The sequence below is a fragment of the Exiguobacterium profundum genome (assembly GCF_001909285.1).
GTDB lineage: Bacteria > Bacillota > Bacilli > Exiguobacteriales > Exiguobacteriaceae > Exiguobacterium > Exiguobacterium profundum.
In genome coordinates this window covers 1,263,272-1,320,942 of record NZ_MRSV01000001.1, presented here as the reverse complement: position 1 = coordinate 1,320,942, position 57,671 = coordinate 1,263,272, and the positions used below count along the sequence as shown (strand labels likewise).

52 protein-coding genes, 1 other RNA gene, 1 pseudogene and 1 riboswitch (1 of these 55 cut by a window edge) are annotated in these 57,671 nt (G+C 49.4%); of the genes and pseudogenes, 8 read left to right on the top strand and 46 right to left on the bottom strand.

Translation table 11 applies throughout. The features are described 5' to 3' along the window. Positions 1 to 83 precede the first annotated feature (83 nt). The 7 genes from BBB58_RS06875 to BBB58_RS06845 form a co-directional block, all read right to left on the bottom strand. Positions 84 to 389 (bottom strand): hypothetical protein, encoded by a 306-nt coding sequence (locus BBB58_RS06875; RefSeq protein ID WP_074036374.1) that lies wholly within the window; start codon positions 387 to 389, stop codon positions 84 to 86. Between the two features lie 158 nt (positions 390 to 547). Next, complete coding sequence (locus tag BBB58_RS06870; RefSeq protein WP_047795125.1) at positions 548 to 916, bottom strand: YutD family protein; 369 nt, start codon at positions 914 to 916, stop codon at positions 548 to 550. Positions 917 to 964: 48 nt separating this feature from the next. Beyond that, positions 965 to 2,305: a bifunctional metallophosphatase/5'-nucleotidase gene (locus BBB58_RS06865; RefSeq protein ID WP_244150697.1), complete on the bottom strand. Its 1,341-nt coding sequence runs from the start codon at positions 2,303 to 2,305 to the stop codon at positions 965 to 967. Positions 2,306 to 2,320: 15 nt separating this feature from the next. After that, on the bottom strand, positions 2,321 to 3,166 hold the full coding sequence (locus BBB58_RS06860) for a DUF72 domain-containing protein (RefSeq protein WP_074036370.1): 846 nt from the start codon (positions 3,164 to 3,166) through the stop codon (positions 2,321 to 2,323). Between the two features lie 11 nt (positions 3,167 to 3,177). Continuing rightward, positions 3,178 to 4,359 (bottom strand): MFS transporter, encoded by a 1,182-nt coding sequence (locus BBB58_RS06855; protein ID WP_074036368.1) that lies wholly within the window; start codon positions 4,357 to 4,359, stop codon positions 3,178 to 3,180. Between the two features lie 105 nt (positions 4,360 to 4,464). Continuing rightward, on the bottom strand, positions 4,465 to 5,784 hold the full coding sequence (gene brnQ / locus BBB58_RS06850; RefSeq protein ID WP_074036366.1) for a branched-chain amino acid transport system II carrier protein: 1,320 nt from the start codon (positions 5,782 to 5,784) through the stop codon (positions 4,465 to 4,467). A 204-nt stretch (positions 5,785 to 5,988) separates the two neighbouring features. Then, positions 5,989 to 6,261 carry an acylphosphatase gene (locus BBB58_RS06845; protein WP_047795120.1) on the bottom strand — a complete coding sequence of 91 codons (273 nt, stop codon included), beginning with the start codon at positions 6,259 to 6,261 and terminating at the stop codon, positions 5,989 to 5,991. A gap of 92 nt (positions 6,262 to 6,353) precedes the next feature. Between BBB58_RS06845 and BBB58_RS06840 the strand changes: the two are divergent. Further along, positions 6,354 to 7,736: pseudogene (locus BBB58_RS06840) on the top strand (alanine/glycine:cation symporter family protein). 35 nt (positions 7,737 to 7,771) lie between these two features. Here the strand turns inward: BBB58_RS06840 and BBB58_RS06835 are convergent. The 11 genes from BBB58_RS06835 to BBB58_RS06785 all read right to left on the bottom strand — a co-directional run bounded on the left by BBB58_RS06835 (position 7,772) and on the right by BBB58_RS06785 (position 18,904). Next, a complete protein-coding gene (locus BBB58_RS06835) occupies positions 7,772 to 8,755 on the bottom strand; it encodes an L-lactate dehydrogenase (RefSeq protein ID WP_074036364.1) in 984 nt (327 codons plus the stop codon). Between the two features lie 111 nt (positions 8,756 to 8,866). Next, positions 8,867 to 10,264, bottom strand: a complete 1,398-nt coding sequence (gene sufB, locus BBB58_RS06830) for a Fe-S cluster assembly protein SufB (RefSeq protein ID WP_074036362.1) — start codon at positions 10,262 to 10,264, stop codon at positions 8,867 to 8,869. A 19-nt stretch (positions 10,265 to 10,283) separates the two neighbouring features. Continuing rightward, entirely contained in the window at positions 10,284 to 10,718 is a 435-nt protein-coding gene (sufU, locus tag BBB58_RS06825) for a Fe-S cluster assembly sulfur transfer protein SufU (protein ID WP_026825487.1), read from the bottom strand. Then, positions 10,708 to 11,928 carry a cysteine desulfurase gene (locus tag BBB58_RS06820; RefSeq protein WP_074036360.1) on the bottom strand — a complete coding sequence of 407 codons (1,221 nt, stop codon included), beginning with the start codon at positions 11,926 to 11,928 and terminating at the stop codon, positions 10,708 to 10,710. The genes sufU and BBB58_RS06820 overlap by 11 nt, the downstream gene beginning before the upstream one ends. 1 nt (position 11,929) lies before the next feature. After that, positions 11,930 to 13,198 carry a Fe-S cluster assembly protein SufD gene (sufD, locus tag BBB58_RS06815; protein WP_074036358.1) on the bottom strand — a complete coding sequence of 423 codons (1,269 nt, stop codon included), beginning with the start codon at positions 13,196 to 13,198 and terminating at the stop codon, positions 11,930 to 11,932. A 12-nt stretch (positions 13,199 to 13,210) separates the two neighbouring features. Next, the gene (gene sufC, locus BBB58_RS06810; RefSeq protein WP_143180266.1) at positions 13,211 to 13,972 is read right to left on the bottom strand and encodes a Fe-S cluster assembly ATPase SufC; all 762 of its coding nucleotides are present in this window, start codon (positions 13,970 to 13,972) and stop codon (positions 13,211 to 13,213) included. Between the two features lie 178 nt (positions 13,973 to 14,150). Continuing rightward, a complete protein-coding gene (locus BBB58_RS06805; RefSeq protein WP_074036356.1) occupies positions 14,151 to 15,365 on the bottom strand; it encodes an MDR family MFS transporter in 1,215 nt (404 codons plus the stop codon). Between the two features lie 101 nt (positions 15,366 to 15,466). Then, positions 15,467 to 16,300: a MetQ/NlpA family ABC transporter substrate-binding protein gene (locus BBB58_RS06800; RefSeq protein ID WP_074036354.1), complete on the bottom strand. Its 834-nt coding sequence runs from the start codon at positions 16,298 to 16,300 to the stop codon at positions 15,467 to 15,469. A gap of 30 nt (positions 16,301 to 16,330) precedes the next feature. Further along, entirely contained in the window at positions 16,331 to 16,993 is a 663-nt protein-coding gene (locus tag BBB58_RS06795; RefSeq protein ID WP_012726857.1) for a methionine ABC transporter permease, read from the bottom strand. Further along, positions 16,983 to 18,011 (bottom strand): methionine ABC transporter ATP-binding protein, encoded by a 1,029-nt coding sequence (locus BBB58_RS06790; protein ID WP_074036352.1) that lies wholly within the window; start codon positions 18,009 to 18,011, stop codon positions 16,983 to 16,985. The genes BBB58_RS06795 and BBB58_RS06790 overlap by 11 nt, the downstream gene beginning before the upstream one ends. A 77-nt stretch (positions 18,012 to 18,088) precedes the next feature. Next, positions 18,089 to 18,195: riboswitch (SAM riboswitch) on the bottom strand. Positions 18,196 to 18,646: 451 nt separating this feature from the next. Next, positions 18,647 to 18,904 (bottom strand): thioredoxin family protein, encoded by a 258-nt coding sequence (locus BBB58_RS06785; RefSeq protein WP_084543056.1) that lies wholly within the window; start codon positions 18,902 to 18,904, stop codon positions 18,647 to 18,649. A gap of 180 nt (positions 18,905 to 19,084) precedes the next feature. Here BBB58_RS06785 and BBB58_RS06780 point away from each other — a divergent pair, with 180 nt between their 5' ends. Beyond that, positions 19,085 to 20,140 (top strand): PTS sugar transporter subunit IIC, encoded by a 1,056-nt coding sequence (locus BBB58_RS06780; RefSeq protein ID WP_074036348.1) that lies wholly within the window; start codon positions 19,085 to 19,087, stop codon positions 20,138 to 20,140. 39 nt (positions 20,141 to 20,179) lie between these two features. On the opposite strand, the gene gcvH is transcribed toward BBB58_RS06780, so the two are convergent. From gcvH to BBB58_RS06750, 6 genes are all read right to left on the bottom strand, one after another. Next, positions 20,180 to 20,563: a glycine cleavage system protein GcvH gene (gcvH, locus tag BBB58_RS06775; protein ID WP_074036346.1), complete on the bottom strand. Its 384-nt coding sequence runs from the start codon at positions 20,561 to 20,563 to the stop codon at positions 20,180 to 20,182. A gap of 48 nt (positions 20,564 to 20,611) precedes the next feature. After that, entirely contained in the window at positions 20,612 to 20,965 is a 354-nt protein-coding gene (locus BBB58_RS06770) for an arsenate reductase family protein (RefSeq protein WP_074036344.1), read from the bottom strand. 47 nt (positions 20,966 to 21,012) lie between these two features. Next, positions 21,013 to 21,744, bottom strand: coding sequence for a hypothetical protein (locus BBB58_RS06765; RefSeq protein WP_074036342.1), 732 nt, complete (start codon positions 21,742 to 21,744; stop codon positions 21,013 to 21,015). Between the two features lie 89 nt (positions 21,745 to 21,833). After that, entirely contained in the window at positions 21,834 to 23,618 is a 1,785-nt protein-coding gene (locus BBB58_RS06760) for an acyl-CoA dehydrogenase FadE (RefSeq protein ID WP_074036339.1), read from the bottom strand. Positions 23,619 to 23,631: 13 nt separating this feature from the next. After that, positions 23,632 to 24,804: an acetyl-CoA C-acetyltransferase gene (locus BBB58_RS06755; protein WP_012726865.1), complete on the bottom strand. Its 1,173-nt coding sequence runs from the start codon at positions 24,802 to 24,804 to the stop codon at positions 23,632 to 23,634. Positions 24,805 to 24,822: 18 nt separating this feature from the next. Continuing rightward, positions 24,823 to 27,234, bottom strand: a complete 2,412-nt coding sequence (locus BBB58_RS06750; protein WP_074036337.1) for a 3-hydroxyacyl-CoA dehydrogenase/enoyl-CoA hydratase family protein — start codon at positions 27,232 to 27,234, stop codon at positions 24,823 to 24,825. Positions 27,235 to 27,448: 214 nt separating this feature from the next. Here BBB58_RS06750 and BBB58_RS06745 point away from each other — a divergent pair, with 214 nt between their 5' ends. Next, a complete protein-coding gene (locus tag BBB58_RS06745) occupies positions 27,449 to 28,351 on the top strand; it encodes an SDR family oxidoreductase (protein ID WP_074036335.1) in 903 nt (300 codons plus the stop codon). 226 nt (positions 28,352 to 28,577) lie between these two features. Here the strand turns inward: BBB58_RS06745 and BBB58_RS06740 are convergent, their stop codons facing one another. From BBB58_RS06740 to secA2, 6 genes are all read right to left on the bottom strand, one after another. Continuing rightward, complete coding sequence (locus BBB58_RS06740) at positions 28,578 to 29,495, bottom strand: proline dehydrogenase family protein (protein WP_012726871.1); 918 nt, start codon at positions 29,493 to 29,495, stop codon at positions 28,578 to 28,580. A gap of 157 nt (positions 29,496 to 29,652) precedes the next feature. Then, positions 29,653 to 30,324 (bottom strand): PAQR family membrane homeostasis protein TrhA, encoded by a 672-nt coding sequence (gene trhA / locus BBB58_RS06735; RefSeq protein WP_051829405.1) that lies wholly within the window; start codon positions 30,322 to 30,324, stop codon positions 29,653 to 29,655. A gap of 95 nt (positions 30,325 to 30,419) precedes the next feature. Next, a complete protein-coding gene (locus tag BBB58_RS06730) occupies positions 30,420 to 31,862 on the bottom strand; it encodes a carbon starvation CstA family protein (protein WP_031422912.1) in 1,443 nt (480 codons plus the stop codon). A 186-nt stretch (positions 31,863 to 32,048) separates the two neighbouring features. Continuing rightward, positions 32,049 to 34,802, bottom strand: a complete 2,754-nt coding sequence (locus BBB58_RS06725) for a bifunctional 2',3'-cyclic-nucleotide 2'-phosphodiesterase/3'-nucleotidase (RefSeq protein WP_074036333.1) — start codon at positions 34,800 to 34,802, stop codon at positions 32,049 to 32,051. Positions 34,803 to 34,935: 133 nt separating this feature from the next. Then, positions 34,936 to 35,739, bottom strand: coding sequence for an SLAP domain-containing protein (locus BBB58_RS06720; protein ID WP_074036331.1), 804 nt, complete (start codon positions 35,737 to 35,739; stop codon positions 34,936 to 34,938). Next, on the bottom strand, positions 35,739 to 38,105 hold the full coding sequence (secA2, locus tag BBB58_RS06715; RefSeq protein ID WP_074036329.1) for an accessory Sec system translocase SecA2: 2,367 nt from the start codon (positions 38,103 to 38,105) through the stop codon (positions 35,739 to 35,741). The genes BBB58_RS06720 and secA2 overlap by 1 nt, the downstream gene beginning before the upstream one ends. A 253-nt stretch (positions 38,106 to 38,358) precedes the next feature. Between secA2 and BBB58_RS06710 the strand changes: the two genes are divergently transcribed. Together BBB58_RS06710 and BBB58_RS06705 are read left to right on the top strand one after the other, a co-directional pair. Continuing rightward, a complete protein-coding gene (locus BBB58_RS06710; RefSeq protein WP_074036327.1) occupies positions 38,359 to 39,654 on the top strand; it encodes a Y-family DNA polymerase in 1,296 nt (431 codons plus the stop codon). Then, the gene (locus BBB58_RS06705; protein WP_074036325.1) at positions 39,651 to 39,980 is read left to right on the top strand and encodes a YolD-like family protein; all 330 of its coding nucleotides are present in this window, start codon (positions 39,651 to 39,653) and stop codon (positions 39,978 to 39,980) included. The genes BBB58_RS06710 and BBB58_RS06705 overlap by 4 nt, the downstream gene beginning before the upstream one ends. Here the strand turns inward: BBB58_RS06705 and BBB58_RS06700 are convergent. Continuing rightward, complete coding sequence (locus BBB58_RS06700) at positions 39,977 to 41,533, bottom strand: SulP family inorganic anion transporter (RefSeq protein WP_244150696.1); 1,557 nt, start codon at positions 41,531 to 41,533, stop codon at positions 39,977 to 39,979. The genes BBB58_RS06705 and BBB58_RS06700 overlap by 4 nt on opposite strands. 194 nt (positions 41,534 to 41,727) lie before the next feature. Between BBB58_RS06700 and BBB58_RS06695 the strand changes: the two genes are divergently transcribed. Further along, positions 41,728 to 42,381 (top strand): hypothetical protein, encoded by a 654-nt coding sequence (locus BBB58_RS06695; RefSeq protein ID WP_074036321.1) that lies wholly within the window; start codon positions 41,728 to 41,730, stop codon positions 42,379 to 42,381. 28 nt (positions 42,382 to 42,409) lie between these two features. Here the strand turns inward: BBB58_RS06695 and BBB58_RS06690 are convergent, their stop codons facing one another. Next, positions 42,410 to 43,822, bottom strand: a complete 1,413-nt coding sequence (locus BBB58_RS06690) for an NAD-dependent epimerase/dehydratase family protein (RefSeq protein WP_074036319.1) — start codon at positions 43,820 to 43,822, stop codon at positions 42,410 to 42,412. A gap of 135 nt (positions 43,823 to 43,957) precedes the next feature. Here BBB58_RS06690 and BBB58_RS06685 point away from each other — a divergent pair, with 135 nt between their 5' ends. Together BBB58_RS06685 and BBB58_RS06680 are read left to right on the top strand one after the other, a co-directional pair. Continuing rightward, complete coding sequence (locus BBB58_RS06685; protein ID WP_047795099.1) at positions 43,958 to 44,146, top strand: hypothetical protein; 189 nt, start codon at positions 43,958 to 43,960, stop codon at positions 44,144 to 44,146. A gap of 82 nt (positions 44,147 to 44,228) precedes the next feature. Next, entirely contained in the window at positions 44,229 to 44,729 is a 501-nt protein-coding gene (locus tag BBB58_RS06680) for a hypothetical protein (protein WP_074036317.1), read from the top strand. A gap of 39 nt (positions 44,730 to 44,768) precedes the next feature. Here the strand turns inward: BBB58_RS06680 and BBB58_RS06675 are convergent, their stop codons facing one another. The 14 genes from BBB58_RS06675 to galU form a co-directional block, all read right to left on the bottom strand. Continuing rightward, positions 44,769 to 44,954 carry a hypothetical protein gene (locus BBB58_RS06675; RefSeq protein WP_074036315.1) on the bottom strand — a complete coding sequence of 62 codons (186 nt, stop codon included), beginning with the start codon at positions 44,952 to 44,954 and terminating at the stop codon, positions 44,769 to 44,771. Between the two features lie 752 nt (positions 44,955 to 45,706). Next, positions 45,707 to 46,825, bottom strand: a complete 1,119-nt coding sequence (locus BBB58_RS06670; RefSeq protein ID WP_074036314.1) for a hypothetical protein — start codon at positions 46,823 to 46,825, stop codon at positions 45,707 to 45,709. A 2-nt stretch (positions 46,826 to 46,827) separates the two neighbouring features. Beyond that, the gene (locus BBB58_RS06665; protein WP_074036313.1) at positions 46,828 to 47,802 is read right to left on the bottom strand and encodes a PD-(D/E)XK nuclease domain-containing protein; all 975 of its coding nucleotides are present in this window, start codon (positions 47,800 to 47,802) and stop codon (positions 46,828 to 46,830) included. A gap of 5 nt (positions 47,803 to 47,807) precedes the next feature. After that, positions 47,808 to 48,092, bottom strand: a complete 285-nt coding sequence (locus tag BBB58_RS06660) for a hypothetical protein (protein WP_074036312.1) — start codon at positions 48,090 to 48,092, stop codon at positions 47,808 to 47,810. 631 nt (positions 48,093 to 48,723) lie between these two features. Next, complete coding sequence (locus BBB58_RS06655; protein ID WP_074036310.1) at positions 48,724 to 48,867, bottom strand: alcohol dehydrogenase; 144 nt, start codon at positions 48,865 to 48,867, stop codon at positions 48,724 to 48,726. Between the two features lie 114 nt (positions 48,868 to 48,981). Then, positions 48,982 to 49,337: a transfer-messenger RNA gene (gene ssrA, locus BBB58_RS06650) on the bottom strand. A 49-nt stretch (positions 49,338 to 49,386) separates the two neighbouring features. Further along, positions 49,387 to 49,857 carry an SsrA-binding protein SmpB gene (gene smpB, locus BBB58_RS06645; RefSeq protein ID WP_012726899.1) on the bottom strand — a complete coding sequence of 157 codons (471 nt, stop codon included), beginning with the start codon at positions 49,855 to 49,857 and terminating at the stop codon, positions 49,387 to 49,389. Between the two features lie 54 nt (positions 49,858 to 49,911). Further along, positions 49,912 to 52,317: a ribonuclease R gene (rnr, locus tag BBB58_RS06640; RefSeq protein ID WP_012726900.1), complete on the bottom strand. Its 2,406-nt coding sequence runs from the start codon at positions 52,315 to 52,317 to the stop codon at positions 49,912 to 49,914. 15 nt (positions 52,318 to 52,332) lie between these two features. Next, the gene (locus BBB58_RS06635; protein WP_031422876.1) at positions 52,333 to 53,073 is read right to left on the bottom strand and encodes an alpha/beta hydrolase; all 741 of its coding nucleotides are present in this window, start codon (positions 53,071 to 53,073) and stop codon (positions 52,333 to 52,335) included. A gap of 102 nt (positions 53,074 to 53,175) precedes the next feature. Continuing rightward, positions 53,176 to 53,400: a preprotein translocase subunit SecG gene (gene secG, locus BBB58_RS06630; protein WP_012726902.1), complete on the bottom strand. Its 225-nt coding sequence runs from the start codon at positions 53,398 to 53,400 to the stop codon at positions 53,176 to 53,178. A gap of 73 nt (positions 53,401 to 53,473) precedes the next feature. Beyond that, positions 53,474 to 54,361 (bottom strand): YitT family protein, encoded by an 888-nt coding sequence (locus BBB58_RS06625; RefSeq protein WP_012726903.1) that lies wholly within the window; start codon positions 54,359 to 54,361, stop codon positions 53,474 to 53,476. A gap of 47 nt (positions 54,362 to 54,408) precedes the next feature. Then, positions 54,409 to 55,749: a glycosyltransferase gene (locus BBB58_RS06620; protein ID WP_074036308.1), complete on the bottom strand. Its 1,341-nt coding sequence runs from the start codon at positions 55,747 to 55,749 to the stop codon at positions 54,409 to 54,411. Then, complete coding sequence (locus tag BBB58_RS06615) at positions 55,746 to 56,954, bottom strand: glycosyltransferase family 4 protein (protein WP_074037897.1); 1,209 nt, start codon at positions 56,952 to 56,954, stop codon at positions 55,746 to 55,748. The genes BBB58_RS06620 and BBB58_RS06615 overlap by 4 nt, the downstream gene beginning before the upstream one ends. A gap of 21 nt (positions 56,955 to 56,975) precedes the next feature. Continuing rightward, positions 56,976 to 57,671, bottom strand: partial view of a UTP--glucose-1-phosphate uridylyltransferase GalU gene (gene galU, locus BBB58_RS06610; RefSeq protein WP_143180231.1) — the 3' portion only. Its footprint extends 186 nt past the window's final position; 696 of the gene's 882 nt are visible here — the last part of the coding sequence; the start codon falls outside the window, past its right edge; its stop codon occupies positions 56,976 to 56,978.

Sequence of the window (57,671 nt, the reverse complement as noted above, 5' to 3'; positions counted from 1 at the left end):
TGTCTTTCTATCAGTGTACGTGAAAAGGTGACAAAACGTTTCAAAAAAAAATAAAAAAAGGGAAAGGAATTTTTCCTTTCCGCTTAGCGAATCATCACATTGCCTAAAAAGAACTGAGACATGGACAAGATCAACAACAGCACCCCGAGTGATAACACAAGGTGAGATGTGACTTTGAAGACACGGCCTCGCAAGAACGAATGGCCATATTCAAAACGACGGATGATCAACACATGAAAGAGTTCAAATAGAATGACTGCCGCCGTAAAATAAAAGGTCATCATGAAATAAAAAACAAAAAAGAACATGGCCAATATCCCGAGTCCGAAGTTATGAATTCGATTATGGACGTCATCCCGATCCCCGACGGTCGTTTGTACATGTTGCATCCAAATCACCTCACAATCAAAACCAAAAAACGACGAAACTATCCTTAATGACAATTTATCACATTTTTCCAACCTCAAAACCGGAAGTCACGACTTTTTACCTAAACGAAATATTTGGAAATCAAATGTAATAAAAAAAGTGCTGACGGCTCAGCACTTCACACGTTTGATTCATCGGTCTTGTTAAACTTACGCTTCAACTTCAGTTTTTGTTTCGTTCCCCCAAAGACGGGTCCACTCTCTTCTTCGTTGATTTCCGTTTCTTTTTTCAAAACGAAATAAGGACATCCAAAGTTGCAATATTCGTATACGTAGTCCATCACGTGATCAATTCGGTTCTCATAGGTCGCCAATTTAGATTGCGGTTCATAGAATCCCTTCAATCGCAACTGACCATGCCCCCAATCACCGACGATGTAATCGTACTTATCTAGCACGTCACTATACCGTGCGATAAACGCCTCTTCATCGAACCCGTCCCGTTTTTCTTCCAAGACGGTATATCCGTGGCGATTCACTCGAATCATCGCTCCCACCTCCACTCTGTTATCATAGCATGCCCCCGTCGATGTGCTCTATCCTTTTCGAATCACTTCATGACGGGCGACGATTGTTTCTCGTAATACATCCCGCAGAAGTTCGGGCATGAAATATCGCTTTGGTTGGTCTGCCAAATAAGGAAGAAGCGGACCGAATGTCAACATATCGACCGTTGCGACACGATATGTCCGATTTAAATCCAATCGTTCCCCCATCACATAAGTCTGACCGTCACGTTGTTCGATTTGATAGAGACTCGGTTCTCCGAGAACGGTCCCTCTGAACCCGAGACCTCTGACATGCATATTCGTGAACGTTTCTTCATTAGTATCGTGAAGGAAACGCGACAACGTTTCACCGTCCAATGTCAACACACAAGGGTTGATTGGATGCGGACAGATCCGATGCAACATGTTGAGCGTCACCCCACCCGGTGCAAGGCCTTCTAGCACAACCCCAGATGGAATAATCCCAACATCCGCCGCACACCATTCGACCATCCCTTCGACGAGCAGGTCACCAAGTGGAGAAGGTCCGAACCAATCGGAGGCGTATCCATCCGTCTCTGCAATCGTGACATCAAGAAGGCGTTCGGCATCTGCCCCTTCTGTGCGCAACAACGCCAACGTGTCTGGACTATCCGATTGCTGAGACAGTTCGTGAAGGCGCGCTTCTTTCGATACGATTCCTGACTCACCAAGCGTCAGTGTGACTTCACCGACGTACTTCCCATATTTTCCGGCCTGTGCAATCAACACACCGTTCGTCATCACACCTTCATCTAAAACATGATGTGTATGCGCACCGAGAATGACATCGATTTCAGGAAACTTTTCAGCTAATCGCTCATCTCCAAAGAATCCAAGGTGACTGAGCGCGATGATGACATCACAATGCGCCAACTGTTTCAGCGCTCGCTCCGCCGCCTCGTAAGGCGATTCAATCTGCCAGCCGAGCTCTGGGTATAACTCTTCATATGGAGCGGTCACACCAAACAGACCGATCTGGAAGCCATCTTTCTCAAGAACGAGCGTCTCATCGACCCAATTCGGTCGTGACCCGTCTGCTTCATATACATTCCCAAGTAAGATGGGAAATGTTGCTTCGTCATACAGTTCGGCTAGCCAATCATGAGGAAAAGTGATTCCTTCGTTGTTTCCGATGGTGACCGCTGTCGGACGGAGTTGCTCGAGCAAACGAACATTCAACTTTCCACGTGTCACTTCGGTCGCCGGGTGGGTGCGGTCGGCATGATCTCCTAAATCAAAGTACAGCGTGTCGTCAGTCCGATGTTCTTCTAGAAATGAAACAAGTTTCGGCCATTGGTCGAACTTTGAATGAAGATCGTTGTAATGAAAAATAGACAGTGTCGTCATGGCCATCCCTTCCTTCTAAAACAAACTGATTTGTCTCGGCGCGAGTTCATATTCAAGGCCAAGAATCTCAATGAGTCGCTTCGCATTCGGTGCTGCATCCCCAGCCGAGTTGTTGTTAAAGTATACATACACGTCTTTCGCATCACGGTCAATCTCACGAAGTGAGGTCGCCAATTCTTGCAATTCTTCCTCGCTATACCGGTACAGACAGCGAACATGCCGCCATTCTTGACTCGTCATTCCAGGTTTTTTGAGCCATCCTGACGTATTGCGTCCATGCAATCGAACGACCGCAACATCAGGATGCGTCACGACCGGTACGAACGGGATGCTGCTCTCTTTCGTTTGCGGTTCATCGCAAATCGTGTTGATGAACCGCTGCTCCTTCAAAAATTGAAGCGTCCGGTCTCGGAACGCTTCTGAGAACCAGGTCGGATTGCGAAACTCGATGGCAATCTCGTAATCTGACAGCTCGGCACGAAGCGTTCTCAAATAATCCAGGTGTGGCTTTGACACATCGAACCACGGCGGCAATTGAACGAGCACAGCCCGTAATTTCCCCGCTCGTTTTAACGGATCGACCGAGACGCGATAACGCTCAAACAGTTCAATCAAAGGCGTTTTCGGCTCACGATCATGTCCGCTCATTTCCCTGGAAACTTTCACAACGAATTGAAAATGATCCGGTGTTTCCCCATCCCATTTTTTTATATTTTTCACAGGTTGAATCGCATAGAAGGTCGAGTCGACTTCAACAGTCGGAAAATGTCCCGCATATGTCGATAATTTATGTTTTCGTTCTTCTGGGGTCGTATACAGCAAATCGTGGTCACCCCATCCGGTCACACCTACATAGATCATAGCGTCCTCCTTTACGATTCTGAAATGGCGGCCGCTTTCCGTTTCGACCAGTTCCATGTGCCCATGTATGTGACGAGCAATAGGACGAGTCCCATCATGAACGGATAGCGCATATCAATATCAAAGGCGATTCCCGCCAATGTCGGCCCTAAAATATTCCCAATACTCATATAAGCGTTGTTCATCCCCATGGCAAGACCTTGCTCGTTTCCTGCAAGTTTCGACACGAGCGTGTTCAACACCGGTCGTAAAATAGATGTCGATAAGAAAATCACGAGTGTCACTGCGAAGAAGAGCATATACGTACCAGCGAACAAAGATAACAAGAAGCCAAATGAGGCGAGCGCGATGAAAGCAAGTACGACCTTGGTCTCACCCAACCATTCGACGAGACGGTCCACCGCAAACAATTGAACGATGACACTCACAATCCCCGTTCCGGTTACCATGATGGCAATCTCTTGTGGTGTCGCACTGAACATCTCACTGACATAGAGCCCAAGTACCGATTCATACGCCATCAGACCAAACGCCATGACGAGGTTGATGACCAATACGAAGAAGTACGGTTTTCGCGTCGACATGACCAGCTGCGTCGGTAAAGACTCTTTAATTTTAGGCGCCACGTATGGAGTACGGTCAGGCTCCTTAAGAAGAAGCACAGACGAAATGACAGCGATAAACGATACAATCGCTGAAACGAGCAACGGTGTCTTCAAGCCGAATTCAGCGAAAAAGCCACCAATCCCTGGTCCCACTACAATTCCAAGCGACATTGCCGCGGAAATATAACTGTTTCCTCGAGCTCGTTGCTCGAGTGTCGTGATATCTGCCACATAAGCGAAGATGGCAGGAATCAAAAGCGCTGCACCAACACCCCCGATGGCACGAGAGACGAGAAGAATCGTCAAATTATCTGATAGATAGAAGACTCCCATCGAGATGGTGAATCCGATCAGACCGAGGATGATCATGAGTCGGCGGCCGTGGACGTCCGCCCATTTCCCGGCAATCGGTGACATGACGAGCTGGGCACCCGCAAATACGGAAATCATGAGTCCGGCGGCTGTCCCTCCCTCGCCAATCATCTTTAAGTAATCCGGAATAATCGGGATGATGATCCCAAATCCGGCGACGGCGATAAACATGTTCAACATGAGAATCGCCAATTGATTTTTTTTTTTTGTCGTCAACGAATGTCACTCCCTTTTCATCTTTCCATTTTACTGTTTGAGCTCACATCCAGGCAAAAAATAAGACAGAAAAAAGCCCATCCTTGACCAAAGGATGGACGAGACTTATGAGATGCGTGATTGAGCGAGTGATTCTTGTGACGTTCCTTTCGGAAGAAGAAGCGTGATCGCATAGACGATCATCGTCGGAACTGCCCAGGCAAGTCCGATATCCGCCATTGGTAAGTTTCCAATCCAAGAAGTAACCGCAGAAGGCTGGATGCCGTTCCACGTTTCAAAGAATGAGAGAACGAGCGCCGTATAAATCGTCGCTTTCATCGCCACACCAGGGTTTCGTTGAAGACGTTCCGTCACCGATACGAGCACGAGTGCGATCATGACCGGATAGAGGAGCGTGAGAAGCGGCACGGCGATTTGAATCAACGAACTTAAACCGACGAGTGAGATCATGAATCCAAACAACGTTGTCGCGATGACGACATGATGATATTTGAGAGAATCAAACTGATTGCTGATGAAGCGTGAGAACTCTGAGATGAGGCCAACTGCTGTCGTCAAACAAGCGAGGAAGACCGCTAATCCGAGTGCGAGCATTCCGACTTGTCCGTAAGACGTACCTGCGAACGCTTGGAGAAGGCTTGCGCCACTCGTCGTTCCTTCTGCGACTGTCATATTCGCACCGATTGAACCGAGCGAGATATAGACGAGCATCAAACAGGTAACGGCAAGCATGCCCGCAGAGCGAAGAAGCGAAGACGCTTCTTTTTGGTCACTCAATCCATTAGCTTTCAACGTGACGAGGACGATTGCCCCAAAGACGAGGGCCCCGAATACATCCATTGTCAAATAGCCTTGTTGGAAACCTTGGCCGAGTGCACCCACCCATGTCTCAAATCCTTCCGCTGGAGCTCCCGGCTCCCCGAGTGGCGAGATGAGGTTTGTGATTCCAATCGCTGCAAGCAAGAACAAGAGGATTGGTGTAATGATGCGCCCGATGACTTCAATCAACTTTTGAGCACGAAGCGTCAAGAAGAACGTCAACCCGAAAAAGACGGTCGAACTCATCGCGAGTGTCAAAGTAGAAGGAGCATCGAGAAACGGAACGAGTCCCATTTCATACGTGACAGCAGCCGTACGCGGGATTCCGAAGAATGGTCCGATAGCCACATACATCAATCCTGTCAAGATAAGCGCGAGACGCTTTGGAATATAACGAGCAATTTGGTCTGTCCCGCCGCCGACCCGAGCGACTGCGAACAAAGCAAGAAGCGGTAAACCGACACCCGTAATGACGAACCCGATCATCGCCGGTACGAGGTTTTCCCCCGCCAAGGCGCCGAGCTCAGGTGGGAACAGCAAGTTCCCGGCCCCAAAGAATAAAGCAAAAATCGTAAACGCTAACGGGAACAATGTCGATTTTTTCATACAACTACCTCCATACACTTGATATTCCGAAAGACATAACAAAAAAATAATAACTAAATTTTCTGACAATATATCGCTTGGTCTATTTCATTATACACACTTCCTATCGTTTGACCACCCTATCTCCAAAATTCGAGGTTTAATTTTTTGAAATGTAGATTTCACAAAAAAATCTCCCTTTCACATATAGGGAGATGTAAGCGGTTAATAGCGTATGTCGAACGAGCGAAATTCCTGATCGTACGCTTCCGTCTCTTCGATTCGTTCGACACCGACAAAGCGATTGCCATCCTTCAACGTCTGCTCGAAGGCGTCGATTTCTTGCTCGGTTCCTTCTGCATGTAGCTCGACTGTCCCGTCACTTAGATTGCGAACCCATCCTTTGATGCCGAATCGTTGCGCGGTCTCCTGTGAAAAATATCGAAACCCCACGCCTTGGACACGTCCAGATACAATCAAACGTTTAGCAACTCTCATTCTATTTTCCTCCTTTATTTTGTCAAAGATGTTTAGAGGTCCTTACTTTAGGAAACAGTATTTAAGTAAAATAATGGAATTGGAGTGGTTGTATGAATGAATTTATTACTCTTGTCACGAACGTTTCCGACTGGCTTTGGGGCGTACCGATTATCTCGTTACTCGTTTTATCCGGTATCTTCCTCACCATCAAGCTCGGTTTCTTTCAGTTTCGTTACCCCATCTACATATTCAAGCAAACATTCGGCAGCATTTTTAAAAAGCCGAAAGGTGAAGGCGACATCAGTCCGAGACAAGCGTTGACGTCAGCCCTCTCTTCAACAGTCGGGGCCGCGAACATCATCGGTGTACCTGCAGCGATTATGTTCGGGGGACCGGGTGCCATCTTCTGGATGTGGGTCATCGCTATCATCGGCATGGCCATCAAGTTCTCAGAGAGCGTACTGGCCGTGCACTATCGTGAGAAGAATGATGCCGGCGAATTTGTCGGGGGACCGGTCTACTACATATCAAAAGGACTTCGTTGGAAGTGGCTCGCGACGTGGTTCGCCTTCGCTCTCATGATCGAACTCATTCCGAGTATCATGGTACAAGGAAACGCTGTCAGCTCGGCAGTCCGTGAGACGTTCAATGGGAACACGCTCATCACGGGGATTGTCGTCGCTATTCTTGTGGGCATCATCGTCTTTGGCGGACTGAAGCGCATCGCGAAAGTCACCGAGATCGTCGTCCCTGGCATGGCACTCGTCTATGTCGGAGCCGGACTCGTCATCGTCTTGATGAACTTCTCTGAGATTCCAAACGTTCTCAGTCTCATCTTCTCTTATGCATTCGAGCCGATGGCCGCGTTCGGTGGGTTTGCCGGTGCCGCCGTTGCTGAGACGATTCGTTGGGGCTTCGCCCGTGGACTCTATTCAAATGAAGCCGGTCTTGGAACGGCACCTATTGCCCACGCCGCGGCACAGACGGACCATCCGGTGCGCCAAGGGTTCTGGGCCGTCATCGGAATCGTCATCGATACGCTCATCATTTGTAGCACGACCGCATTCGTCGTCTTGTCTTCAGGTGTCTGGACGGCAGACGGAGCGATGGATGACCCAGCAGCGTTGACGACGATTGCTTTCAATGAATACTTCGGTTACACGGGAAGCTTACTCGTCACCATCTCACTCATCTTCTTCGTCCTCTCAACCATTATCGTCATCATCTTTTACGGCTCGCGACAAGCCGAGTACTTATTCGGTTAAACGGCAGGAAAAATCATGAAGGCCGTTTATATCGTCTCGATTGTCATCGGTTCGATTGGAGGCGCTCAGATGATTTGGAACTTCCTAGACTTGATGCTAGCGATGATCCTCATCCCGAATATGATTGCCGTCTTGCTTCTAAGTGGTGAAGTGAAACGATTGACAACCGAGTTCTTCACATCCGAGAAGTATTACAAGAAAGATATCGCCGAAGAAGAGGCGTCTTAACCAACAATCCGACTGCCTAAGCAGTCGGATCTTTTTTAGGATGTGGGCTCGACTTTCTCAATCCCTGCTTTGATAGTTTGTACCGAGGCGTCAAACTTCTGTTGTTCTTCGTTCGTCAATTCAATCTCGATGATCTTACGAATGCCGCTTCGGTCAATCAAGGCCGGTACGCCAATATGCACGTCACTCGCCCCGTACTCGCCGTCTAGGTGAGCGCCAATCGTCACGACGGAGTTTTCATTTCGGACGATGGCCCGGATGATGCGAAGCAAGCCTACCCCAATCGCATAATAGGCGGCGTTCTTATGCTCGATGATCTGGTAAGCAGCGTCGCGTACGTCCGCATAGATCGCTTCTAAGTCTTCGAACTGATATTTCTCGTTCTCCGCTAATAGTTCATCGATACTCTTCCCATAGATGCGTGCGTTGTTCCATGCGACAAAGCCCGTATCCCCATGTTCCCCCATATAGTAGGCGTGGCAGTTTCGTGGCGATAGTTCGAAATAGTCTCCAAGTTTGTAACGGAGTCGTGCTGTATCGAGGACCGTCCCTGAACCGATGACGCGTTCTTTTGGTAAACCCGATGCTTTCCAGGCGACGTGTGCCATCACATCGACCGGGTTCGTCGCGACGACTAAAATGCCGTCGAACCCGCTCTTCATCAAGTCTTCGGTCACGGTGCGGACGACCTTGGCGTTTTGCTCGACGAGGTCCATCCGTGTCTGCCCAAGTTTTTGTGCGGCTCCTGCCGTGATGACGACGATATCTGCGTCTTTACAATCCGAGTAGTCCCCTGCCCAAATCCGGACCGGTGTCGGGGCGAATGAGATCCCATGATTGAGGTCCATCGCCTCTCCTTCTGCCTTGGCATGATTCGAGTCGATTAAGACGAGCTCCTCGCAAAGCGCAGCCGTGGATAATTGATAGGCGAAACTGACGCCGACCCAACCTGCACCGATGACGGCGATGCGAGTGATGTCTTTCGGGTCAATCTCATCTTTATGCGGAATACGTGACATGTGTATCCATCCTTTCTATGATTCTTTCTCTTTTTTAGCATACCCTACATATGGCATAGAAAAAACAAAAAAAACGGACCCCTTTTTACAGGGAATCCGTCATTCAAGCAATTATCCAATCGAACCTTCCATCTCGAACTTGATGAGACGGTTCATTTCGACCGCATATTCCATTGGTAATTCTTTTGTGAATGGCTCGATGAAGCCCATTACGATCATTTCTGTCGCTTCTTCTTCCGAGATTCCACGGCTCATGAGGTAGAAGAGTTGCTCTTCTGACACTTTTGAGACTTTCGCTTCGTGCTCGAGTGACACTTGGTCGTTCAAGATTTCGTTGTACGGGATTGTATCTGACGTCGACTCGTTGTCCATGATGAGCGTGTCACACTCGATGTTCGAGCGCGCGCCCTTCGCCTTACGGCCGAAGTGGACGATTCCACGATACGATACTTTTCCGCCTTGTTTCGAAATCGATTTCGAGACGATAGACGACGACGTGTTCGGTGCGAGGTGAATCATTTTCGCGCCAGCGTCTTGGTGCTGTCCTTTACCAGCGAGGGCGATTGAGAGTGTCATCCCACGTGCGCCTTCCCCTTTCAAGATGACAGCCGGGTATTTCATCGTGAGTTTCGAGCCGATGTTTCCATCGATCCACTCCATTGATCCACCCGCTTCACAGACTGCACGTTTCGTTACCAAGTTGTAGACGTTGTTCGCCCAGTTTTGGATTGTCGTGTAACGGCAGTATGCATCTTTGTTGACGAAGATCTCAACGACCGCTGAGTGAAGCGAGTTCGTTGTGTAAACCGGTGCCGTACATCCTTCGACGTAATGAACCGATGCGCCTTCGTCGACGATGATGAGCGTACGCTCGAACTGACCCATGTTTTCCGAGTTGATGCGGAAATAGGCTTGGAGCGGTTGCTCGAGTTTTACGCCTTTTGGTACATAGATGAACGAGCCACCCGACCAAACTGCTGAGTTGAGGGCCGCAAACTTGTTGTCCGTCGGCGGGATCAACTTCCCGAAGTACTCTTTGAAGATCTCTTCGTCTTCTTTGAGGGCTGTGTCTGTATCTTTGAAGATGACACCTTTTTCTTCGAAGTCTTCTTGCATGCTATGGTAGACAACCTCAGACTCATACTGAGCCGAGACACCTGCCAAGTATTTTTGTTTTGCTTCTGGGATACCGAGCTTGTCAAACGTACGTTTGATTTCTTCTGGTACCTCATCCCATGAGCGTTCTGTCTTTTCAGATGGTTTGACATAGTACGTGATTTCGTCGAAATCAAGTGCCGAGAGGTCTCCGCCCCATGTCGGCATCGCCATCTTGTTGAAGTGATCCAACGACTTCAAACGGAAGTCGAGCATCCATTGTGGCTCTTCTTTCATGCGCGAGATCGTCTCTACGATTTCTGTCGTCAAGCCACGGCCTGAACGGAAAATCGAAACGTCCCGATCATGGAAGCCGTATTTATAATCGCCAATTTCCGGCATGTTCTTTGCCATATCGGTCTCCTCCTTCTCCTTACGCGTCCTCGTCTACTCCTTTTTCAAGCGCCTTCCACGCGAGCGTGGCACACTTGATTCGAGCCGGGAATTTCGATACGCCTGAGAGCGCCTCGATATCACCGAGGTCAAACGTATCCGTGTCGTACTCTTTTCCTTGAACCATTTCAGAGAAGATGTTGGCGAGTTGAAGCGCCTCTTCTACTGTTTTTCCTTTGACGATTTGGGTCATCATCGATGCCGAGGCGAGACTGATTGAGCAGCCTTCCCCTTCAAACTTCGCATCTTTGACGATGTCGTCTTCGACCTGTAGTTGAAGACGAAGCGAATCCCCACACGTCGGGTTGTTCAAGTCCACCGTCACGCCATCTTCGATGACGCCACGGTTTCTTGGGTTTTTATAGTGATCCATGATGACCTGGCGGTACAACATGTCGAGATTATTAAAACTCATAATTGAAATACTCCTTCGTTTGCCGTAATCCCTCGATGAAGCGGTCGACTTCTTCTTTTGTGTTATACAAATAGAAGCTCGCCCGTGCCGTCGATGATTGCTTCAAAAGACGCATGAGTGGTTGTGCACAGTGATGACCGGCACGAACCGCGATACCTTGCATGTCGAGCACAGTCGCGAGGTCGTGCGCATGAACGTCCTTCAAGTTGAACGTGACGAGACCGACGCGATCTTCAGGACCGTAAATCTCGATCCCTTCAATCGTTTTCATCTGCTCGATTGCGTAAGACGCGAGTTCACGTTCGTGTGCTTCGACGTTTTCAAGACCGATTTCTTCTAAGAAATCGATGGCTGTCGCAAGTCCGACCGCTCCGGCGATAATCGGTGTTCCCGCTTCGAAACGGTACGGGATGTCTTTCCACGTCGATTCATATAAATCGACATAGTCAATCATCTCGCCACCGAACTCGACCGGCTCCATGTTTTTGAGGAGTTGCTTCTTCCCATATAAGACACCGATTCCAGTCGGTCCGAGCATCTTATGTCCAGAAAAGGCGAGGAAGTCACAGTCGAGTGCTTGGACGTCAAGTTTTCGGTGCGGTGCACTTTGTGCGGCATCGACGACCATGACTGCACCCAATTCATGCGCGAGTCGAGCGACTTCGGCAATCGGGTTAATCGTCCCGAGTACGTTCGAGACGTGACTCATCGCGACGATTTTCGTCCGGTCTGATAACACCGCTTGAACCGCATCGAGTGTGACACGTCCGTCCGGCGTGAGCTCGACGTATCGAAGTGTCGCGCCTTTTCGCTTGGCGAGTTGTTGCCATGGGATTAAGTTCGCATGATGTTCCATCGGAGTGAGGACGATCTCGTCGCCTTCACCGACATTCGCATCTCCGTAGCTCGATGCGACCAAGTTGATGGCCGTCGTCGTTCCACGAGTGAAAATGATTTCTTCAGGAACCGCCGCATGGATGAATGAGCGGACGCGTTCACGTGCCCCTTCATACGCATCCGTCGCTTGCGTCCCGAGCGTATGGACGCCACGATGCACGTTCGAATGGTTGCGACGATAATAGTCCTCGATCGCCTCGATGACAGCGAGCGGCTTTTGTGAGCTCGCCGCGCTATCAAGATAAACGAGCGGGTGTCCATTGATTTCCTGATCTAAAATCGGAAACTGTTCACGAATCGAGGCGTTCAACATCTTAACGTACTTTCCCTTCGATGACTTCGCGGAGACGGTCTTTGACCGAATCGATTGCGAGTTCTTCGACGACAGGCGTCAAGAATCCGTGGATGATTAAACGCTCTGCCTCTTGGCGAGACAAACCACGGCTCATCAAGTAGTACAATTGAACATCATCGACACGACCGACAGACGCTGCGTGACCTGCCATAACGTCATCTTCATCGATAAGAAGAATCGGGTTGGCATCCCCACGTGCTTTTTCAGAGAGCATCAAGACGCGCTCTGTTTGTACACCGTTCGATTTTGACGCACCGTGGTGAATCATCGATGTCCCGCTGAAGATTGCAGTGGCTGCGTCTTTTTGGACACCGTGAATCAAGATGAACCCTTCAGATGCTTTTCCGAAGTGGTCGGTACGAATGTTGAAGTTTTGTTTCTGTGCACCGCGACCGATTGTCACAGCTTTTGTATCTGAATACGTGTTGTCGCCGACGAGGTGAGTCTTCGTCTCGACGACCGAGTTCCCGTCGTTCATGTGACCGAGCGCCCAATCGAGGCGACCGTTCGCATAGACGACACCGCGACGGTTCATGAACGTAAGTGCTGATTCAGCGAGCTGATCGACACCACCGAAGACGACTTTCGCGTTCTCTCCAGCGAATACTTCCGTCACGACGTTGACCGTATGCGGTTCATTCGTGCCAGAAAGGAAGTTTTCGATGTATGTCACTTCACTACCTTCGTCTGCGACGAGGATCGTGTGGTGATAGAGGGCACCGTTCGCCTGTTCCATCGTGAAGATGGCTTGAAGCGGATCTTTCAATTGCGTGTTTTTCGGTACGTAGATGAATGCACCACCGTTTGTGAGGGCAGCATTCAACGCCGAAAGACGTTCTTCATCGACACGTACGCCTTCAGTCATGAAGTATTTCTCAACGAGCTCAGGATGTTGCTCCATCGCTTCTTTGATTCCCATGAACAAAACGCCTTCAGGCATCGACAATTCGTTATAGACGACATGACCGTTGCGTTCAACGAGCACGTTTGTCCGGTGGTCTCCGAGGAGTGATTCGATGTCCGCTGTCAAGCCGTCTTTTTGTTCGAGCTCGACATCTCCCGCTGTGAAGTCCCACTTATCAATCTTAATTTTTTCAACTTTTGGCAAAGCAAGTGTCGGCGCAAGTTCTGCTGCCTCTTTACGACGGTTGACCATCCATGCTGGTCCGCCGAGCGCTTCTGCACGTGCCGACAACGCTTGTGCATCCAATTCAAATTGTACGGTCATCGTACAGCCTCCTTACGCTTCTGTGTCTACTGTCATTCCGAGTTCTTGCTTCACCCAGTCGTAACCTTCTGCCTCGAGTCGCTGTGCGAGCTCTTTACCACCAGACATGACGATTTTCCCGTCCATCATGATGTGTACGAAGTCTGGCTCGATATAGTTGAGGAGACGTTGATAGTGCGTGATGATCAAGCAGCCGAACTCTTCTGAACGCATTTCGTTTACGCCTTTGGCAACGACTTTAAGGGCATCGATATCAAGACCCGAGTCGATTTCATCCAAGATGGCGATGTTCGGTTGAATCATCATCATTTGAAGAATTTCGTTACGCTTCTTCTCACCGCCTGAGAATCCTTCGTTTAAGTAACGGTGTGCCATTTCTGAAGGGATTTCGAGAAGTTCCATCTTCGCATCGAGTTCACGGATGAACTTCATGAGCGAGATTTCTTGACCTTCTTCACGACGTGAGTTGATTGCTGAACGCAAGAAGTCCGCGTTTGTGACACCACTGATTTCAGCCGGGTACTGCATCGCAAGGAACATCCCTGCTTGTGCGCGCTCGTCGACTTCCATCTCGAGGACATCTTCGCCGTTTAATTCGACGCTTCCCCCAGTGACCTCATAAAGTGGATGACCCATGAGTGCTGATGCGAGTGTTGATTTACCAGTCCCGTTCGGACCCATGATGGCATGAATTTCGCCACCTTTAATTTCTAGGTTAAGACCTTTGACAATCTCTTTTCCTTCGATTGAGACGCGGAGGTCATCAATTTTCATTTGTGGTACGTTAGACATTCGGATACCCCTTCCGTATTTTCTCGCCATAGTGAATGGCGTAGATTAGATATATTCTAATCTTAGACTAGTCATTTTTTTTTTTCAAGCGACTCACCTTAGAATTCATTCTCAATAGAATGATAAAAGTTGAGAATGCTAATAGTAGGAAATCAAGACATTATCCGGCATTTTCTTCGACGAGTGCGAGGACTGCTTTCCGCTCTCGTACGGCAGCCGCGAAGAAGAAGGCACCACACCCCGTCAAGAGTGCCAAACTTCCGAATACAGGAAGCGACGACTGACCGAATGTATCCAGTAACACGCCACCGATAATCGGTCCGATTGTCTGACCGAGTGATGTCAATCCCATTGCCCCGAAATACGTCCCTCTTAAATGTTCCGGCGCGAGTTCATCCGTCAAGACGTCCGTCATGGTAAACATCAACACCTCTCCGACGGTAAAGATGGCCATCGCGACAAATAGTACCCACTCTACCGTCGCAAATCCAATAAGCAAAAGTCCGAATGACAAGGACGAAATCCCGAAAAAGAGTGACTTGATCGGAGAGACACGAATCCCGAAACGCATAATCGGATATTGGACGATGAGAACCGTGATGGCGTTCGTCGTTAATAAGTAGGCGAATAATCTCGAGCCTTCTTCTAATCCATCGCGTAGCGCGATGAATTGCGGGAGCGTCGAATTGAACTGGCTATAACCGATAATCGCGAAGATCATCCCGATGATGACCGCCCGAAACGTTCGGTCATCTCTCAGGACACGAAACGTCTCCGTCAAGCGCGGGCGTGCTTTGATTCCGTCCCCTTCTTCAAACGGATATTTGTAAAACAAGATAGATATAATGATCCCGTATAATATGTAGACAGCCGTCACGACGAAGAATGCAGTCTTCACACCAGTGAGTGACAAGACGACCGCCAAGAGTGGTCCGATGGCCGCGGCGATATTGATCATGAAGTAACGGACATTATAGACGATGACCCGCTGATCTGCCTGCGTCGTATCACTGATGAGTGCACGCGAAGCCGGTTCTAGGAATGATCGCGACATCCCCATCAACATCGATAGCATGTAAAACCAAAACAGTTCCGTCGCAAGTGCGAGACCAGCGAACGTGACGGCATTCAGCACGATCCCAATCAACATGAGCTGTTTTCGTCCATACCGATCAGAGAGTGTCCCCCCAAAGAAGCTCATGAACAGACCTGAAAGTGCCGTCACGGCAAAGATCGTTCCGATCACACTCGCTGAAAAGCCGAGCGTAGCTAGATAGATCGCAAAAAATGGCATGACAAAAAACGTCGACAGTCGTGCAAAAAACGTCCCGAACAGGACGCCCCACGTCAGTGGATGAATCTGTCTGAGCTTCATCCAAATCCCCCCTTTTCTTTCATATATGTAGTGTACTTCTCTTTATGAAAGAAAAATAAACAAAAAAAGACCCAGGAGGAAGTCTCCTGAGTCGAAATGACTTATTGTTTGACCGGTACGACCGCACCTTTGTATTCGTCCAAGATCCACTGTTGTGTCTCTTCAGACGTCAATACTTCGAGGAGTGCCTTGACGCGCTCGTCTTCTTCGTCCCCTTCACGCGTGACGATCAAGTTGACGTATGGTGAATCTTCCCCTTCGAGTGCAATCGCATCTTCGAGTGGGTTGAGACCTGCATCGATCGCATAGTTCGTGTTGATGAGGACCGCATCACCTTCTCCATTGTTGTAAGCCGTTGGAAGAAGTGCTGCTTCCACGTCCGTCTTGAATTTCAAGTCTTTCGGGTTGTCGACGATGTCAGCGACTGTCGCATCGACCGTTTTGCCTTCCGCAAGTGTGATGAGACCTTCTGACTGGAGCATCGTAAGGATTCGTCCGTGGTCAGCGACCGATGAGCTCATGATGATTTCCGCTCCTTCAGGAAGCTCGTCAAGCGATTTGTATTTTTGTGAGTAGACACCGATCGGCTCGATGTGCACGCCACCTGCTGATGCGAATTTGTAGTCTTTGTTCTCAGCCATTTGTGACTCGAGGTATGGCTCGTGTTGGAAGTAGTTCGCATCGAGCTCCCCGCTCGCGAGCGTCTTGTTCGGAAGCACGTAGTCTTGGAACTTCTTGATTTCGAGTTTGTAACCTTTTGCTTCATATTCTTCTTGTACGTGCTCTAAAATCTCAGCGTGCGGTACGTTTGACGCACCAACGATCAATGTTTTTTTATCGCCAGAACCTGTTTCTGCCTCTTCCCCGCCGCAAGCCGCGAGAACCGTGAATGCTGATAATGCTGTCAATCCGAGTACTGTTTTCCAAGTTTTCATAATGAATCCCTCCAAATGGTATATGTGTGATTATGCTGAACGTTTATCTATCTTTGTGACGAGTCGGTCACCGATGAATTGGATGACGAACACGATGATCAAGATGAGCACCGTCGCCACGAACGTGACGTCGTTTTGTGAGCGTTGGAATCCTTCCAAGAAGGCTAAGTTCCCGAGTCCGCCACCCCCGACGACCCCCGCCATCGCCGTGTAACCGACGATTGCTACGATGGTCACCGTGAGTCCCGATACGATTGCCGGAAGCGCTTCTGGAATCAAGACTTTGTAGATGATTTGCCATTTTGTCGCTCCCATCGATTCGGCCGCTTCAATGACCCCACGGTCGACTTCACGAAGCGCAAGTTCGACCATCCGAGCATAGAACGGTGCCGCTCCGATGATGAGTGCCGGAAGCGCCGCCGTCGAACCGAGCATCGTACCGAGTAGGAACAACGTGAACGGGATGAGTAAGATAATTAAGATGATGAACGGGATCGAACGAAACACGTTGACGATCGCGCTGACGAAGACGTAAATCGGACGATTCTTCAATAAAAGCGATTCGTTTGTAATATAGAGAATCAAACCTAAAGCCAGTCCGATCACAAACGTCGCCACACCTGCGACGAGCGTCATGTATAACGTCTCCCAAGTCTGCTCCATCATAATTTGCCAATCTACGTTAGGAAACATCGCTTTCCACCTCCACTTCTACGGATTGCGAACGAATCGACGCGATGGCACGATCGATTTCACTTGCTTCCCCAATCAGTTGGATGAATAGCGTACCGAGCGCACCGACTTGTGACTGGGTCACGTTCCCGCCGATGATGTTGAATCCGATGTCATGCGTCTTGAGGACGTCAGACAAAATCGGTTGTTCTGCCGTCTCGTTCAAGAATTTCAATTTGACGATTTGACCGCTCGGATACCGTTCTTTAAGGTGTTCGAACGTGAGCGATAGATCGTCGACCGCCCCGATTTGCTTGACGAATTCTTTCGTGATCGGTTGCTTCGGATGTTGGAACACGTCCGAGACTTGACCGGTCTCAACGACTTTTCCGGCCTCCATCACGGCGACACGGTGACAAATCTTTTGGATGACATGCATCTCATGCGTGATGAGGACGATCGTCAATCCGAGCTTCTTATTGATGCTGACGAGCAGTTCGAGAATCGAATCCGTCGTCTTCGGGTCGAGCGCGCTTGTCGCTTCGTCACAGAGGAGAACCTCAGGATTTGTAGCGAGCGCGCGGGCGATCCCGACTCGCTGTTTTTGACCGCCCGACAGTTGTGATGGATAGCTGTCCTCACGACCAGCCAAACCTACGAGCTCGACGAGTTCTTGGACGCGTCGTTTCCGCTCACTTGCCGGTACCCCGATCAGTTCGAGTGGGAAGCTGATGTTTTCTGCGACCGTGCGCGACCACAAAAGATTAAAGTGCTGGAAGACCATCGAGACGTTCTTGCGAACCCCTCGTAGTTCTTTCGGGCTGAGCTTCGTGAGCTCACTCCCGGCGACCTCGATTTCACCGCTTGACGGTGACTCGAGACGGTTGAGTAATCGAATGAGCGTCGATTTCCCCGCTCCCGAATATCCGATTATTCCAAAAATTTCACCGCGATCAATTGTTAATGACACATCATCGACCGCCTGGACACGACCATTCTTCGTATCGAACCATTTGGCGACGTTTCGTAATTGAATCAATACCTTTCCCTCCTGACAACAAAAAAAGCGCGCACGTTTGAGCAAACGTGCGCACTTTATCGTACGGACAACGATTGCTCTCATCTGTCAAGGTTTCTCACCTTGCTGGAATTAGCACCATTTCGGATTGCTCCGCGGTTGCTGGGCGTCATAGGGCCAGTCCCTCAGCCTCTCTTGATAAGAGTGTTGTGTATTCGATTAGCTTTATCATAGCGACAGCTTTTTCTGCTGTCAAATCCTTTTTTCAAAAAAATTAAAAAAAAGGTGCCGTCCGAGGACGACACAGAACGTAGCACCTTGAGTCACGGAAGGACAGCCCATAGATGAAAATCTTTTGCCCGTTCAAGATTTACATCCTTACATGGGGGAGATTCACCAATCATCACTCGATCTTGGCTTGGACCGTGCAATTATACGGAACGTCTTTCTTCGCTTGATTTTTTTGGGGGACAATCGAAGGGAAGACTGACGTGTATTCGTATAAAGGTAGCAGCGGCTTCGCCAAAACGTCTTGATATCGGGAATATCGCGTCCTATTTTGTGTTCAAGTAAGATGTTGTAATGAATATACCATTCGTGAACTTTCTGTGTCAACTGATTATTTAAAATTTTCAGATTATTCTAATGTTCCTCTCTCATTTCATGAAAGAGAGGACATGTTGCACATTCTGAAACGCGTACAATCGATCTTGAACCTCGCCATTTTCAAGCTTCAACAAGGCGGGTACGCTCATCACTTGGTAGGCTTCTAGCTCTTTTGGGATATAGTTCGCATCTCGCTTTTCGATTTTAATTTCAGGGTCGACCGCTTCGACGACCGTCAACATTTTTTCCGCCACAGCGCATGTACCACACATCGGGGCGTATATATATAAGAATCCGTCTGTAATCATTCTCCTCACCTCTCTTGTCATTATAAGGGGCGATGGATTCTCATTCAAAAATCGTGCTTTGATGAAATTTCAGAATTTTTCAATGATTATCTTGACTCTTTCTGTAGAGAGGAATAATATGGGTTCTAACTTTATCGCTTTTGTACATAACAGCAAAGAAGAAGGACAGGTGAATGAATGATGACGGAACAAGCAACAGGTACGATGAAACAGTTCACGATGAACGTCTTAAACGGTCTCAGCATGGCGATTCTGATCGCCCTCATCCCGAGCGCTTTGCTCGGTGAATTAACGAAAGCCATACTTCCGTATTTTCCGTCTCTTCAATTCATATTGGATGCGACGACAATTGCGATGCGGCTTCTGCCAGCCATTATCGGGCTAGCGGTCGCCATGCAGTTCGGACGATCGATTCTCGAAACCGGGACCATCGCGATTGCGACGTATGTCGGTAGCGGTGCCGTCCGAATCGACGAAGGGGCGTTTGTGATGGCCGGCATCGGGGACGTGATCACAGCTGGTGTTACCGCTGCAATCGCTACACTTCTTGTCATGAAACTCGCTCCCCACTTGAAAACGTATACGGTCATTGTTATGCCGATGACCATCATTGTCGTCGCAGGAGGCATCGGTACTTTCCTACTGACGTACATCTCCCAGATCACGACGTATATCGGTCTACTCATCATGACAATGACTGACCTGCAACCGGTCCTCATGGGAATTCTGATCGCCATGGCGTTCTCACTCATTATCGTCTCGCCGATCTCGACTGTCGGGATTGCGACAGCCATCAGCTTGTCCGGTGTCGCGGCTGGTGCGGCGAACCTCGGTGTCGTCGCTGCCGGATTCGGTCTCGCGATCGCCGGATGGCAGGCAAACGCGACCGGCACATCGATTGCCCATTTCCTCGGCTCTCCGAAGATTCAGATGGCGAACTTTGTCCGACGCCCCATCATGATGCTTCCCATTTTGGCAAATGCGGCGATTCTTGGTGCGCTCGCAGGGATTCTAAAAATTGAAGGAACACCAATCAGTGCCGGGTTCGGTGTGTCAGGTCTCATCGGTCCGGTGAACGCCCTTCACCTCATGCCGGGTGGATTCGCTCTCTTCAACGTCCTGCTCGTCATCGTCTTGTTCGGACTGATTCCGGTCGCACTCGGAATCTTCTTCTACCGTGTGTTTGAACGGACGACTCTCGTCGAATCCGATCATTACCGACTCGATTTCGAGTAAACAAAAAGCCGGCTTCTCCAATGGAGAGGCCGGCTTTGATTATCCTTGAATCATCGCTTCGTATTCTTCTGCAGACATGAGTTTGTCGAGGTCTGACTCTTCCGTCAACTCGACTTCGATCATCCATGCGTTTTCAAACGGTGACTCGTTGACGAGTTCTGGAGAATCCGCGAGGTCCTCGTTCACTGCCGTGATGCGACCAGATATCGGTGCATACAACTCAGAGACCGTCTTCACTGATTCGACTGAGCCGAATGGCTCGTCGAGCAAAATCGTACCATCGACTTCTGGGAGTTCGACAAACACGATGTCCCCTAGTTCGCTTTGTGCGAAATCCGTAATGCCGATGCGGGCTTTCGTTCCATTTACTTCTACCCACTCATGTTCTTTTGAATAACGTAAATTTGCTGGTACTTTGCTCATCCTAACTTCCCCCTCAAATAAATTAGACTCACATCTGTATTATAGCACTTAGCCCCAAACGTCCGTAAAGGACTTTTCTGAAAATCCGACGGTCGTTTTTTCACCATTTGTGACGATTGGTCGCTTCAAAAGCATACCATTGCTCGATAATAGCTCAAGTTGTTCGTCTTCTGATAGATTTGGCAGCTTGTCCTTGATGCCTTCGTTCCGATAGACTTGCCCGCTCGTATTGAAGAACTTCTTGAGTGGTAGACCTGATTGTTTCCACAGTTCAGCGAGTTCCTCTTTCGTCGGCGTCGATTCGACGATATGGACATATGTATACGCGATGCCTTGTTCCTTCAACCATTTTTCTGCTTTTTTACATGTACTGCATGGTGGATAGCCGTATAGTGTCACCATCTGTTCATCACCTCTATTCTCAATGTAGCATATTCCGAGAATTCAATTCACGTCTCAAGCAACCGTTCAATCTCTCGCTTCATCGTCAGGTTCACTTCGTGCCTCGCTTCGATCAACCGTAAGATCGCCGCTGCCGCCTCGATTGACCTGCCGTATCCTTTTACCCCATCTGACAGGAAGGGAATCATCTCCGGCTGTCTCGACTCGACCCGGCGTGTCGGATTGAACGGATCTCCTTGTCCGCCGAGCGCCTTCAAGACGTTTTGAACGGCCGCGACTTGGACGAGTTCGAATCCGGCGAGCATCTCGCCCCGACGTTCCCGAAGTAAGCCGACATATAGGTTCGTCAACGCCTCTTCATAATAATAATCCGCTGATTCACGTGTGATTTCGAGGCGTGGTGTCGCAAATACTTCGAGCGCCTCGTCCCGTCGCCAGACGACACGTCCTGGCGTATAGGCGATGGTCGCCAGTTCATGCAGTTCGAAGACGGCGAACTCACCATAAATGCCATCCTGATACATGATTTTATGCCCGTCCTTCGTGTTTTGGAACTGATAGTGAAGCGGTTCGACCTCGAGCCAGTCGAGTCGGTCGATAAAGCGCGCCTTCTGCCCATCCTCGACAATCAAAAAGAAATCGAGGTCCGAATACTCATCTAACCGCTCCGTCTCTTGTCCAATCGAACCCAATGCGAGCAGCATGAGCGTCCCGTCCTTTTCGGCAACGGACCGTCCAATGCGTTCCATCCGGTCGAGTAATACATCTCGTTTTGTCATCTTCTCTCCCCCTCGTCTCTATTGTACGTGAAAGAGCTCAAAAAAAGAAAGGGTCGACCGCGTCCGGTCCACCCTTTCTGTCCATTTGATTAGACGATAAACTTGTTCGCTTTGATGAGGCTCGCTGCGACTTCGCGCTTCGTCCCGATCACGTTGATTGGCTGATAGCGGCTGAACTTCTTCATTGCCGAGAGAAGCATACGTTGCTCGTCACCAGACGCCGCTGCGTACAATACTTCTTTCGCCATGAGTTCGACTTGCTTGAACACTTGCTCCGCAAAGATTTCTGTGTAGCGGACTTTGAGCGTGTTCTTCTCTTCGCCTGAACGGGTAATCGCTTTGTCTGTACGAGCGATGGCTGCTTCAAGCGCATAGATGGCACTGATCATGTCTGCAATCTTCGCCAAGATTTCTTGTTCGTTTTGAAGGTCTTGTTGATACTTCTGAACAGCTGTACCTGCGACCATCAAATTGATTTTCTTCATGTTCGAAAGGAGCATCTTCTCGCGAGCGAGTGGTGAGCCGTCCAATTCTTGTGGCATGTAGCTCATGAGCTCTTTTTGTTTTTTTTGCGCTTCTGCGAGGAGCGGCAATTCACCTTTCATCGCTTTCTTGAGGAGCGTACCTGGGACGATCAAACGGTTGATCTCGTTCGTTCCTTCGAAGATACGGTTGATGCGCGAGTCACGGTAGAGGTTCTCAACTTCATATTCTGCCATGAATCCGTATCCACCATGAATTTGAACGGCTTCATCGACGACATAGTCGAACGTCTCAGAAGCGAAGACTTTGTTGAGTGAGCATTCGATCGCGTATTCTGCGATCGCTTGTGCGACTTTCGATCCGTCGCGCATGTTCTCATCACCGAGTGCGTCCAAGCTATCCTGGAACAAACCACCTGTACGATAGACTGAACTTTCCATCGCATAGATGTTCGCTGCCATCGTCGCCAATTTCTCTTGGATGAGTGGGAATTGGCTGATTGGTGTCTTGAACTGTTTACGCTCGTTCGCGTATTGAACCGAGAGGTCGAATGCACGTTTTGAAGAACCGACTGCTCCGACTGCGAGTTTGTAACGACCGACGTTCAAGATGTTGAAGGCGATGACGTGACCTTTTCCAACTTCACCGAGAAGGTTGTCGACTGGTACTTCGACATCTTCAAGGATGAGCGTACGTGTCGACGATCCCTTGATTCCCATCTTCTGCTCTTCTGCTCCCGTTGAGACTCCTTTGAAGTCACGCTCGACGATGAAGGCACTGAACTTGTCGCCATCGATTTTCGCATAGACGACGAACACGTTCGCGAAGCCGGCGTTTGTGATCCATTGTTTCTCACCGTTCAAGACGTAGTGCGTGCCCGCCTCATTCAAGACAGCTGTCGTTTTCGCACCGAGGGCGTCAGACCCTGAGCCTGGCTCAGTGAGCGCGTAAGCCGCGATCCATTCGCCTGTCGCGAGTTTTGGCAAGTACTTGTGCTTTTGCTCTTCTGATCCGAAGAAAACGATCGGGAGCGTCCCGATCCCAACGTGTGCGCCGTAGCTGAGTGCGAACGAACGTGCTTTCGCGAAGCGCTCCGTGATGATTGAAGATGAGATTTTATCGAGTTGGTAACCGCCGTACTCTTCAGGAACGTCTGCTCCGAGAAGACCGAGCTCGCCCGCTTCTTTCAACAATTCGACAGAGAGGTCGAACTCGTGTTTCTCGATGCGCTCGAGGACTGGCATGACGCGGTCATCGACAAATCCAGCCGTCGTGTCACCAATCATCTTATGCTCATCTGAGAAATCCTCTGGTGTGAAGAGACGCTCCGCGTCGAGTGCGTCAATGACAAAGCTACCGCCTTTAATCAATTCATGTTCTGTACGTTCCATATCCGATTCCCCCTTAAAGTAATTCGAAGACACCAGCCGCGCCCATTCCGCCGCCGATACACATCGTGACAACCCCATACTTCTCATTGCGTCGTTTCATCTCATGCAAGATCGAGACTGAAAGTTTTGCTCCCGTACAGCCAAGTGGGTGACCGAGGGCGATAGCGCCGCCGTTCACGTTCACTTTCGATGGATCAATTCCGAGTTCACGGATGACACCGAGTGACTGGCTCGCGAACGCTTCGTTCAACTCGAACAATCCGACTTCTTCTAATTTCACGCCAGCCATCTCGAGTGCTTTCGGAATGGCGACGACTGGACCGATTCCCATCACTTCCGGACGGACACCGCCGACGGCGAACGAGAGGAACTTGGCCATCGGTTGCAATCCTTGGCGTTCTGCTTCTTCACGATCCATGACGAGGACAGCTGCTGCTCCGTCTGATACTTGTGAAGCGTTACCCGCAGTGACTGACCCTTTGATTTTGAAGGCCGGGCGGAGTTTCCCGAGTGCTTCGATCGTCGAATCGGCACGGACACCTTCGTCATGCTTCACGACTTTCTCCACTTCCGCGACTTTACCGTCTTCACCGAGTACGTGCTCGATGACCGTCACAGGAACGATTTCTTCCTGGAACTTGCCACCTGCGATGGCTGCCGCCGCCTTTTGGTGACTGTTGATGGCGAACGCATCTTGGTCTTCACGCGAGATGTTGTATTCAGCTGCGACACGTTCTGCCGTATGTCCCATGCTCATGTAGTACTCTGGTGCCGTCTCCATGATGTGTGGGTTTGGACGGATGACGTGACCACCCATCGGGACTTGGCTCATCGACTCCATACCACCGGCGATGATTGCCGTCGCTTGACCGATCATGATTTTCGCCGCCGCGTCCGCGATGGCTTGAAGACCTGACGAGCAGTATCGGTTGATGGTGATCGCTGGAACTTCGTGCGACAGTCCCCCCCGGACCGCCGCATAGCGAGCGATGTTCATCCCTTGCTCCGCTTCTGGCATCGCACAACCCATGATGACGTCATCAATCGGGCCTTTATATCCTGAACGCTCAAGCGTTGCCTTGATGGCATATCCCGCGAGCTCGTCCGAACGAACGTTACGGAACGATCCGCGTTTTGCTTTTCCGACCGGCGTCCGTGCGCCGGCTACGATGACTGCTTCCCTCATCTGTATTGTCCCCCTTTATCAGTTCCGTAGTGGTTTGCCTTTCACGAGCATGTGTTGCATCCGTTGTTGTGACTTCGGCTCCCCGATGAGGCTTAAGAAAGCTTCGCGCTCGATGTCAAGGAAGTACTGCTCATCGACGAGCGTACCGTATGCCAAGTCGCCACCACTGATGACGTGTGCGAGTTTCTTCGCAATTTTCAAATCGTGCTCTGAAATATAACCACCGTAGAACATTTCGTACGCCGCGAGTTCGAGCGTCGCTTTCCCTGTTTGACCGACGACCGGTAACTTCTCACGAACCGGTGCCGTGTACCCGTCAGCCAGTTCAAGGACCGTTTGTTTCGCATCGAACGTCAAGTGGTCGCGGTTCATCGAGATGCCGTCGACCGCACGATGGTAACCGAGTGTTTTCGCATCAAATGCCGACTTCGATACTTTCGCCATCGCGATGTTCTCGAACGTCTGTTGCGCAGCCTTCTCGATGTTTTGCATCGATTTTGGTGTCTGCTCAAGGAGTCGACGGTACGTGTTGACGTTTCCACCCCCACCAGGGATGAGGCCGACACCGACTTCGACAAGACCCATGTATGTCTCAAGTGCGGCTTGCATACGGGCTGCCGGTAAGCTGATTTCCGTTCCACCACCGAGCGTCATACCGTACGGTGCAGCAACGACTGGACGACTTGAATAACGAATCTTTTGAACGACTTGTTGGAACTTGTTGATGATCCAATCGAGTTCGAACCAGTTCTCGTCTTCGGCTTCCATGAGCATCATCGCAAGGTTCGCACCGACACAGAAGTTCTTGCCGTCGTTGGCAAGGACCATTCCTTTGAAGTCTTGCTCGACACGATCGATCGACTGTTCGATCATCTGCATGATGTCGACACCGATCGCGTTGTTTGGTGATGTGAATTCGAGTGCGACCACGTCATCACCGATATCGACGAGGCGTGCGCCACCATTTTCTAAAATGATGCCGTTTGATTTTGCGAGCGGCTTGAGTTTCAATTCTTTCGGGTTGACGGTCTTCTCGACATACGTCTTCGACGCTTTATCGTAATACTGGTCTCCCTTGTAGAATGACGTATTGCCTGCAGCAAGCATCTCATCGATCCATGCCGGGACGTCATAGCCTTCCGCTTTCATACGCTCGACTGATTTCTCAACACCGAGGGCATCCCACATCTCGAACGGTCCAAACTTCCAACCGAAGCCCCACTTCATCGCATCGTCAATCGCAACGATCGTATCGGCGATTTCACCAGTGAGACGTGCCGAGTAAGCGAGCGTCTTCGCCGTGATTGGCCAGAGCAATTGGCCGACGCGACTTTTGTTCAAGATGGCACCTTTCAATTTTGCTTTCGAGCCAGGAAGTGACTTAATTTGATCGAGCTCAGGACCTGTAATCGCTTTCAATTGTTCGTATTCGAACGTCTGAAGATTCAACTCCTGGATGACCTTGCCTTCTTTCTTATAGAAGCCTTGACCAGCCTTTTGTCCGATCCAACCTTTTTCAACGAGTTGCTTCATTTCTGTCGGAACGTCGAACGTGTCCTTCTCTTCCCCTGATTCGAGTGTCTCGTAGACGTTCCCCGCCACGTGGACGAATGTGTCGATTCCGACGACGTCGAGTGTGCGGAAGGTCGCTGATTTTGGACGACCGATGAGTGGACCTGTGATCGAGTCCATCTCTCCGATTGAAGCGTTTTGCTTGAGCATCTCTTCAAACGTGACGAGAAGACCATACGTCCCAATCCGGTTCCCGATGAAGTTCGGTGTGTCTTTTGCTTCGACGACACCTTTGCCGAGACGATCTTCAGCGAAACGTGACATGAAGTCGATGACCGGACGGGCTGTCTTCTCCGTTGGAATGAGTTCGAGCAACTTCAAATAACGCGGTGGGTTGAAGAAGTGCGTGCCGAGGAAGCGTGATTTCAATCCTTCCGGAAGGGCACTTGCCATCGCTTCGATGGAGATCCCTGACGTGTTCGAGCTGAGAATCGCATCTTCACGGATGTAAGGTGCAATCTTCTCGAAGAGTTGTTGCTTCACATCGAGACGTTCGACGACGACTTCGATGACCCAATCTGCTTCTTTCAAACGCTCTAAGTCATCTTCTAAGTTCCCGACTTCGATGAAGTTGAGATGATCGGCTGTCGCGAGTGGTGCTGGATTTTGTTTCAATAGTTTTTGACGGTTTTCTGAGGCGATACGATTGCGTACTTCTGGTGACTCGAGCGTCAACCCTTTCGCTTCCTCTTTGGCTGTCAATTCACGTGGTACGATGTCGAGCATGAGCGAACGAATCCCCGCGTTCGCCAAGTGAGCTGCAATCCCCGCCCCCATTACTCCTGAACCGATGACGACCGCAAAACGAATTGAGTTCGTCAAACGGAGGTCGGTTGATTGTTCGATGTGACTCGTCATAGTGTTCCCCCCTAAAATGAGAATGAATAGTGATTCATTTAACGCGTAAAAAAAATCGCAATCACCATCGTGTTTACTCTTCTATCATAAATGAATGAACATTCATTCGCAAGCGTTCATTTTTCAATTTCATTCCATTTTTTGAATGAACGATTAGTTTTTAATGTGTGTGGTATAGACAACAAGAGTCAAATTTAGAAAGGGGAATGTACACATGCATGATAATCGTTTAAACACTGTCGGTAGCCGAAAGGACTTTGAGTCGTTTAAGAAGAAAGCCCAAGAACAGTCGCACCAACCGGGAATCGATTCGAAGATGGAACCTTTCCCGATCTATGAACGGGAAGACTATAAAGGAAGTGACAAGTTAAAAGACAAGGTCGCGGTCATCACCGGTGGGGATTCCGGGATCGGAAAGTCGGTCGCCATCTTCTTCGCCCATGAAGGTGCGAACTCCGTCATCGTCTATAAAGACCAAAACGAGCTCGAGGATGCGGAAGCGACAAAAGAACGGATTGAAGATTTAGGGCAAGCCTGCCTCTTGCTTCAAGGAGACATCGGGGAATCTTCGTTCTGTCAACAAGTCGTCGAGGAGACGCTTGAAACATTCGGTCATATCGACATCCTCGTCAACAACGCCGCTGAGCAGCATCCGCAAGAATCGCTTCTTGACATTTCGGATGAACAACTCGAGAAGACGTTCCGTACGAACATCTTCAGCATGTTCTACTTAACGAAAGCAGCGCTCCCCTACTTAAAAGAAGGAGCGAGCATCATCAATACGACCTCGATCACAGCCTATGAAGGAAACGACCAATTGATTGACTATTCGTCGACGAAAGGTGCCATCACGGCATTTACCCGCTCCCTCGCCAAAAACTTGGCGGACAAGAAGATTCGCGTCAACGGGGTCGCCCCGGGACCGATTTGGACACCGCTCATCCCTTCAACGTTTGACGCGGAGAAGGTGAAATCGTTCGGCGATTCAGCAGAGATGAAACGACCGGGGCAACCGGCCGAACTCGCACCGGCGTATGTCTATCTCGCAAGCGATGATTCAACATACGTCAGTGGTCAAGTCATCCACGTAAATGGTGGAACCGTGATTAATGGATAATTGCTCGAAGACTCAGTTCGTAGCTGAGTCTTCTTTTTGTGCAGTGCATCCAGAAGAACATCAAGAACTTTTCTTTTGGCTGTCCGATCAAATCGGTCCAGATTTTTGGGTAAGTGAGGACGAGAACAACAAATCGTAGCACCTCCTCAATTTAGAAGATCGAACGCATCGACGTTATCCATACATCAAAAAGCACGAACATCCTCGACGGATGTTCGTGCTCATTTTATTTCTTCACCATTCCTTTTAACACGAACGCCACGTTCGCCGGGCGCTCTGCGAGACGGCGCATGAAGTAGCCGTACCAGTCACGTCCGTATGGCACGTAGACACGGACTTTGTATCCTTGGCGCACGAGCTCGAGTTGACGCTCGACGCGGATGCCGTATAACATCTGGAACTCGAACTGGTCGAGTGGAATGTTGTTCTCTTTGACGTGCTCGATAATAGCGTCAATCATATGGTCATCGTGTGTCGCGATGGATGCGTAGTTCCCGTTCGCAAGATGGAGTTTGACGAGCTTCACGTAGTTATGGTCCACGTCCTCTTTTTCAGGGAACGCGACCGTCGCCGGCTCTTTATATGCCCCTTTGACGATGCGGAGGTTCGGCTTGAGCGGCGCAAGATGATTGATGTCATCTTCCGAGCGGTACAAGTACGACTGGATGACCGTTCCAAGACCGTCAAATTCAGACTTCAGCTTTTTAAACAATTCGAGCGTCTTTTCACAACGCTGCTCATCTTCCATATCGATGGCCACAAAGACTCCGACTCGTTGTGCGACCGTCAAAATTTGACGCATGTTGTCTTCAATCAACTCGTCCGAGATATCGAATCCGAGTGATGTCAGCTTGAGTGACATATAGGCGTCTAATTGCTCTTCTGCCATAATTTCAATCGCACGCATGATCTCGTCGCGATTCGTATTCGCCTCTTCGACCGTCTTAATAAATTCCCCGAGATGATCGACCGTGACCGACAACCCTTTCGCATTCAATTCGCGAATCGTCGGGACAGAAGCCTTAAAGTCTTCCCCTGCTACAAAGCGTGATGCACCAAATCGTAGGCCATATTTCTTTGCCAAACTGTTGAGTGTTTTGTTTTGTGACATGTAGATAAATCCATCGCGCAACACTTTTTCCATCTGATTTTCCCCCTTACTTTTACACCCATCTATCTCTATGATGATGTCTGCAATTATTATGACACACAAACGTCATTTCGTCTGTATTTTTGTAACCGTTTGCAGCACTTTCTTAACAACTTTTCAAAAAAGACAGGCGCCCCGTAGGACGGCTGTCTTATAGGCTTGTCGAAGGTGCGACATAGAGTAAAATACTGAGGAAGATGAACACGCTTCCCGCTAGGACGAACAGATGCCAAATGGCATGGTTGAACGGCAGTTTTTGCCACACGTAAAACACGATGCCGACCGAATAGGCGATCCCTCCTGCGAGGAGAAGCATGAACCCTTGATGACCGAGTGATTCATACAACGGACGGATGGCGATGATGCAGATCCAACCGAGTGCGAGGTATGTCACATTGGACACCCACATGTACTTTCCGGTCGAAAACAGTTTCCACACGATCCCGAGAATCGCAACACCCCACACGATCCCGAATAGCGTCCAGCCGAGCGTCCCGTGAAGGGTCACGAGTGCGAACGGCGTATAACTTCCGGCGATGAGTAAGTAAATCCCCGCATGATCGAACACTTGCAGCACCCGTTTCGCCCGTGGATGCGGGATGGCGTGCATGAGTGTCGAGAAGAGATAAAGTAAAATCATCGATGCCCCGAATACACTGACCGCGGTGACGTTCCACGTGCTCCCACTCTCTGTGGCGCTCATGACGAGCAGGACGAGGGCGACGATGCTGAAGATGACTCCTAAGCCGTGCGTGATCGCGCTCGCAATTTCTTCCCCGAGCGTGTCGGCATGGAGCATCTCTTTGAGTTGTTCTTGTTTCATGTGCTCCCACCTTCCGTAACTGTTCCTTCTAGTATGGACATTTCCCGATTATAACGCAATCAAAAACACGGGCTACCGATTAGCCCGTGTCGAGATTATGCGACTTCTTTCACCGGAACGTCACATTCCATTTGTGCTGCCCGCATCGCGCGTGCCCGTTTGTGGAACAAGACGAGAAGCGTCAACGTTCCGAGCGTCGAGATGACGTACGGAAGGACTCCCTCCAGCTTGAAGCCGATCGGCGCCGTCAAGATGTAGAACCAGACTGCATACAACATGAACGTCCCCGGAAGGAGCGCGATGTAGTGGTTTTTCCCTTTAATGTAAAGGTACATCGCCCCGACGAACAGTGCGATGACCGCCGTCGTCTGGTTCGCCCAGTTGAAGTATTGCCAAAGCATTTGGAAGTCCATGTTCGTGAGCACGTATGAGATCGCGAAGAGTGGAAGCGCGATCCAAAGACGCGATGTGAACTTCTTCTGTGCGATTGACATGTAGTCCGCGATAATCATCCGTGCGCTACGGAATGCCGTGTCGCCTGACGTGATCGGTAAGACGATGACTCCGAGAATCGCGAGTGTCCCGCCGATGCTGCCGAGCATGAGTGTCGCCACTTCTTGCACGACGAGTGCCGGAGTGCCCGCACTGATGAGTCCAAGCAATTCACCCGGCTCAAAGATGGCCATCGCCGCTCCAGCCCAAATCATCGCGATGACCGCTTCGGCGATCATCATGCCGTAGAAGATTTCACGGCCGTTGCTTTCTTTCATCGTCGTCCGCGAGATGATCGGCGACTGTGTCGCATGGAAACCAGAGAGCGCCCCACATGAGATGGTAAAGAAGAGGAGCGGCCAGATCGGCAAGCCGTCCGGATGCATGTTCGTCAATGTCATCTCTGGAATCTTGTATCCTTGAGCGAATAAACTGACCGCGATCCCGATGGCACTGATGACGAGTAGTGCCCCGAAGAACGGGTAGATGCGTCCGATGATCTTATCGACCGGGAGAAGCGTCGCCAAGATGTAGTAAGCGAACACAGCGAAGATGACGATGGTGAGCGTCGTTGCATTCCCATCGAACAAGTTGTTGATCATGTTACTCGGAGACGTGACGAACACCGTCCCGACAAGAAGTAAAAGTAAAAGTGCAAATCCATTGACGATATGGCGAAGTGAACGTCCGAGAAACTTCTCCGCTAGTTGCGGCAAGTGTGCCCCGTTATTTCGAAGGGAAATCATTCCTGTCAAATAGTCATGAACCGCACCGGCAAAGATCGATCCGAACACGATCCAAAGGAAGGCGACCGGTCCGTAGAGCGCCCCCATGATCGGTCCAAAGATTGGTCCGACACCGGCGATGTTGAGCAATTGAATCATCGAGTTCCGTTTTTTGCCCATCGGCACGTAGTCGATGCCGTCCTGAGACGCATAGGCGGGCGTCGTCCGCTCTTCCTTGATGCCGAACGTCTTCTCAACGTAACGACCGTATACCAAATACCCGACCAAAAGTAGTGCGAGTGCGACGAAGAATGTAATCATCTGTCAGTCCCCTTTTCCGTACATATGTAGCCGAAACCCCATCAGCTCTTCGGTTTACACGTGTCATGTAACCGATTACATGTTTGATTATACATAAGAGTTAATGATAATGTAAGGGCTTTCATTCACATTTTAGACACTATTATTCGACAAAAAACGACGCCCGAATTGGACGCCGTTCCGTACTTATTTCAAGTTGAGAGTCGATTGTTTTGCACCAGAACCGTTCGATCCGCTTGCGATGACTTTGTAAGTCCCTTTCGTAAGGCCTTTTTTGAACGTGAACGTGTACGTTCCTGTCCAGCTCGCCTGTACTTTGGCGACTTGCTTGCCTTTCGCGTCTTTCAAGACGACCGTCGCACCCGGTGTTGTTTTCCCGATCAAGGCGCGTGTGCCGGCCTTCACACCTTTCGTCGTCTTCGGTGTCACGATTGATTCATTTTTTAACTCGAACGATGTTGTCTTGACTACTTTTCCTGATACATCTTTCGCTTCGATTTCATATTTTGCTGCAAAGAATCCTGTACTTCTCTTGAATGTGAAGTTCCCATTCTCGTCAGCTTTCGCATAGTCTACTTTTTTCCCGTCTCGCTTAAGGACGAGCGTAGCCCCTTCCGTCGTTTTTCCAGTCAACACGGTTGTATTCGTGTACGTCAAACGTTTCGAGATAGCTGGCGTTCCGACAAAACCTGCACCGACGACTTTCGTTTCCGTCATCGTCTTCCCATTCAATTCGCTTTCAATCGTCAATGACTGACGGAGTTTGAGCGGTTTGACCGTCAAACGGTACATGCCTTCTGCATCGGCTGTCGTTTTCGCGAGAACCGTTTTGCCATCTTTTAATGTCACGTTTGCAGATGGAGCCGTCTTCCCAGTCACGATTTTTGCACCCGGTTTGATGACATCGACCGCGAGCGTCAAGTCAGTTGGCGCCACTTCGAGCTCTGCCGTATAGGTCCGGAAGAGGCGACCTGCCGCATCTTCACGCGTCGCGTCCGTCGCTTCGATACCTTCGTAAAGGTTCAAGTACTGCTTACCCGCATCCGCTGTTTCAAATGTCACCGAACGTTTCGCATCCGCGACAATCTTCCAGTTGTTGTCGGCTTTGTAGTCTAAGTTACTGCCACTCGACACAATATAGTCCGAGATGACGTTACGTGTCTCATACGCTGAGCGATAGACGATGTTCTTCCCGCCACCGAGACCTGGGAACGATGAAGAACCCGCGCGATAGTTATTCGTCGCGACCAAGAATTCTTGGTCCATTTTGATCGGTTGTCCGTTGTACTCGACGTTCTTCACGCGGTTCGCGTTCGCATTGACGAGCTTCCCGCCGACATCGAACATCGCAGGACCCGTGACATCGATCTCATACGTCAAACCGTCGAGAATATCGAAGTTGTAGCTACGGAATTGAAGGTTGAGTAAGTTTTCGCCATCTTCTTCGATTTGGTCAAACGCACCCGCTGACATCTCGAGCCAATCCATGACATCTTTTCCTGTCACTTTGACGACTTCGAGCGTGTTCGGATACACGTAAAGGTCCGCGACGTTTTTCAAAGCAATTTGCCCTTTCGGGATATTCGTATAGTAGCTCGCATCTGTCAATTCACGACCACCCGCTTTGAACGGTGCTCCTGCTGACAAGAGTGGTAACTCTTTATAAGCAGAAAGTTCTGGGTTCGTCTCGAGTTCTTTCTCGACATACCACTTCTGTGCGTTCGTCACGAACTGAACCGATGCGTCGTCACGGACCAGTGCGAAGTAGCTTTGGATGTCATCTTGAATCTCACCGACCGGTTGGTTGATATAGTCGATTGTCGCCAAGTGGTCGTCTTCGATCAACGCTTGAATCGTCGGGTCGACCGCCGTATCAGCCGTCACCGTATCGAGTGCTGCTGACGCATCAACGATTTGCCATTTCCCATCCACGAGTTCAAGTTCAAAGTCGATGACGCCGAGGTCCTTCCCTTGGTTGTTCGCCATGACGACCGGTTTGCCATTGATTGTCCCCTTCGTCATATCGACGTTCGGGAACGAAGCGAACATGCCTTTCGCATCCGGGAAGCGACCGTGTTGGTGTCCCGTCATGACCATGTCGAGCCCGTCAATCTTCGTGAGTGCGTAACCGACGTTCTCTTCGCTGTCGAGTTGCTCATCCGCGAGCGCTGCACTGTCACCAATCCCTGAGTGCGCGAGGGCGACGACGACGTCCGCTCCCTGGCCTTTTAATTTTTGTACTGCTTCACGTGCGGACGGGATGATATCCTCTGCCGTCACACGACCTTGAAGGTTCCCCGAATCCCATGACATGATTTTCGGAGGGACGACTCCGAATACGCCGACTTTGATCGTATGTGTTTCCCCATCCAGGTCTGTGACCGTTCGTTCGATGATTTGGACCTCTTGTCCATCCACGTTGAACTTCGAGACGATCGGGTTGCCTTCTAAATCTTTGACGTTCGAGTTGACGAAACGCAGTTTCCCTTTCGACCCCTCCATCGCATTGTATAAGAATTCGAGACCAAAGTTGAATTCATGGTTCCCGAGTGTGACGGCATCGTAGTTCAATGCCGCCATCGCCTTGTACATCGGATGTTCGAACGCTTCATTTTTTCCAGCTTGGCTCTCACGGACGTAATCGCCAAACGGTGTCCCCTGAATCGTATCCCCGTTATCGAACAAGAATGTGTTCGTTTCCCCAGCGGCTGTACGATGTTCATTGATGAGTGTCGCGACTTTCGTCAATCCGATCGTGTTATCGACCTTGTCTTGGAAGTAGTCGTAGTTCGTGATGTTCGTATGTAAGTCTGTCGTCTCTAAGAAACGGAGCTTGACGATATCCTCGTCCACTTCTGCCAAGACGTTCGGTGCCTGTAGCGGCAAAACGGTTGGTAACACGAGCGCAGTCGCGATCGACCATTTCAATGCGGTTTTCATGTGATTGTCCCCTTTTTCTGGTTGATAATTGTCTAACCATATTCAATATAACACCAGCTGTCTTTCCCTCCTATTAAATTTTTGTATAAAAATAGACCTAATTTCCTTTACAAAAATTAGGTCTATCATCCTATTATTGTTTGATACGAACAGTAAACGGTCCATCTCCGTCAATTTCTTCAAATGTGACTGATACCGGGTACGCATGTTTACCGTAGACCGACTCTTCGAGACGAATCATCGTGAAGCCGACCACGTCCTCCCCACTCACGAGTTCAAGCGGGAGTTTCTCAACGTTCAAGTGGCGGTCGTAGCCGTTGCGAAGGAGAATCGTCGCCGTGACGTCCGTCTCTTCCTTCTCCACCGACACGAGCATCAAGTTGAACTCGTTCTCTCCGACTGGCGGTGTCGAGATGTTCGTCCGCATGAGCTGTTGCCATGCAACCTTCGAGAACTTCGCTTCTTCTTCCGATGACACGGGCTGAAGCGGGTCAATCGGGTTCATTTGGAAGACGAGTCGGAGCGAGTCGTAGGATTCTATTTCTCCGAACATCTCATCCAAGAAGAAGTCCAAATAAACCGGCTTGCTCGTCCACGCCTCAAAGCTCGGCAGTTCAGAACGTCCGAGGACTTTCCGTCCGATCGGGACGTTATTCGCGTCCAACAAGAGGACTGGCAATTCGTTGATCTCGAACGAGCTCGGAAGCGTGTTTCGGAACAACGCCACGATCGACAAATCATGCCCGAGCGATTCGGCATTCAACAACTCAATCGAGAGTTGATTGTCGAGAAGTGGCGGGAGTCGCTTCGCATGATAACGGAAGACGTACTCGTCCTCTTTCGGGATCCCCATCGCATCGTCGATGACGAGCGTCAATTGGCGCCCTTCCTCTTTATTTCCTGTCTCAATCTGTTTACGTTTACGAAATCCTAGCATTATACTTCCTCCTCTGCCATCTCGGCGAAGTAACGGTCGAGTTGGCATAGTTCCGTCGTGACATCCCGTGCGATATTGATATATGTCTGTTCGAAGATTTCGAGTCCTTCTTTTCCGAACTGACGGCTCGGGTCTTCCTGACCGTAGCTGCGAAGACCGATCCCTTCTTTCAATCCGCTCATCGTCGTCAAATGGTCCGTCCATTTCATGTCGACGGCACGGAGAAGCGATTCTTTCGCGAAGAGGACGATGTCATCCTGTTCGAGGCGTGACGCCGTCGTAGCGATGATCGTCTCCATCCAGTCGTTTAAAGCATCCTTCAGTTCACGTGTATCGGCGATGTCATTCGCCCATGTCGGCTCCTGCATCGTCAAGTAGCGCAAGTCTTCTTTCAACTCATCGATTGGCCATTCCTCAGGTACGAGTTCATCCGATACATGCATGTCGATGCTATTCTCGAGGGCGAGGCGCATCATGCCGAGGACGTTTTTCGTGATGGCATCCGCATCGGCGTTGACGGCCTGGTTACGAATCGTATAGATGATATTCCGTTGCTCGTTCAAGACGTCATCGAGTTTGAACAAGTAGTCCCGAATCGAGACGCCGAGTCCTTCGATCGTCGTCTGCGCATATTCGATGATCTCGATCGCATCTTTCGTTGAGACCTCACCTGTCGCACTCGGCTTCAACTTCTTCTCCACGCGTTCTAGTTTCTGCGCCGCATAACGTTTCACGATCTCATCTTCGAGCGAGACGAAGAACTCGGTCGCACCCGGGTCGCCTTGACGTCCCGAACGACCGCGGAGCTGGTTGTCGACACGTTTTGACTCATGCCGCTCCGTTCCGAGGACGAAGAGACCGCCCGCTTCCTTCGCTTTTGCGTCGAGCGTGATGTCCGTTCCACGTCCGGCCATGTTCGTCGCAATCGTCACTTTGCCGAATTGACCGGCGTCCGCGATGATATCCGCTTCCTGAGCGACCGTCTTCGCGTTCAACACGTCATGCTCGATCCGCTTCTTCTTCAAATGCTTGCTGATGGCTTCCGATTGTGCGATCGAGGTCGTCCCGATCAAGATCGGTCGTCCCGTCGTATGCAGTTCCGCTACTTTCTCAGTGACCGCCGCATACTTTTGCTCGGTCGTCATGAAGATGCGGTCCGGATGGTCGACACGTTGACGTTCGCGGTTCGTCGGCACTTGGACGACGTCCATGTTGTACGTCTTCAAGAACTCTTGGCGCGACGTCTGGGCCGTCCCCGTCATCCCCCCAACGAGCGGATACATGCGGAAATAGTGCTGAATCGTAATCTCCGCCGTCGTCTTGTTCTCTTCGGTGATGGTGACGCCTTCTTTCGCCTCGAGCGCCTGATGCAACCCTTCCGACAGGCTTCGTCCTTCCATGATGCGTCCTGTGAACAAGTCGATGAGTTCAATCTTGTCTTCTCGGACGATATAGTCGACGTCAAGCTCAAACAAGACGTTCGCACGGAGCGCCTGGACGAGATAGTGATAGAGCACCTGGTGTGAGGCGCTGAACAGGTTATCGATGGCGAACAGCTCTTCAATCTTGACGATCCCTGCTTCCGTGAACGTCGCAGATTTCGACTCGAGGTCGACCTCGTAGTCGGTCTCCTCGAACTCAGAAATGATCTGTTGTGCCAACTGTTTCAACCGGATATGTGACCGGTCCTTCTGCGCGATGATGAGCGGCGTCTTCGCCTCATCTATCAAGATGCTGTCGACTTCATCGACGATGGCGAAATGGAACAGACGTTGGACCCGTTCTTCCGGCTTATGGACAAGGTTGTCACGCAAGTAGTCAAACCCGAACTCTGTCCCGACCCCATACGTGATATCTGCCTGATATGCGGAACGCTTCTCGTCCGCTTCGATGTCTGGTACGTTCAAACCGACCGTCAACCCGAGGAAGTCATGGATCTTCCCGATCTGTTCCGCGTCACGTCTCGCCAAATAATCGTTGACCGTGATGACGTGGACGCCTTTTCCTTCGAGCGCCTTGACGTAACTCGGCAAAGCGGCGACGAGCGTCTTCCCTTCCCCCGTCGGCATCTCCGAGATGTTCCCTTCGAGGAGGGCGAACCCACCGATGAGCTGGACGTCATAGTGACGCATTCCGAGCACACGGACTGACGCTTCGCGGACGAGAGCGAACCCCTCTTCCGCGATGTCGTCCACTTTCTTTCCATCCAAGAGACGTGCTTTGAGCGTCTCCGTATATGTACGCATCTCGTCATCCGAGAGGGCTTTCATCGTTGTCTCTAATTCATTAATACGCGCGACCCGTCGTTCGTACGCTTTCAAACGCCGGCTTTGATCATTCGTTAACTGTTTTACAAATTGGATCACACTAATAGCCTCCATCTTTCTATCAATTCATCACTTACATACCCGTCTATTATAACGAAAATCGAACCAATTCGGAGACTTTTTTACGAAAACTTCCTAAAAGTTGGTTTTTCGACACGTGAAAACCTATAAATTTTGGTTAATTTTCAAAAAGTATTTGTAAAAATATTTTCAATTCACTATTTGAGATGACGTGAGACCGTGTTACGATGAAAAAAACAGAACGTTTGTTCGCAAAAAAGGAGTGGTGACGATGCGCAGACGAATCTTTTGTATCGACAGCGTCTCGTTCTATGCCAGTTGCGAGTGTGCCGCGCGCAACAAAAATCCTTACAAGACAAAGCTCGTCGTCCTCTCGAACCTCCAGGACAGCGGGGCACTCGTCCTCGCGGCGACCCCGAAGATGAAGCAGCTCGGAATCAAGACCGGGTCACGCCGCTTCCACATCGACCGCCTCCCGTGGCACGAACGACGGGACGTTTTGTATGCCGAGGCGCGGATGAGTCATTATTTGAACGTTTCCATTCAAATCATCCACATCCTGCATCAGTTCGCCCCACCCGAGGCGATTCGCGTCTATTCGATTGATGAGACGCTCGTCGACATGAGCGGGACAGAGCGGCTGTTCGGAAATGACGAGCACGTCGCCCACCTCATGCGTGCGACGATCTTTCGCTATACAGGCATTCCCGTCACCATCGGCATCGGACCGAACAACGTCCTCGCCAAGCTCGTCCTCGATTTGCATGCGAAAAAGAAGGGGGTCGCCACGTGCCTTCTCCAAGACGTCGAACGGCTTATCCATCCGGCGCCGATCGAGAAGATGTGGGGCGTCGGGACGAAGATGGCGGTCCACCTGCAGCGGCTCGGCATCTGGACGATCGGGGATTTGGCCCATTATCCGCTCGAATCCCTTCATGAAAAGTTCGGTGTCATCGGTGCAGAACTTTGGCACCACGCCTGGGGCATCGACGAGTCGCCGACCATCCTGCCGGCGAGCTCTTTGTTCGGTGCGAAACGGACGCGACCGAAGTCGATCGGACACGGTATCACTCTCATGAAAGATTACACGACGTATTCCGCAATCCGGCTCGTCTTACAAGCGATCGCGGTCGAAGTCGGCATGCGAACCAGGCAAGCGGGACTCGTCGGAGGGACGATCCATCTCGGGGTGCGCTATACACGGACGAGCGACCGGGGTGGCTTCAGTAAACAAAAGAAGCTCCCCCGCTTCACAGCGGATGAGCAAGAGTTTCTCCCGATCTTATTGCAACTATTTTTAGACGGCTGGGAAGAGACGGAGGCCATCCGTTACGTCTCGGTCGCTCTCGGCAAGCTCGAGCCACGGAGCGACCACGTCCAGTTATCGTTCTTCGAAGACGAATGGGCGAAAGCGAAACGGCTCGACTTCCTCGATTTGATCGACGGCCTGAACGTCCGGTTCGGTCGTGGCACGATCCGACCGGCGTCGAGCCTACTAAAAGACAGTCCGCTCCGGACGCGCCAACGTCTAATCGGCGGACATAAACAAGGAGGCGATTCCTCATGAGCAAGACCCGCTATCGTGACCGGGGTGAGTTGAAATGGATCCCATTTCTCATGCCCGAGCACGTCGCCCTACTGAAACGTTATTATGCCCAAATCCAAAAGATCGAGCTGCCCGACTTGGACGAACAGCTCCTCTATCTTTGGCAAACCGAGCTCGAACGGGCCATCCGTGAAGGCGACCAAGTCGAGGTGACCTTGTTCGTAGACGGCTTGACGAAAAACATGCGCGGTTATGTCCATGCCATCTATTATGCCGAGCGCGAGGTCGAGCTGTTCGACGGCGAGGTACGCCGCGTCCCGTTCGGAGATATCTTGTCCGTTCGTTAAGACGCCTCGATTGCCTCTTGTGTTGTCTCGAACGTCTCAATCCGGTCGAGTAGTCCATAGTGAGCAAGCGTCGCGCGGACCGAGGGCGACAGATGCGCAAAGATGACATGCCGGTCGGCTGCTTTCAGCTCGGTGACGACACGCCGCAACTCTTCGACCGCGGTCACGTCGATGACCGGGCAGCGATGAAAGTTGAAGATGAACACGTTCGGTTCCCGATGGATGTGATGGAGGACGTGCTCGAACAGCTCGACCGCACCGAAGAAGAGCGGACCTTCGACACTGAAGACGATTTGACCGTCTCGCGTGACGTACCGTTCTGTCCGTTCACGCACATCGATCGTATCCGCCATCCGTTTCGCAAAGAGCGCGAGCGCACAGATGACGCCGACCTCGACGGCGACGACCAAGTCGACGAATACCGTCAACAGTAGCGTGACGAGAAGGACGAGCGACTCGGATGAACGATGACGTAACATCGCCATCACGTGATGGCGTTCGGACATGTTCCAGGCGACCCGCATCAAAATCGGAGCGAGTGCAGCGAGTGGTACGTAACTCGCGAACGGCGCGAGGACGAGGACCGCCACAAGCACCGTAATCCCGTGGATGACACCAGCGCGTCGACTGACCGCTCCCGCCTGAATGTTCGTCGCCGTCCGAGCGATGGCACCTGTCGATGGGATCCCACCGAAGAACGGCGTGATCACGTTCGCAAGCCCTTGTCCGAACAGTTCCTTGTCCGGCTTCATCTTCGTCCCCGCCATCCCGTCGGCGACCGTTCCCGAAAGAAGTGACTCGAGTGCACCGAGGAAGGCAATCGCGAATGCGGACGGGAGGAGTGTTGTGATCAGGTTGATGTCGATTGCGAGCCAGTTGAATGTTGGCAGTCCGCTCGGGATGCCACCGTAGGCACTTCCGATGGTCGCGACCTCACCCGGGATGAGGAGACTGACAAACGTCGGGACGAGCATCGCCATGAGTAAGAGCGGTAAACGGAACGGCAGCTTTGGGATGAGCCAAATCGTCAAAAAGCCAATCCCAGCAATGACAATCGGCCAAGGGCTCGCTTCGGGCAACGCCTGACCGAGGCGAAGCAAGTTCTCATGAAAGTGCGGTGCCTTCTCAAACGTGACCCCGAACAACTCATCGAGCTGGTCGACGAAGATGACGACGGCAATACCGGCCGTGAACCCGATGGTCACGGCCCGGGGCATGAAGCGGATGAGCCGTCCGACCCGAAGCACGCTCATGAGGAGCAGCAAAATTCCGGCGAGAACGGTCGTGACGAGTAACCCTTCATATCCATATGCGAGGACGACACCCGAGACGATTGGGATGAACGCTCCCGTCGGTCCGGCAATCTGGAACGTCGAACCCCCGAACAGGCTGACGAGGATTCCGGCAAAAATGGACGTGTAGAGCCCGTACACCGGCGGGACTCCCGAGGCGATGGCAAATGCCATGGCGAGCGGGATGGCGACGACACCGACCGTGATTCCGGCCGAGATATCCTTTTGCCACATCTCACGTGTGGAGAGTGAGTCTTGCATCATACATTCCTTCTTTCCAATCAGTTCAAAAACGAGTTCAGTGTACGCCTGGAAAGAGGGCTTGTAAACGGGTTGAGAAAAACGTTAACAGAATGTACAAAGAACGAGATGGTACAATAGGCGTTAGACACACACTAATAAAAGTTAGAATCGTTGAACTGATATTACCTGCTACAACAAAGGAGATATGATTCATGGAAGAACAGTTTTCCATATTAAAAAATTTATCTAAATATCGTACACCGACCGAGATGAAAAGTTACTTTGAAGAAGTGATTCAAGCACTGAAGGACGATCGAATGGCTTTAAAGATTTCGAGGTTACGCAAAGGAGAATTCAAAGAGTTTCAAGAGGAGTTTGTACCAGCTTATGTATTTTCTCTCTCGCCTTATTTCCCAAAAGACGCTAAAGCGAAAGTCATCATCGGGAATCAAAATTATGACTTTGTCATACTGCATCCAAACGGGACTGAAGAAAAGTTCGAAGTGAGTTCTTACATAAACGGACCACAAGAAGTGGAAATTGCTGAAGCATTAAATGAACACGGGATGTGGGGCCCAAGATTAAAAAGTTATGAACAGCTAAAAGAACAAGCTGCAACGTACAAAGAAAAAACAAAAAAGAACATGCTGAAAAAAAACAAAAAAGATTATACCCATGCATCTTTATTATTTGAAGTTTCTACGTTTGAGTTTTCCGTCATCTTTCACAATGAGTTCGATACCTCTCTCTTGGACTTAGCAAAGTTCATGTACGACACTCCATTCAAAGCAAAGCACGTATATCTCATCGTTCAAAATGGAGACGACATTCCGACGGTAGCGTCTAACATCATCAAAGTAAAATAAAAAGACGCACCTTTCAATGCGTCTCCCTTCAATTCGTCGGAGCCTCTACGACTTGATCGCCGTCTTCCGCGTCTTTTGCCAGCAACTTCACATGACGACCGAACAACCACATGACGACGAGATGGGCTTTCGCCTGTGTCTTCGTATAGAACCACCACGGGAGGGCCGGTACGAACTCATGGATGGCGACGAGTCCTTCATCCGACTCCGGTAAGCGTCTAAACTCGAGACGCCCTGTCTTATCCTCTTCACTTAACTTGACGAACTTGCCCCCGTCAATCGCAAAGGATGCCATATCGTCCGTCGCTTCCTGTTCAAGCGATAGATGAAGCGCGACGAACGACGGATCGAACAGCGCAATCTCCCAATTATCGTCTTCTTTCGTCGTCTGAATGAGCGGATACATAAAACGACCGAGCCACTCAAAGTACGTGTCCGCCATCCAAAGTGCCGACTTCTCTTGCGGCAGACCGAACCGCTGAATCGAGCGGACGGTGTATGACTTCGGCTGCTTTTTCTTCTTGCCGCCCGAGGACTGCTTCTCTTCTTCCTCAAGCGCATGTTCGACCGCCTGTTTGAACGGAATCTCTCCCTGGCCGATACCTTCGACCGTGTCTTCCGCGACCATCGCGTGCCCCATGCTCTCGACGAGCGGATAGACGGTCGCCTTCGGTTCACCCGTGACCGCCATGACCCACAGGCGCGACAGTTTGATTGTCGGGAACGGGAAGTCAATCAAGACGCGACGCTTATCCATGACTTCGGCCGTCTGCTCGATCATCTTCCGATACGTCATCACCTCGGGACCCCCGATGTCGATATGACGGTCGTAAAGCGACTCAGCACCGACGACCGAGATGAGCGCCTGAACGGCTTCACGGATGTCGATTGGGTGTGTTTCCGTCTTCGTCCAGCGTGGCAAAATCATCGTCGGCAATCGTTTGACGAGCTTCGCTAAAATCGGGAACGACGAACCTTCCGGACCAATAATCAGTCCAGCCCGAATCGTTGTCACCGGCACGCCCTGACCGCCGAGAATGCGTTCGACTTCGAGTCGACTCTTCAAATGACGCGATAACGTCTTCTCTTGTTTCGGGATGATTCCGCTCAAATAGACAATCTGTTCGATGTCGTTCGCCTTCGTCGCCCGGGCGAAGTTGTCCGCAATGAGCGCGTCCATGTCCTCGAACGTCGCTTGCGTCAAGCCGCCGTCCGGAATCATGGAGTGCACGAGGAACATCGCGTAATCCGCGCCCTCGCATGCTTCTTTCGTTGCTTCGTATGAGAACAAATCACAGGCACGCCACGTGATATGGGCCTCATCTTCTTTATTTTTCGTCGATCGCGATAACGCGATGATGTCATACTCTTCCTTCAGCTGCTCCATCACGTTCGAGCCGATATAGCCGCTCGCCCCCGCAATGACAATCGTTTTCCGCATAATGGTCACTCCCCTAATTATTCGCATAGAGGTAATGTACCCTTCTTTTTTAAAAGATAAATCAGTCTAAGTATGTAGAGCCTGCTCGACCGATTCATACTAAAATGAGAAAAATTAGAAAAAGGAGGGATATTCATGGGATTTTGGTACTTTCTTTTGCTTGGATTGGGAGTAATCCTCATCGTGCGAGGGATTGCAAGTAGCGCGAAACAAGGTGGACTGATTTTAGTCGGACTTGTGATGGTCGGGGTATCCATATTTATGTTCCAAGATGGCAGTGCGGACTTGGTCGCGAATTGGTTGGATCAAATTACCGGTCGATAAGTCACATTCTCGAGTAATCGTGTGGTCCATTGACAACCTTTTAACGTCTTCAATCTTGAATTGATATGGAAGGAGCTCGACAATGAAACAGTTCAAACGAGTAGGTGTTGTGGCGTTATTCGCCTTGATTGGATTTGCTCTTTTCCATTATGCGACCGAGTCGAAGACAGGTTCCGCTGCATGGACGACCGAAGTTGCGACACATCACTTCAAAGATATATTAGAAGCGCAGCGAGAAGCGATTGAAGCGCATACTCCTCTTGAAAATATCGAGCGAACGAAACTGTCACACGAAGATGACGTCGTCCGGCTCCTCCTCGGTCAGCGGGATTGGGTCGAGCAATTCCACTATACGATTCAGGAGGTACAAGTGGACGAAAAAGGTGGACTTCTATACGCAAATGCTTATGTGACAAGAAATCTTCAATTTGAGAGTGGTGTCACGACCGGGCTTGGTGACGAGATGACGATTCAATTGAGGTCTCCGAATGAGACGATTGAAGAGGTGGAGCTCGACAATCATAGCGTGACACAATCAAGCCAACCCTTTTTCAAACGCTGGATTAGTCGAGTGTTTAACTGAACAAATCCCACTTTCCGATTGGAGAGTGGGATTTGTTTTTTAAAACGATAAATCTAAACCAGTACCATCATCAAGAAGTTCTCCGTTTTTAGCGGTATAGTCAACACGAATCTCGGCTCGCTTCAGGATGCCGTTATATTGTAACGCAAACATCCATGTCCGAACGCGTTCTTCGTCATCAGCTTTCATCTCTCGATGAAGCGTTAATAAGATTGTCGGCGACACGTCGGCTGTCTGATAGGCGTTCAGATGGTTTCCGCACAGTGATCACTGTCCCTTAAACTTTTACAAAAAAGTGCTGTACCAATCTTATAACTAATATAAATCGGTCTAAAACCTTAGTCTAAATTTTGTAAATAATATTCAGTCCACGACAACTTGGCCAATATTATAGAATAAAGCAAAAAATAATTCATTTGTATCACCAACAGACGACAGAAAACGGACCAAACCATAAATTCCCATAAAATCGATTGGATAAAAAGTCACTGATTGACATAACCAATTTAAAGTTCAGTGTATTTAGAAAAACTGAATCAGTACTATCCTACAATCTTTATGTCGTATTCATTCTTGCGTCAGCATCAACTCTAAATAATAACCGTCTTGTCTTCATGACACTGAATTTTTCTCCTCGGTCGAATGAACTAGGTTACTGACATCAGCTAAAATCTCATCATCGTGGAAATCGTTTCTGCAATAGCCCAATAGCGCATCCAAACAAAGAAGTTTCCATCTTAAATAATGAACTAAGATAATCTCAGAAGATTTTAGTAGAATACGTCTGATTTTACATTTACAAAAACTATCTAAAAAAACTATAGTGCCTTAATATCTTAGAGTTAGTTTTTGAGGTTGCTTCAATACTTTTTCTTTTTTTATTTCTAATATCTACATGACCGGAGATAGCTTATTATCAAGTGATGCTTTATCAATACTAATGATCAGCTCATCTAAACTGAAAATTCTAAAAATATTTATTGTGTACTTACTTCTATACTTTGTGGTTGACTAAACCCCATAAATATTTCGCCTAATATATCATTGAATTCATATATAATTTGATTTTGTTTTTCCTCACTAAAAATCCTTTTAATCTCTACTATGTCTTGATTTTCATCAGTAACAAATTCACCAGATTCAATAATCTTAGTTTCTAATCTCTCAGGTCGAGTTTTAAATTCAATAACAAAATCTAGAAAATCACTATTATTTTTGTTCTCAAATCTAATAAACGACATGGAAAAATAGAAACCTTGTGTTAAAACTTTATTAATAAAACTATTTTCAATCAGGTTTTCACCTGAAAGTAATGCAGAATTTATTCCGTCCAATATAACTTCCTGCATAAGTTGGTTTTCAGTTTGCATAGCTAAATCTTCCGATTCGGATACTGATACAGAGAGTTCTTCAGATGTATAGCTCGTGTCTTTTTTTTTTTTTATTTGAGTAATTTTAGTTATTTTCCATTCATCAAAAAAAAAAACGAAAAAATTGGTAAATAATTCTGTCCTATTTTCCGTCTTTAAATCTGACAACAACAATTCTTTAAAAGTAAAAGAACTATCTTGTTGAATATAATTCAATAGTTCTTTTACTTTTTTATAGTCCGAAGCTGAACTAATTGAATAGTTTACATTACATAGTTCTTCACTGTTCTCGATATCAATTACAATATTTTTTTTTTTTGTTTCCAATAATTCAACTAAACCTGGTCTTTGCTCTTCATATTGAAGATATACCGTCATTTTATTGTCATCTACTATGCCTATGTTAATTTTTGTATTATCAGTTGGATCAAGAACCCTTCCGTTTAGACCTGATAATGACTCTTTAAAATCTTCCGATTCATTTGCAGGCAATATAATTCTCCCAATCTTTTTGAAATTATTAGGAGAGTCCAATAGTTGTTTTAATTCTTGAAAGTCGTTTTGGGACAAGTAATAATCTTTTGTTAAATTAGCAATATCTACTCGTTTAGTAGCACTAATTAAAATCCCTTTAGGTTTGAGTAAACTTTGCATATCTTTTAATGAAATATACTTCTCAACTACTTTTTTTATATTATTTTTATATGGGTACTTCTTTAATTGCATTTTTATCCCTCCTGTTGGGCATAACTCTCCGGAATGTCAGAAAAGACATCCATATATTTGATTTCTATTTCTAATGAGGATCCACTTATCTTTAATTCCTCTTTAATTTTTTTTTTAAAGTCTTCAATTTCTACTCTATAAGTACTTACATTTCCATAAAAGTGAAATACAAGAATATGAGCATCTTCATATTGGATTTGAGATAAACATGAATATAGAAATAGTAATTCGCTATGTGAAGGCTCAAAAAAATAAAAAATATGATTTACATTCAATAATTGAGTGTTTCCATGAAAAACTACAGTTCTTGAACTTTTAGCAAAGATATATTTAGAAAATAACACTGGTAAGGTCGCGTAGTCCTCTCGAACAGCTGTACTTCTTCCTCCACTAAAATTATCAGAAGGATAATATATTTTGAAGTCACTTTCATTTCCTGCAAGTAATCTATTCTTTGAATCTATTACTGAGCACCATCTTAGTATATGGTAATTGGATGCGATGTAAATAATGACAGGATTTTTTCTTGAAGGGATATTAATTGCTTCTAAATATTCATTAAAAACTTCATTATCAAATTGATTGGGTTCGTTACACCAAATCATAACAAGACCAGTGTTAACTCCATGGCAATCTATATTGCTTAACTCTTGTGAAATATTAGAGCATTCAATTGTATTAAAGACCTGAGTTACAAAACTTTGAATAGTACTAGTACTTATACCAGCCCACTTACGATGCTTAGATTCAACAATGATATTCTTTTTATCTTTAGCATACGGATCTTTATATTGAAACAATAAATCAATCCCATGTGGCTGAATTCTATTACGATTTTCCGATATACCATGCTTGGTCTTCTTTTTACACTGAATATCAAAGTTTGAATCTCCTTTTTGCATCCAACCTAAACCCTCAAGAATAGATTTTGACTGAATAGTCCATCTATCTCCTTGATATTGTTGTTCTTCTGACATAAATATCAATCCTCCAACATTAGCATCCCGAAATTCTTCATCTCAGAAAACTCTTTTAGAATGTAATCTACATTATCAAAGAATATAACTCCATCATTTAAATCTATTAATAGCTCAAAAAACATAGAATTAGTATCCACTTTTAATAACACTTCTGAAATATTTAATTTTTCATTTTTTAATAATTTAAATGCATCTAGTGAATTTTTTAATTCAACTGTCATTCTGGACAAACTTATATCGAAAGCTTTAACATTTTCAATTGAAATCTGTTTAACTTCAGGCTTCATGAATGAATATGCTTGTAAACAATGGTTAATATCTAAAGATAATTAATCTATCAAAAAAAACTTTTTAAATTCAGAGAAATTTTGTAAATTATTGATGCAATATCTACTACCACACATCATCATTAAATTTTTATCAGTTAAAATAAATATATCTGCATATCTAATAGAACTAGCAATCGACGCTTCCAACAATCCAGTTTCAAGACGACTGTTAGTTTTTTTTTTTTATTTAAGGTGAGTAACTTGTCCATCTTCGTAGTAATGACAGAAACCTTGATTTTCGACATTTTCACCCTCCGTCACAAAACTACTTAAAGACTCACTTCTATCTTTAACACGCATTTTCCGATAAGCGATACAGTACATGTCACTCCCCCTCAAATACACTTCCAATATTTATTTGTGGCTATATAACCTTAATAATAACAAATAAAGGAATATTTGAATATAAATTTTCACAAACCACTAATTATGTATTTTAATTTCATATTTAAAATTTTATAAAAGTTAAGAAAAAGAGGGAAGAGAATTAGTTAAAAAATAAAATGTAATATAAAAACAAAAAAAAAAAGATTATTGAGTATTAGCTCAATAACCTCTTTACTATAATGTATTCTGATTATTCATCCGCTTATTTCTTAACTTGTTGCTTCTGCAAATACGCTTCACGAAGCTGGTTCAATCGTTCCTTCTTTTTCGAGACAGTCGGCTTTTTGCCGTCCTGGTACTTCGCCGCAGCTACTTTGCTTCTCTTGTCTAATTGATATTTTCCCATGCTCTTCACCTTCCTTTCTTTCTGGATTCAATCAAAAGCAAAGACCCTCTAATCTCAATGAAATTAGAAGGTCTTCATGAAAATCATTGATCGCAGTCGTTACAGACTGCTTCAAAATGGAGACGGCGGGAGTCGAACCCGCGTCCGAAGGCATCGTAACGTATGCTTCTACGTGTGTAGTTTATCTATTGAATCTCGATGTGACACTGCCGATAAACAGGCGTTATCGCATCCAGTCTGTTTCATCTCTTCTTCGCGCCCTCAGACGGCGAGGTTGAAGCGTAGCTTGCTTAGTTTGAGACCCTGAAAGTCATCCACACAAGCGATGGATGTCAGGATCCGCAGGGCACTTAGGCTGCTGCGAGTTGTGTGTTAGTTTTGCCAGTTATAGGCGTTTGCGTTTTAACGAGGCCGACCCCTCGACACGCCACATACGACCGACCTACCCCCGTCGAATCCATAACGTCCCCGAGGTGGTAATTGGTACTCTATTTAATATACCACAATTAGGATCCGTTGTCAGTATTTTTGCCGATCGCGCATCGCACGGTCGACGTCACGCTTCGCGTCTTTCTTCTTCAAGTCCTCACGTTTGTCGTACTTCTTCTTCCCTTTTCCGACGCCGAGCAGGCACTTGGCGAACCCGTTCTTGATGTACACCTTGAGCGGGATAATCGTGTAGCCGTCACGCCCTGACGCCCCGATGAGCTGATTGATTTGCTTCTTATGCAACAATAGCTTCCGGACGCGGAGTGGGTCATGGTTGAAGCGGTTCCCCTGTTCGAACGGGCTGATATGACAGTTGTGAAGCGTCGCCTCGCCCCCGTCGAACCGGACGTACGCATCCGCGATGTTGATCTTCGATTGACGGACCGATTTGATTTCCGTCCCTGTGAGCACCATGCCCGCCTCAATCGTATCTTCGATCGCGTAATCGAAGGACGCCTTGCGGTTTTGGGCGAGTGCGTTCGAATCTTTCTTCTTGGCCATACACATTCAGTCCTTTATCTACAAGATACGGAGGAAGGGACAAGCCCTTCCCCGTCAGCGACGTTTCTTCGCACCTCGTTTGGCGTCGCCTTTTCGTTTGTGCTTGTCTTTCTTCTTCAGGTCGAGTGCCGAACGACCTTGGGAAGACTTCTCCCCGTCTCGTTTCGGTTTCTCACCTGGTTTGCCCGGCTTGCCAGGTCTTCCTGGTTTGCCGCGCTTCTTCTTGTCGTCCCGACCGCGACCGCCACGACGGTCTTTCTCGTCCTTCTTCGGACGGCCGCCTTTCGCTTTGATCGTCGTCGGTTGGCGACGGCTTGACTGTTCCCGTTTCGGCATGCCGACGACCGTGAAGTCGATCGTCCGCTCGTCTAAGTTGACGGCATCGACTTTGACACGGACGGCGTCCCCGATGCGGAATTGACGTTTCGTCCGCTCCCCGAGAAGCATGAGCTGTGACTCATCAAAGTGATAGTAGTCATCCATCGACTGGAGACGGACAAGCCCTTCGATCGTATTCGGAAGTTCGATGAACATCCCGAAGTTCGTGACGCCGGCGACGACACCATCGAATTCTTCGCCGAGATGGGCTTCCATGTATTCGGCTTTCTTGAGCGCCTGTGTCTCGCGCTCTGCATCGACTGAGCGACGTTCCCGTTTCGATGCCTGTTCGGCGATTGCCCCGAGACGGTCCTCGTACTTCGCAATCGTCTTCTCCGACAAGTCGTTGTTGAAGACGTACGTGCGCATGAGACGGTGGACGATCAAGTCCGGATATCGACGGATTGGTGACGTGAAGTGCGTATAGAAGTCTGTCGCGAGTCCGAAGTGACCGAGCGAGACGTCGTCATATTTCGCCTGTTGCATCGAGCGAAGCATGATCGTGCTGATGACCGGCTCTTCCGGTTCACCGTCGATCGCCTTCAAGATTTTTTGAAGCGTCTTCGGTTCGACCGTCTGTCCTTTGATGCGTTCGATGTGAACGCCAAAGTTTGCGACAAAGTCGAAGAAGAAGTCGAGCTTGTCCGGTTTCGGATTATCGTGGACACGATAGATGAACGGCACGTCCATCTTGTGGAAGTGTTCAGCGACCGTCTCGTTGGCCGCGAGCATGAACTCCTCGATCAACTTCTCGGCGACCGAACGTGGACGAAGCACGATATCTGCCGGCTTCCCTTCCTCGTTGACGACGACTTTCGCCTCGGCGAAATCGAAGTTGATGGCACCGCGCGAGTTACGACGTTTCCGAAGCACTTCCGCGAGCTCAGCCATGAGGTCGAACTCACCGATGAACGGTTCGTACTTTTTCAATGTTTCTTCGTCATCACGTTCGATGATCTCACGGACGTTCGTATACGTCATCCGCTCCGTCGTCTTGATGACACTCGGGAACAGATCATGGCGAACGACCTTCCCGTTTTGTGGGGAGATCTCCATGACGCAGCTGAGCGTCAAGCGGTTGACGTGCGGGTTGAGGGAACAGATCCCGTTCGAGAGTCGATGCGGCAGCATCGGAATGACACGGTCGACGAGATACACACTCGTCCCACGTTCGAACGCCTCGACGTCTAGTGGTGAGCCCTCTTTCACGTAATGCGAGACGTCAGCGATATGGACACCGAGCTCGTAGTTGCCGTTATCGAGTTTTTTGACGTGGACTGCATCGTCCAAGTCTTTCGCATCTTCGCCGTCAATCGTGAAGATCGTCTCGTCACGAAGGTCGACGCGTCCGATGAAGTCTTTCTCGTCCGCCTCGTCCGGTACCGCGTTCGCCTGAGCGATCACGTCCTCCGGGAACTCCGTCGGGATGCCGTGCTTATAGACGATCGACAAGATGTCGACGCCCGGGTCGTTCTTATGCCCGATGATACGGACGACGTCACAGGCACCGGCGAAGCGTCCGTCCGGATACTTCGTGATGCGCACGACGACTTTATGTCCGTCGACGGCACCGAGTGACTTATCCGGGTTGACGACCGGCCAGAAATTGATGCGTTTGTCATCCGGCTCGATGAAGGCGAACTGGTCGAGTCGACCGCTCGGGAGCGTATACGTCCCGACGAACTCGGAGAGTCCGCGCTTCAGTACTTTCAATAAAATCCCTTCCGTCTTGCCACGGTTGTCCTCGCGTTTTTTGACGAGGATCGTATCGCCATGGTAGACGTCCTTCAGTTGGTCGGGCGGCAAGAACACATCTTCCGCTTCCCCTTCGACTGACAAGAAGCCGAAGCCGCGCTGATGAATCGAGATGATCCCCGCGACTTGTCCGAGCGTGGCGAGCGTCCCGTAACGGTTCGTCCGCGTCCGGCCGATGGCGCCCTCTTCCTCGAGGGCATTCAATGTGCGGATGAGCTCTTTGAAGTCATCCGTCGACGCGAGCTGTAATCGCTCGGTCAGTTGATCGACAGAGAGCGGTTTCTCGCTCGCCTGTAGAATCTCTAATAATTGGTCACGTAAATTCAACGTGACACCTCCTTCTTAGACTGACCAGTCTAACGTTTCGAGAAAATCGAGCACGTCCTGGTGCAGTTTCTCTTTTTCTTTGTCGAGTGTGATCACGTGTCCCGAGTTCTCATAGATGAGCAACTCTTTTTGGAACGTGTTGACCGCCTCGTAAATTTGATTCGCCGATTCCGGGTCGATCATGTTGTCTTTGGCGCCTTGGACGACGAGTGTCGGGACGAAGATGTCCTCGAGCTTCGACGCCGTGTCACGGACGAAGGCACGGAGGTCTTTCAATGTTGGCATCGGTTTGAACTCTGCCATCTCCTGCTCGATCTGTTCCGGCGACTTTTCTTCTCTACCCTTATATTCTCGGGCATATGCCTGGACTCCTTTATACAAGCGGTCCTCGGCATCGATTCCCGTCGGTGCGCACATCGGGATGACCGCCTTGACGTCTTTCTCCTCGGCGAGACGGAGCGACATCACGCCGCCTAGCGAGAGTCCGCAGACGACAATCTCCTCATGACCTTTGTCGACGAGCGTCTGGTAAGCGTCCAAGACGTCTTCCCACCAGTCTTTCGGTCCATATTGGAGTAATTCTTCCGGTGGGACGGCATGACCACGATAGATCGGTCCCATACATGTGTATCCTTCTTTTTGAAGGAAGCGACCGAGCATGCGGACATCCGCGCTCGATCCAGTGAAGCCATGTAACATCAACACGGCACGTTTTCCGCCCTCGAAGAAGAACGGTTTTGGTGCTGTCACTTTCATTTTATCTGTCATCTCCTCGTATCTACATTATTCCCAAAAAATAAAAAGAAAAAACAAAAGCTGACCGCCTCACGTGAAAATCGAGAACGATCAGCCTTATCATCATAATGATGCGACTAGTAATCCTAAAATGAAAAACAAAGTGCCTAGTACAGCTGCAGTTCGGTTCAAAACAGCATCGAAGCCGCGTGCTTTCTGGCGTCCGAACAACTGCTCCGCGCCACCTGCAATCGCTCCAAGACCTTGCGACCGACCTGACATGAGCAGTACGACGACAATCAATAAGACAGCCACGACAAGTAGGCTGATTGTAGCGATCGTTTGCATAGTAGTCAGTTCCTCCTTCTATTTACACGCTTTTTATTATATAGAAGTTATCAATAAAACACCAGCATTCAAATTATCGGGACGGGTAGCTAAACCCTTCGCCGATGACTTCCTTCACCTGGTGGATGACGACGAAGGCGCGGTCGTCCGTTACTTGGACGATTTTTTTGAGTGGCGCGATCTGACGTTTGTCGACGATCATATACAACATGTTCTTATCCTGCTTCGTGTAGTAGCCATGTCCATGGATGATCGTCGCCGAGCGTCCGAGCGTCTCCGTCAAGACGACAGCGAGCTCTTCTTGCTTATCGCTGATGATCGTGACGGCTTTGCGGATGTTGAGACCTTCCGCGACGAGGTCGATGACCCATGAACCGATGATGATCGCGATGAGCGTATAGAGAACGACTTGTTCCCCTAAGAAGAAACCAGATGTCGCGACGACGATCGCATCGATGATGAACATCGAGACGGCGACACTCAAGTGGAGATAGCGCTCCATGAGACGGGCGATGATGACGCCCCCGCCGGTCGTCCCGCCGACACGGAGCACCATGCCGATTCCGACCCCGATCATGATTCCGGCATAGACGGCCGCAAGCAGTTTGTCCTCGGCAGGGCTGCCCCAGTCATGTGTCAGACTGAGGAAGAATGACGTCGCGATGACGGCGATGACCGAATAGACCATTGTCCGACGGTCGAGCAGCTTATAGCCGACGATAAAGAGAATCCCGTTCCCGATGATCGACGTGAGCCCGAGGTCCCAGCCGAACACGTAGTACAGGATGATCGTGACCCCGAGCAGGCCACCTTCCGAGAAGTCGTTCGGTACGGTGAAGTAGTTGACCCCGAACGAGAGAATGAATGAGCCCGCGATGATCCAGGCGATATCCTTCACCGAGATGGTTTGTAGCTTGCGCCATACTTGTTGGCGCAATAAATGTTGTTGTTGACGTTTCATAAATGTCCTCCCTCCATAGAAAAAAGACCGCGGCAAAAGCCGCAGTCTTAAGATTGTACTGGCTTTGGCGCACCGTCTTTCATAATCGGCAACTTGCGCTCCGCGGCGTTCGCGTAGACGTTCAAGAGTGCCTCTTTTTCCAAATCCCAGTTATATTTCTCACGCGCGGTCTTCGTGTTCTCTTTGACACGCGCATAGAGTGCTTGGTCTTCAATCATCCGGTTGACGCCGTCCGCGATCGATTGTGGATCGTGCGAATCGACGAGCACCCCGACATCGTTCCCCGCAACGACCCGTTCGATTTCAGGGAAGTCACATGAGACGACCGGTACTTCGGCCATCAAATACTCAAACAATTTATTCGACGAGGCCGAGTAGTGGTTGAAGCAGACGTTGTTCAATACTTGGAAGCCTAAATAGGCATTCATCGTATAGTAAGGTAACGCTTCGACCGGTACTTTGTCAATCATCTTGACGCGATTGCCGACCCCTTCCGTCTCGATCAACTGTTGGATCGTCGGTTTGAGTTTCCCGTCCCCGATCATGACGAGCGTGCCTTCTTTGAAGTCTTTCGCCGCGAGCACGAGCTGTTCGAGACCACGTCCCGCTTGAATGCCCCCTTGATACAAGAGGATCTTCTCGTCTTTCGGCAAATCGAGGAGTGCATGCAAGTCCTTGCGGAGCGAGAAGTCGAGCGGACGGTAGAACGGATAGTTATGGAGCACGTACGGATAGAATCCGTACAACTCTTCGTTGTGTGCCGCACGCGTATGGTTCTCGACCATCATCGTATCGACGAACGGCAAGAGCCAGCCCTCGAGGTTACTTTGAATATAGCCGTAACCCGTACGGTCCGTCTGTACCTCGTGCGAGTCGTAGACGATCCGACCTTTGTTGAACACTTTTCCAGCAAGGAGTGCCTGCGGGAGCGTGTTCAAATCGTTCGCATGGTAAAAGTCATACGATTTTTTCGTCGAAGCGAACACCATCTCGAGCATCGCACTCGCGTTGACGATTTGCTTACGTACTTGCGGCAACAAGACCGTCCCGATGGCCGCTCCGAGCGCGAGCATCGTGAACGGCGCGAGTAAGAACAACCCGGCACCGACGAGTCCGGCACCGATTTGGCGGGTCCGTTTCTCGCTCACCCATTGATACGTCTTCTTCGCGAACTTGAGCGCGTTGACGAGAATCGAAGGTTGACGCTTCACGCGGATGACGCGGAAGCCTTCCGGACGCATCTCTTCTTTTGGAAGCTCTTTATTTTTCGGATCTTGAAGCGCGATCAAATCGACTTCATAGCCTGCCTCGGCGAGTGCCGAGCACTCACGAAGGACGCGCGCATCATTCGTAAAATGGTTCCATACAAACATACATACTGACTTCATCGTGTTTCCTCCATCACTAACTGTTGTACGACTTGATCTAACACGTCGATATTCTCTTCCCAACATAAATTCTCTTTGACGTAACGAATCCCGTTCGCCCCGAGTGCCTCCCGTAAATCCGGTCGGTCGAGGAGCTTCCGCAGGATTCGCTCGATCTCATCGATGTCACGCTTCCGTGACACGTAGCCGACTTCCGCCGCTTCAATGACATTCGCCGCATGGCCTGACACTGCTGCGACAATCGGTTTGCCGACCGCCATATAGTCGATGAGTTTCCCAGGGATGACCGTATCAAACACTTCTTGCTCGATCAGACTGACGAATGCGACGTCCGCATTTTTAATTGCCTGAAACGCCTCTGTCCGTGGCATCGCCTCGAGGAACAAGAAGTTTTGGAAGCCACGGTCTTTGATCGTCTGTTTCAACTCTTCTTTCCGATAGCCGTAGCCGATCAATTTGAAGTGGACCCGTGGCTCGTCCCGGAATCGCTCGGCGAGTTCGAGTAACAACGACACATCTTGGGCAAGACCCATGTTCCCGGCGTATAAGATCTCCATCCGGTCGTCCGGTGGGATCGTCCGCTCGAGCGTTCGCTCCGCTTCCCGGATCGAGTTCGGCATGTAGTGAATCTTCTCGTTCGGCACACCGCGCTGACGAAGATAGCTGCGGAACCCTTCCGAGTTGATGATGACTTCATCGGCGACACGATACAGTCGATTCTCCATCCAAAAAGCCGGCGTGAGCACCCAATCGTACTTGAAGACGCCGACACCTTTCACCGATTCTGGCCAAAGGTCACGGACGTCCAAGATGAACGGGACACGATACTTTCGTTTCGCATAAGCACCGACAAACGCCATAAAAAAAGAAGGGGTCGTCGCAAAGACGACGTCTGGCTTCAATTCGAGCTTACGGACTTCCCGGATCCCTTTGACCATCTGTTCGAGGAATAGGAAAAGACGACTGACCATGTTAGACGTATGTTTCCGTTTCTTCGTGATGAGTCGCTTGATGAACGGTTGGTCGTTTAACTCCCGGTCGTTCCAGAAGCGGTCGTCCTGATACATATCAAAGCTCGGATACGAAGGGGCGGCCGTGATGACCTCGACTTCATACCCGCGCTGCTTCATCAAATGCGTAATGTTTTGCATCCGGTTGCCGGCACTGCCGATCTCCGGATAATAGTTTTGACACACCATAAGCATTGTTTTCAAAAATAACACACCTTACTGTTGATCAAGTTCGTCCAAAAGCCGTTTCAATAGGGCATGGACGTCATCTTTTAAATCAGGATCGCTGAGCGCGTGGCAAATCGTCGTCTCGACGAACCCAATCGGCTCTCCGACGTCGTAACGTCGACCGTCAAATTCGTAGGCGAAGACCGTCTGCGCCTCATTCAAGCGTGCGATCGCATCCGTCAATTGAATCTCGCCCCCGGCTCCCGCCTCTTGTCCCGACAACGCCTCAAAGACGTCCGGTTTCAAGATGTAGCGACCGAGGATGGCGAAGTTCGACGGGGCCTCATCAATGGGCGGTTTCTCCACGAACGTCCGCACCGGGATGAGCTTCCCTTCGACGGCAAGCGGGTCAATTATACCATATCGGTTCGTCATTTCATACGGGACACGCTGCACCCCGATGATCGAACGATCGTGGGCCTCATATTGGTCGATCAACTGCTTCGTTGCCGGCACATCGGATTCGATAATATCGTCCCCGAGCAAGACGGCGAATGGCTCGTCTCCGATAAACTTCCGGGCGCACCAAATCGCATGTCCGAGACCTTTTGGCTCCTGTTGGCGTATGTAGTGAATGTTCGCCAAATTCGAGGAATGTCGGACCGATTCGAGCAAGCGCGTCTTCCCTTTCGATTCGAGGTTCTGTTCCAGTTCGAGCGCACGGTCGAAATGGTCTTCAATCGC

Excerpts from the sequence above, each read along its gene's own strand:
- BBB58_RS06875 (WP_074036374.1), bottom strand. The coding sequence starts at position 389 with ATGCAACATGTACAAACGACCGTCGGGGATCGGGATGACGTCCATAAT.
- BBB58_RS06870 (WP_047795125.1), bottom strand. The coding sequence starts at position 916 with ATGATTCGAGTGAATCGCCACGGATATACCGTCTTGGAAGAAAAACGG.
- BBB58_RS06865 (WP_244150697.1), bottom strand. The coding sequence starts at position 2,305 with ATGACGACACTGTCTATTTTTCATTACAACGATCTTCATTCAAAGTTC.
- BBB58_RS06860 (WP_074036370.1), bottom strand. The coding sequence starts at position 3,166 with ATGATCTATGTAGGTGTGACCGGATGGGGTGACCACGATTTGCTGTAT.
- brnQ (WP_074036366.1), bottom strand. The coding sequence starts at position 5,784 with ATGAAAAAATCGACATTGTTCCCGTTAGCGTTTACGATTTTTGCTTTA.
- BBB58_RS06845 (WP_047795120.1), bottom strand. The coding sequence starts at position 6,261 with ATGAGAGTTGCTAAACGTTTGATTGTATCTGGACGTGTCCAAGGCGTG.
- BBB58_RS06835 (WP_074036364.1), bottom strand. The coding sequence starts at position 8,755 with ATGTCACGTATTCCGCATAAAGATGAGATTGACCCGAAAGACATCACT.
- sufB (WP_074036362.1), bottom strand. The coding sequence starts at position 10,264 with ATGGCAAAGAACATGCCGGAAATTGGCGATTATAAATACGGCTTCCAT.
- sufU (WP_026825487.1), bottom strand. The coding sequence starts at position 10,718 with ATGAGTTTTAATAATCTCGACATGTTGTACCGCCAGGTCATCATGGAT.
- BBB58_RS06820 (WP_074036360.1), bottom strand. The coding sequence starts at position 11,928 with ATGTTGAACGCCTCGATTCGTGAACAGTTTCCGATTTTAGATCAGGAA.
- sufD (WP_074036358.1), bottom strand. The coding sequence starts at position 13,198 with ATGACCGTACAATTTGAATTGGATGCACAAGCGTTGTCGGCACGTGCA.
- sufC (WP_143180266.1), bottom strand. The coding sequence starts at position 13,972 with ATGAAAATTGATGACCTCCGCGTCTCAATCGAAGGAAAAGAGATTGTC.
- BBB58_RS06805 (WP_074036356.1), bottom strand. The coding sequence starts at position 15,365 with ATGAAGCTCAGACAGATTCATCCACTGACGTGGGGCGTCCTGTTCGGG.
- BBB58_RS06800 (WP_074036354.1), bottom strand. The coding sequence starts at position 16,300 with ATGAAAACTTGGAAAACAGTACTCGGATTGACAGCATTATCAGCATTC.
- BBB58_RS06795 (WP_012726857.1), bottom strand. The coding sequence starts at position 16,993 with ATGTTTCCTAACGTAGATTGGCAAATTATGATGGAGCAGACTTGGGAG.
- BBB58_RS06785 (WP_084543056.1), bottom strand. The coding sequence starts at position 18,904 with ATGATTACAGACGGATTCTTATATATATACGCCCCGATGTGTGGTACA.
- BBB58_RS06780 (WP_074036348.1), top strand. The coding sequence starts at position 19,085 with ATGACGGAACAAGCAACAGGTACGATGAAACAGTTCACGATGAACGTC.
- gcvH (WP_074036346.1), bottom strand. The coding sequence starts at position 20,563 with ATGAGCAAAGTACCAGCAAATTTACGTTATTCAAAAGAACATGAGTGG.
- BBB58_RS06770 (WP_074036344.1), bottom strand. The coding sequence starts at position 20,965 with ATGGTGACACTATACGGCTATCCACCATGCAGTACATGTAAAAAAGCA.
- BBB58_RS06765 (WP_074036342.1), bottom strand. The coding sequence starts at position 21,744 with ATGACAAAACGAGATGTATTACTCGACCGGATGGAACGCATTGGACGG.
- BBB58_RS06760 (WP_074036339.1), bottom strand. The coding sequence starts at position 23,618 with ATGGAACGTACAGAACATGAATTGATTAAAGGCGGTAGCTTTGTCATT.
- BBB58_RS06755 (WP_012726865.1), bottom strand. The coding sequence starts at position 24,804 with ATGAGGGAAGCAGTCATCGTAGCCGGCGCACGGACGCCGGTCGGAAAA.
- BBB58_RS06750 (WP_074036337.1), bottom strand. The coding sequence starts at position 27,234 with ATGACGAGTCACATCGAACAATCAACCGACCTCCGTTTGACGAACTCA.
- BBB58_RS06745 (WP_074036335.1), top strand. The coding sequence starts at position 27,449 with ATGCATGATAATCGTTTAAACACTGTCGGTAGCCGAAAGGACTTTGAG.
- BBB58_RS06740 (WP_012726871.1), bottom strand. The coding sequence starts at position 29,495 with ATGGAAAAAGTGTTGCGCGATGGATTTATCTACATGTCACAAAACAAA.
- trhA (WP_051829405.1), bottom strand. The coding sequence starts at position 30,324 with ATGAAACAAGAACAACTCAAAGAGATGCTCCATGCCGACACGCTCGGG.
- BBB58_RS06730 (WP_031422912.1), bottom strand. The coding sequence starts at position 31,862 with ATGATTACATTCTTCGTCGCACTCGCACTACTTTTGGTCGGGTATTTG.
- BBB58_RS06725 (WP_074036333.1), bottom strand. The coding sequence starts at position 34,802 with ATGAAAACCGCATTGAAATGGTCGATCGCGACTGCGCTCGTGTTACCA.
- BBB58_RS06720 (WP_074036331.1), bottom strand. The coding sequence starts at position 35,739 with ATGCTAGGATTTCGTAAACGTAAACAGATTGAGACAGGAAATAAAGAG.
- BBB58_RS06710 (WP_074036327.1), top strand. The coding sequence starts at position 38,359 with ATGCGCAGACGAATCTTTTGTATCGACAGCGTCTCGTTCTATGCCAGT.
- BBB58_RS06705 (WP_074036325.1), top strand. The coding sequence starts at position 39,651 with ATGAGCAAGACCCGCTATCGTGACCGGGGTGAGTTGAAATGGATCCCA.
- BBB58_RS06700 (WP_244150696.1), bottom strand. The coding sequence starts at position 41,533 with ATGCAAGACTCACTCTCCACACGTGAGATGTGGCAAAAGGATATCTCG.
- BBB58_RS06695 (WP_074036321.1), top strand. The coding sequence starts at position 41,728 with ATGGAAGAACAGTTTTCCATATTAAAAAATTTATCTAAATATCGTACA.
- BBB58_RS06690 (WP_074036319.1), bottom strand. The coding sequence starts at position 43,822 with ATGCGGAAAACGATTGTCATTGCGGGGGCGAGCGGCTATATCGGCTCG.
- BBB58_RS06685 (WP_047795099.1), top strand. The coding sequence starts at position 43,958 with ATGGGATTTTGGTACTTTCTTTTGCTTGGATTGGGAGTAATCCTCATC.
- BBB58_RS06680 (WP_074036317.1), top strand. The coding sequence starts at position 44,229 with ATGAAACAGTTCAAACGAGTAGGTGTTGTGGCGTTATTCGCCTTGATT.
- BBB58_RS06670 (WP_074036314.1), bottom strand. The coding sequence starts at position 46,825 with ATGCAATTAAAGAAGTACCCATATAAAAATAATATAAAAAAAGTAGTT.
- BBB58_RS06665 (WP_074036313.1), bottom strand. The coding sequence starts at position 47,802 with ATGTCAGAAGAACAACAATATCAAGGAGATAGATGGACTATTCAGTCA.
- BBB58_RS06660 (WP_074036312.1), bottom strand. The coding sequence starts at position 48,092 with ATGAAGCCTGAAGTTAAACAGATTTCAATTGAAAATGTTAAAGCTTTC.
- BBB58_RS06655 (WP_074036310.1), bottom strand. The coding sequence starts at position 48,867 with ATGGGAAAATATCAATTAGACAAGAGAAGCAAAGTAGCTGCGGCGAAG.
- smpB (WP_012726899.1), bottom strand. The coding sequence starts at position 49,857 with ATGGCCAAGAAGAAAGATTCGAACGCACTCGCCCAAAACCGCAAGGCG.
- BBB58_RS06635 (WP_031422876.1), bottom strand. The coding sequence starts at position 53,073 with ATGAAAGTGACAGCACCAAAACCGTTCTTCTTCGAGGGCGGAAAACGT.
- secG (WP_012726902.1), bottom strand. The coding sequence starts at position 53,400 with ATGCAAACGATCGCTACAATCAGCCTACTTGTCGTGGCTGTCTTATTG.
- BBB58_RS06625 (WP_012726903.1), bottom strand. The coding sequence starts at position 54,361 with ATGAAACGTCAACAACAACATTTATTGCGCCAACAAGTATGGCGCAAG.
- BBB58_RS06620 (WP_074036308.1), bottom strand. The coding sequence starts at position 55,749 with ATGAAGTCAGTATGTATGTTTGTATGGAACCATTTTACGAATGATGCG.
- BBB58_RS06615 (WP_074037897.1), bottom strand. The coding sequence starts at position 56,954 with ATGCTTATGGTGTGTCAAAACTATTATCCGGAGATCGGCAGTGCCGGC.